Raw genomic sequence first — 57,078 nt, 5'->3', positions numbered from 1 at the left:
ACAGCCCTCCACGCATTTCTGGAACATGCGGACTTTGCCGCCCTTGCCGCCGCGAAACAGGCCGGAACGCTGGACGAGGCCATCTTGGCCGAACGGGATCGGCAGGTACACGCTCAGCTCACCGCGCCGGAGATCGCCGACAAGCTCGACGTGCGCCGCATCCGCCGCTTTGCCGAGAGCGACGCCTTTGCCCGCATCTGCGCGGCGGATGAGGTGCTGCGGGAGCTGGCCTTCATCACGGCCCTGCCCGCTTCGGCGGTGCTGGCCGCGCAGGGAAGCCCCGCGCCCGACCCGGAGACTGCCAAGGCCAGCGTGCTGGTGCAGGGCATCGCGGACATCGTGCTGGTCTTCCCCGACCACTTGGAACTGCTGGACTATAAGACCGACCGCCGCAAGACCGAAGCCGACTACCTCGCCGCTTACCGCGCCCAGCTCAACCTCTACGCCATCGCCATCGAGAAGCGCTTCGCCCCGAAAAAGGTGACGTATAAGGGGATCTATTCGCTGGATCTGGGGAAGTTGATCGAGGTGAAGTGATAGGTGCCCCGCTGCCGGGCTTGTCCTCGGCCCCATCGTAAGCGTCATCTAAACTGGGGCGGAGTCTCGCCGCCAGCGGGCTTGCCCTCTCAGGCGCTTCGCGCCAGCTCCCCCAAAGTGGGAGCCCTTGGCAAAGGCGTGAAGTCTGAGCGTAACGCCTGACGGCTCCCCTTGCGGCAGCAGGGCGTAAAGTATAAAATGGGAAACTTGGCGGACTGCCAAGGCCTCTCACTTTGGGAGAGGTGGCATCGCGTAAGCGATGACGGAGAGGGCAAGCCCGGCAGAGGCGGCGCAGAGCCTAGGTTTACATCGTGCTTGCGGTGGGGAGAGGGCGAGGTCGGCGGAGGGAACGATCCCGGTGGCTCGTAATATTTTTCTTCAAAACGGCATAAAAGTGCTTGACAGGCATTACGGGGTGTGGTAAACTGTCTGGGTAAAGAAAGCAGCTACGGCCTAGCCGCGCTCGCCTTGTGGGGTCAGAATCCTCCGGGCTATACTGCAAACCAATTTGTTTTTGAACAAATTGCGCTTTTGAGTGAATTCCGCGCGGCTGTCCTGAAAATGGGCGGCCGCGTTTTCTATGCCAAATATTGCAACACTATGGATTATTGTTTGGAGGTGCATTCATTATCGCTACCGCTGGAAAGTCGAAGGAACTGGAGATCAACGGTCAGATCCGTGATCGTGAAGTTCGCCTGATCGGAGCAGACGGCGAGCAGAAGGGCGTTGTTACCATTCAGGTGGCAATGCGTGCTGCTGAGGAGGTCGGCCTCGATCTGGTCAAGATCGCACCGCAGGCTGTTCCGCCTGTGTGCAAGGTGCTGGACTACGGCAAATACCGTTTTGAACAGCAGAAGAAGGAGAAGGAAGCCAAGAAGAATCAGAAAGTGGTCGAAGTCAAGGAGACCCGCCTTTCTCTCAACATTGACACCAACGACTTCAATACCAAAGTGAACCAGACCGCCAAGTTCTTGGCAGCCGGCCACAAGGTTAAGGCTTCGATCCGCTTCCGCGGCCGTGAGATGGCGCACAGCGCTCTGGGTGCTGACGTGCTGAAACGCTTCGCCGAGACTCTGCCTCAGGCAAGCATGGATAAGCCGCCGGTGCTTGAGGGCCGCACGATGTCCATTCTGCTGATCCCGAAACCCAATAAGGACTAATTTTAGGAGGAAACTAAAATGGCTAAGATGAAACTGAAGACGCACTCCGGCGCTAAGAAGCGCTTTAAGCTGACCAAGAACGGCAAGATCAAGCGCGGCCACGCATTCCGCAGCCACATCCTGACCAAGAAGACCACCAAGCTGACCCGTGGTTATCGTCAGCCCAGCTACGTTGATAAGACCAACGCAGCTACCATCAAGAGCATGCTGCCCTACGCCTAATGAAGCGAGCCGCACGCACAACCAAGATATTTACTGAACTAAAGGAGATATAAAAAATGGCACGTATTAAGGGCGCTACGATGACTCACAAACGTCGCAAGAAGATGCTGAAGCTGGCAAAGGGCTTCTATGGCTGCAAGAGCAAGCACTTCAAGATGGCCAAGCAGCAGGTCATGAAGAGCGGCAACTACGCTCTGGCTGGCCGCCGCATGAAGAAGCGTCAGTTCCGCAACCTGTGGATCACCCGCATCAACAATGCAGTTCGTCCTCTGGGCATGAACTACTCCTCCTTCATGGCTGGCCTGAAGAAGGCTGGCATCGAGCTGAACCGCAAGATGCTCAGCGAGATGGCCATCAACGATCCTCAGAGCTTCGCAGCTCTGGTCGAGACCGTCAAGAACGCCTAATAGAGCTTGACTAAGACGCCCGCGCGTAAAAATACGCGGGCGTCCTTTTTGTATGTATTGGGATGCCGGAGGAGCCAGCATGGACGAAAAAATCACCAGCCGCGAAAACGCAAAGATCAAATATGCCTGCCGCCTGTCCTCCAGTGCGGCGTTCCGCCGCAGCGAGGGCCGCTTTCTGGCCGAGGGGCGGAAGCTCTGCCCGGAGCTTTGCCGCGGGGCCGAGCTGGAAACGCTGTTTTATACGGCCTCTGCCGCCGAAAAGTGCCCGGAGATTCTGGAACTGCCCGGCGAGCATTTTCTGGTGGAAGATCACGTGGCGGATAAGCTCGCCGACGTGGGCACCCATCAGGGGGTGTTCGGCGTCTTCCGCACGCCTGTGCATACCTTGGAGGAAGTGCACACCGGCGGGCGGTATCTGGCACTGGAACGGGTGCAGGACCCCGGCAATGTGGGCACTCTGCTGCGCTCGGCGGCGGCTTTCGGTTTTGACGCCGTGATCCTCAGCGACGGGTGCGCCTCCCCCTTCGCCCCCAAGACCCTGCGGGCCTCCATGGGCGCGGCGGTGCGGGTGCCGGTCATTGAGGCCGGGGCCATGCCCGCCGCCATCGCATCGCTGCGGGAACAGGGCATCACCTGCCTTGCGGCGGCGCTCTACCGCTCCCAGCCGCTGAGCGCGGCGGCGTCCAGCTGCCCCGGCGGTATCTGTGTCGTCATCGGCAGCGAGGGGCAGGGCCTGACCGACGAGACCATTGCCGCGTGCAATGGCACCGTCCGCATCCCCATGACGGACCGGGTCGAGAGCCTGAATGCGGGCATCGCGGGCAGCATCCTGCTGTGGCATTTCCGGGAGGAGAGCCTGTGACCGGCCCGGACCCCGCGTGGGGCCAGACCAGCTTTTTCCCGCCGGAACCGGCCCCCGACCCGCTGCTGTGCTGGCTCTGGCTGGCGGGCACGCTGGGCGTGGGCAGCAGCCGGAACGGCAGTGTCCTCGACGCCTTTGGCGGCGCGCAGGAAGCGTGGGAACAGCGGGGGAGCGAAGCCTTCCGCCGCGCCGCAGGAGCACCGGCGGCTCTGCGGGCTGTCCAGCCCGACAACACGCCGGAGCATTACCGCGCCTTTGTGCGGCGGTGCGAAGCGCGGCGCATCCGCATCCTGACCTACGACGACCCGGATTACCCGCTGGCGCTGACCCGCATCCCGGATATGCCGCTGGTGCTCTACTGCACCGGGGACCCGGTCTGGCTGAACGAACCTGCCGCCGTGGGGATGGTGGGCAGCCGCAAGCCGACCGAATACGGTCTGCGGGCGGCAGAGGACATCGGCTGCGGCCTTGCGCGGGCCGGGGCCATCGTCGTCAGCGGCTTGGCGGACGGCCTTGACAGCGCCGGGCACCGCGCTGCCGTGCAGGAGCACTGCCCCACCATCGGGGTGCTGGGCGTGCCCATCGACAAGACCTACCCGGCAACGAACCGGGAACTGCGGCGGCAGATCGAGGCCAACGGCTGCGTCATCAGCGAGTACCCGCCCGAAAGCATGGCCATCGGCCGGGTGGGCTTTTTGCAGCGCAACCGGCTCATCGCGGCGCTCTCCATGGCGCTGGTGGTGGTGGAAGCGCAGGAAAAAAGCGGCACCATGTCCACCGTGGCCCATGCCGAGCGGTATGGCAAGCCCGTGTTCGCGGTGCCGGGGAGCATTTACTCCCCCAATTCTGCCGGGACGAACGGGCTGCTGCGGGGGGGCCGCGCCAAGGCGGTCTGCAAGGCGGAAGATCTGTTTTCCACCCTGCGGCTGGACGCTGCCCCCGCACAGGCCGGGGCGGCCCCCCGGCCCGCCCCGGCTGCGCTGAGCGACACCGAGCGGAGGGTGCTGGCGTGCATCGGGGCCAAGGCGAAAGGCGTGGAGGAGATCGGCCAGCAGAGCGGGCTGCCCACGGCTCTTTTGCTGGGCACCCTGATGAAGCTGGAGCTGACGGGCCGCGTGACCTGTCTGCCGGGCAAGAGGTATATTCTGCGCTGACCGCGCAAACACTGAACTTTGAGGGACAACCTCTTTATATAAAGGGAGAACTACTATGTCAAAACTCGTGATCGTGGAGTCGCCCGCAAAGGCGAAAACCATCGGCAAATATCTGGGCAAGGACTACGAGGTCACGGCCAGCATGGGCCACATCCGCGACCTGCCCGCCTCCCAGCTGGGCATTGATGTCGAACACGACTACACGCCCCAGTACATCAGCATCAAGGGCAAGGAAAAGCTCATCAAGGAGCTCAAGAGCAAGGCCAAGCACTCCGACGGCGTCCTTCTCGCCACCGACCCGGACCGCGAAGGCGAGGCGATCAGCTGGCATCTGGCCAACATTCTGGGGCTGGACCCCCACGAACCCAACCGCGTGACCTTTGACGAGATCACCAAAAAAGGCGTGCAGGAGGGCATGGCCCACCCCCGCGCCATCGACGAAGACCTGTTCAACGCCCAGCAGGCCCGCCGCGTGCTGGACCGTCTGGTGGGCTACAAGCTCAGCCCCTTCCTGTGGCGCAAAGTCCGCCGGGGCCTGTCGGCGGGCCGCGTGCAGAGCGTGGCCGTCCGCCTCATCGACGACCGCGAAAAGGAGATCGAGAGCTTCAAGCCCGAAGAATACTGGAATGTGGACGCCACCCTCGGCGTGGGGCACAAGAGCTTCACGGCCCGGCTGGCCTCCGACGACAAGGGCAAGAAGCTGCTGCCCCGCACCGAGGCCGAGGCCCGCGCCATCGAACAGGGGCTGGAAGGGGCTGAGTACACCGTCGGGGAGCTGAAAAAGGGCAAGCGCGCCAAGCAGCCCACCCCGGCCTTCATCACCAGTACCTTGCAGCAGGAAGCGTCCCGTCGGCTGGGCTTTACGGCCACCCGCACCATGCGGGCCGCCCAGACCCTGTACGAAGGCGTGGACATCGCGGGCCACGGCACCATGGGTCTGATCACCTACATGCGTACCGACAGCCTCCGCATCTCGGACGAAGCCGTGGCGGCGGCCAAGGAGTATATTGCCGGGGCCTACGGCGAACAGTATATCTGCCCCTACAAGCGGACGTGGAAGACCAAGAGCGCCACGGCTGCGCAGGACGCCCATGAGGCCATCCGCCCCTCGGTGCCCTCCCTGACGCCGGACGAGGTGGACAAGAGCATCAGCGGCGACACCGCCAAGCTCTACCGGATGATCTGGAGCCGCTTCATGGCCAGCCAGATGGCCGACTGCCAGCAGGATACCGTCTCCGTGACCGTTTACGCGGGCGGCTACCGCTTCAAGGCCAGCGGCTACACCGTGACCTTCGACGGCTTCACCGCCCTGTACGAGGAAGCCACCGACGAAAAGGAAAAGAAGGAGACCAGCCTGCCCCCGCTGGAGCAGGGGCAGGTGCTCAAGCTGCGGGAGCTGAAGAGCGAGCAGAAATTCACCCAGCCCCCCGCCCGCTACACCGAAGCCACCCTCATCAAGGCGCTGGAAGAGAACGGCATCGGCCGCCCCTCCACCTATGCGCCCATCATCACCACCATCATCGACCGCGGCTATGTGGAGCGGGATCAGAAAAAGCTCAAGCCCACCCTGCTGGGCCGGGCCGTGGACGGCCTGATGCTGGAGCAGTTCCCGCACATCGTGGATGTGGACTTCTCCGCCGAGATGGAAAAGAACCTCGATAAGGTCGAGAGCGGCAAGGCCGACTGGCACAAGACCGTGGACGACTTCTATCAGGGCTTCGCCGCCAGCTTGGAACAGGCCGAAAAGAACATGGAGGGCAAGAAGGTCAAGGTGCCGGACGAGCCGTCCAGCGAGGTCTGCGACCTGTGCGGCCGCCCCATGGTCATCAAGGTGGGTAAGTACGGCAAGTTCTTGGCGTGCAGCGGCTTCCCGGAGTGCCGGGGCACCAAGCGCCTCGTCAAGGACACCGGCGGCATCTGCCCCAAGTGCGGCAAGGGCCGTATGCTGGAGCGCAAGAGCGCCAAGGGCCGCATCTACTACGGCTGCGAGCGCTACCCCGACTGCGATTTCATGACGTGGGACACGCCCGTGCCGATCAAGTGCGAGAAGTGCGGCTCTACCCTGTTCCGCAAGGGCTCGAAGCTCTACTGCGCAAAAGAGGGCTGCGGGTTCGAAATGCCGGTACCGAAGAAGGATTAAGGAAAGGCGGCTTGCCCTCTCCGTCATCGCTCGCGCGATGCCACCTCTCCCAGAGGGAGAGGTCATGGCGGCTGACGGATAGCAGATGCTGACCGGGATGCTGCAGAAGCTCCCCCTTTGGGGGAGCTGGACGCGAAGCGGCCTGAGAGGGCGAGGATGCTAAAGGATAAAGATAGAAGCTATGCGTTATAAAGTAACTGTATTGGGTGCCGGCCTTGCGGGCTGCGAGGCGGCGCTGTGGCTGGCGGGCAAGGGCGTGGAGGTCACGCTCTACGAGCAGAAGCCCACCCATTTTTCCCCGGCCCATAAGAGCGAGGGCTTTGCGGAGCTGATCTGCTCCAACAGCCTGAAAGCCGAACGGCTGGATTCTGCGTCCGGTCTGCTCAAAGAGGAGATGCGCCGGATGGGCAGCCAGCTCCTGCCCGCCGCCGAGGAGGCCCGCGTGGCCGCCGGCGGTGCGCTGGCCGTGGACCGTGATGCCTTCAGCGCCGCCGTCACCCGCCGGGTGGAGCAGTGCCCGAACATCACCGTCAAGCGGGAGCGGGTGGAGCAGATCGACGAAAGCGCCCCCATCCTTGTGGCCACCGGCCCGCTGACCGACGGTGCGCTGGCCGACGAGATCGGCCGCCTGACCGGCGACGAGCGGCTGCATTTCTACGATGCCGTCGCCCCCATCGTCACCGCCGAAAGCCTCGACTACAACAAGGTGTTTGCCGCCTCCCGCTACGACCGGGGTGAAGCCGACTACCTGAACTGCCCCTTCAATAAGGCAGAGTACGAGGCCTTCCACGCCGCGCTGGCCGCTGCCGAGCGTGCCCCCCTCCACGAGTTCGACGCCGGGGCCGAGCAGGGAGCCCAGCCCGACCCGGACGCCCACGGCAAAAAAGCCGATACCGTCACCGTCTACGAGGGCTGTATGCCCATCGAGATCATGGCAGCCCGCGGAGCCGACACCATGCGCTTCGGCCCGCTGCGCCCGGTGGGGCTGGTGGACCCCAACACCGGCCACCGCCCGTGGGCAAACGTCCAGCTCCGCGCCGAGAACAAGGAGCGGACGCTCTACAACATCGTCGGCTTCCAGACGAACCTCAAGTGGGGCGAGCAGAAGCGGGTTTTCAGCATGATCCCCGGCCTTGAAAGCGCCGAGTTCGTGCGCTACGGCGTCATGCACCGCAACACCTTCTTGGATGCGCCCCGCGTGCTGAACGCCGGGCTTTTCCTGAACGAACACCCCAACGTCTTCTTTGCGGGCCAGATCACCGGCTTTGAGGGCTACATGGAGAGCGCCGCGTGCGGTCTGCTGGCCGCGCGGAGCATCTACGCCCGCCTGACCGGCAGGCAGCTGCCCCCGCCCCCGGTGGATACCATGTGCGGGGCGCTGATCCAGTATCTGACCACCGAGAACAAGCATTTTCAGCCCATGGGCGCGAATATGGGCATCCTGCCCCCGCTGCCGGTCGAGACCCGCCCGCGAGACAAGCGTCTGCGGTACATGGCCGTGGCCGAACGGGCCGTGGCCAGCTTCCAGCAGTGGCTGGACAGCACTTCCCTGTAAAAGGAAAACGGCCTTGCCCTCTCCGTCAGCGCATACGCGCTGCCACTGTTCCCAGAGTGGGAGATCAAAAAGCTCCCCCTTTGGGGGAGCTGGACGCGAAGCGGCCTGAGAGGGCGAGCCATCTGAAAGGAGAGACTCTGCTTATGAAGATCATCGTTGACATGATGGGCGGCGACAACGCCCCTCTGGCTGTGCTGGAAGGCGCAGCCGCAGCCGTGAAGGAGTACGGCGTTTCGCTCATCGGCGTGGGCAATGAGGAGTTGGTGCGCAAGACCGCCGCCGAGCACAACATCCCGCTGGAGGGCATCGAGCTGGTGAACTGCACCGAGACCATCGACATGTGCGACGAGCCCGCTAGGGCCATCCGCAGCAAGAAGGATTCCTCCATCGTCGTGGGTCTGAACATGCTGAAAGAGGGCAAGGGCGACGCTTTTGTTTCCGCCGGCAGCACCGGTGCCCTCCATGTGGGTGCCAGCCTCATCGTGCGCACCCTGCGGGGCGTCAAGCGCCCGGCGCTGGCCACCATGGTGCCCGCAAAGAAACAGGCCTATCTGCTGCTGGACTGCGGCGCCAACGTGGAGTGCCGCCCCGAAATGCTGGCGGCATTCGCCGTCATGGGAAGCTGCTATGTGAATAAGGTCGAGGGCCGCACTTCGCCCAGCGTCGCGCTGGCGAACAACGGCGCGGAGGAGTCGAAGGGCACCCCGGTGCTGAGGGAGGCCCACCAGCTGCTCAAGACCACCCCCGGCATCCGCTTTGTGGGCAACATTGAGCCTCGCGATGTGCCCAACGGCGAGGTGGATGTGGTGGTCTGCGACGGCTTCACGGGCAATGTGATCCTCAAGCTGACCGAGGGCGTGGCCAAGATGCTGCTGGGGATGCTGAAGGAGATGTTCCTCAAGAACCTCGGCGGCAAGGTGGCCTATCTGCTGCTCAAGAGCGGCGTGTCTGACCTCAAGCACCAGATGGACAGCGAGGAATACGGCGGCGCGCCCTTCCTCGGCGCAAAGCAGCCGGTCATCAAGGCCCACGGCTCGTCCAAGGCCAAGGGCATCAAGAACGCCATCCGGCAGGCAAAGATCTGTGTGGAGAACGACCTGTGCGGCACCATGCAGGCTGCATTGGACGAGCTGAACGCGCCGACAGAATAAGAACGGTTTTGAGTCCTGAAATTGCGATGCGCATTCCAACCAAAACACCGCATCAGAGCAATCACATAAGGGAGATAAAATATCTATGAGTCATCAACTCGAAACGATCATTGGCTATCAATTCAAGAACCCGAAGCTGCTGGAAACGGCCCTGACCCACACCAGCTACGCCAACGAGAGCCGCACCCCGGTGCAGCACAACGAGCGGCTGGAGTTTCTGGGCGACAGCGTGCTGCAGATCGTGTCGGCAGACTATCTGTTCCACGCCTACGCCGACCGGCCGGAGGGCGATCTGACCCGCATCCGGTCCAGCCTCGTCAGCGAGGGGGCGCTGTTCCAGTTCGCGCAGGAGATCAACCTCGGCGAGTACCTGCGCCTTGGCCGCGGCGAGGAGCGCTGCGGCGGCCGCACCCGCCCCAGCGTCGTTTCCGATGCCTTTGAGGCCGTTATCGCGGCGCTGTATCTGGACGGCGGCATGGAGATCGCAAAGAATTTCATCCTGCCCTTCATCACCGAGGGCAAGCACGCCGAGGCCGACTACAAGACCCGGCTGCAGGAGATCGTCCAGCAGAACCCGGAGGAAAAGCTCAGCTATGTGGTCGAGCAGGAGTCCGGCCCGGACCACGACAAGCATTTCGTGGTGGCCGTGCGGTTCAACTCGGACAAAGTCGCCCGCGGCGAGGGCCGCAGCAAAAAAATGGCGGAGCAGCACGCTGCCCGCGAGGCGCTCAAACTGCTGGGCGTTTTGAAGGAAAAGTAAGCGGATGGTATTCAAGGAACTGGAAATTCAGGGGTTCAAGAGCTTCCCGGACAAAGTCAAGATCACCTTTGACGAGGGCGTGACCGGCGTGGTCGGGCCCAACGGTTCCGGCAAGTCGAACCTGTCGGACGCGGTGCGGTGGGTGCTGGGCGAGACCAGCGCCCGCCAATTGCGTGCTGCCGGGAAGATGGAAGACGTCATCTTCGGCGGCACCCGCCGCCGGGGAGCCATGGGCTTTGCACAGGTGCGCCTGACGCTGGACAACAGCGCCCACACCCTTGATCTGGACGCCGACGAGGCCGTGATCGGCCGCAAATACTACCGCTCCGGCGAGAGCGAGTACAGCATCAACGGCCAAGTCTGCCGCCTGAAGGATGTTTATGAACTGCTGCTGGATACCGGCATCGGCCGCGACGGCTATTCCGTCATCGGGCAGGGCCGCATTGCGGAGATCGTGGCGGCCAAGAGCACCGAGCGCCGGGAGATTTTTGAGGAAGCCTGCGGCATCGCCAAGTACCGCTACCGCAAAAACGAGGCCGAACGGCGCTTGGCCGCTGCGGCGGAGAATCTGGAGCGGCTGCGGGACATCCTCGGCGAACTGGAAGCCCGCGTCGGCCCGCTGGAAAAAGAGAGCGCCAAGGCCCAGAAGTTCCTTGCTTTGCGGGACGAGCGCAAGACGCTGGAAGTTACCCTCTGGACCGACGGCGTTCACCGGGCCAAGGAAGCCGTCCGCCGTCAAGTGCGGGATTATGAGACGGCTGAGGCCGATTACGAGCGGTTCGACCGGGCCGCAAAAGCCGCCGAGAGGGAGGCTGAGGAGATCCGGATGCAGGCACAGCAGTTGACCATTGCGGTCGAACGCCTGAATGGGGATATCCGCAGCATCACCGAGCAGATCAGCGGCAGCGAGAGCCGGATCGCCGTGCTGGAAAACGACATTGCCCGCAACGAGGAAAGCGCCGCCGGCCTGCGGGCGGAGATCGCCGCCGGGCAGCAGGACAGCACCGAGGCCGAAGCAGCCTTGGAGCGCCACCGCGCCGTGGCTGCCTCCATGGAAGCAGCCGGGCAGAAGCTGGCCGAAGAGCTGGCGGCGCTGAACGCGGCGCTGGATCAATTGACCCACGACAGCGACCGCAGCGGGGCCCGGCGGGACAGGCTGCGCACCGAGGTCACGGCCCTGAGCGCCCGGCATACCGAGGCACAGGTGGCAAAAGCCGCTGCCGAAGCCGCCGCCGAGACGGCGAAGAGCCGCCTTCCCGCGCTGGAAGAAGCCGCCGAGGCGCTGGCTGTCCAGCGGGACGACGCCAAGCAGGACTTAGAGGACACCGTGAAATACCGCGGGATGCTGGCCGAGAACGAAAAGCAGCTGGCGAATATCCGGGCGGGGTTGGAGCTGAAGCAGAAGAACCGCCGCGCTGCGCTGGACGAGGCCGACGAAGCCGAGCAGAAGCTCGGCCGGGAGCTGGATGCGGCCCGGCAGCGGCTTTCCGTTCTGCGGGAGCTGGAAAAGAATATGGACGGCTACCAGAACTCCGTCAAGACCGTGATGCGGGCCGCTTCGGCCCGGCGGCTGCGGGGGATCATCGGGCCGGTGTCCTCCATTCTGGAAGTAGAGCCGGGCCGGGAAGTGGCCATCGAGACGGCGCTGGGCGGCGCTTTGCAGAACATCGTGGTCGAAAGCGAAGCCGCCGCCAAGGCGGGCATCGCTCTGCTCCGCAGTGAGAACGCGGGCCGGGCCACCTTCCTGCCGCTGGATACGGTCCAGCCCGGTGTGTTCCGGGGGCGGCTGACCGGTTCGGCAAAGCTGGCGTCCAGCCTTGTCAAGGCCGATGCCCGCTATGGGAACATCGTCTCGAACCTGCTGGGCCGGATCGTCGTGGTGGACAACATCAACGAGGCCTCCCGCGCGGCGCGGGACCTCGGCTACCACAACAAGGTCGTCACGCTGGATGGTCAGGTCATCAACGCGGGCGGCAGCTTCACGGGCGGCAGCGTCCAGCGCTCGGCGGGGCTGTTCACCCGCAAGCAGGAGCTGGAAGAGCTGCGGCGGAAGGCCGCGCGGCTCCAGAAGGACTGCCTTGCGGCGCAGGAAAAGACCGATCAGTGCAAGGCACAACTGGACGCCGTTTCCGCCGAGCTGACCGCCGCAAGCAGTGAGCAGATCACCGCAGCCAACGACCGCGTCCGCGCCGAAGCGGAGCAGAAGCGGCTGGAAGCGGCGGTGGAACAGGCCGAGACTGCCCTCACCGCGCGGGAAGCAGAGATCGAGACGCTGAACGCCCAGCTTGCCGACAGCCGCACCAAGGCGGCAGATGCCGCCGCACAGGAAGCAGAGCTGGAAGCGCAGATCGCCGCAAAGTCCGAGGAGCTGAACCGTCTGGCCGAGGGGGACGATGCCTTCCTCGCCCGCCAGCGGGAGCTATCGGATCAGTTGAGCGCCAAGCGGTTGGAGCAATTGACCCGCCAGAAGGACGCGGAGCTGGCCGAGGCACAGATCGCCGCGCTGGAACAGCGCACGAAAGATGCTGCCGCCCGCCGCGCTTCGCTGGAAGAGAGCCTTTCCGCCCTCGCCGCCCGCAGCGAAAGCTGCCGCGCCGAGATCGAGGCCATCCGCAAGGCGAAGTGCGAGAGCACCGGGAAGATCGCGGAGAAGGAAGCCGCTATCCGCAAGGCCACCGAGGAGCGGCTGCTCCACCAGAAAAACGAGACCGAGGCGCTGGCCAAGGCCCGCACGGCGGCGGATGACCGCGAGGAGATGGGCCGGGAGATGGCCCGCCTTGCCGAGCGGAAGGCCGCAGCCGAAAGCGAGTACGATGCCACCGCCGCAAAGCTCTGGGATGAATACCAGCTCACCGTTTCACAGGCGGAAGAAGTCTGTGTGGAGTTCGACAGCCTCCCTGCGCTGCGGGCGCAGGTGGCCGAGGTGCGGAACAAGATCCGCGCCCTCGGCAACGTGAACGTCAGCGCCATCGAGGAGTACGCCGAGGTCAAGGCCCGGTACGATGCGCTCCGGGTGCAGGTGGAAGACGTGGAGGGCAGCAAAAACGAGCTGGGCCGGATGATCGCGAACCTCTCCGCCCAGATGCGGGAGATCTTTACCGACAGCTTCCGCGCCATCAACGAGAACTTCGGCCGCATCTTCGCCGAGCTGTTCGGCGGCGGCGAGGCCAGCCTTGTGCTGGAGGACGAGACCGACGTGCTGGGCTGCGGCATCGGCATCCGGGTCGCGCCGCCGGGCAAGGTCATCAAGAATCTGGAAGCCCTTTCGGGCGGCGAACAGGCGCTGGTGGCCATCAGCATCTACTTCGCCATCCTCGCCGTCAACCCGGCGCCCTTCTGCATCCTCGACGAGATCGAAGCCGCGCTGGACGATGCCAATGTCAGCCGGTTCGCGCAGTATCTGCGCCGGGTGAGCGACAAGACCCAGTTCATCGTCATCACCCACCGCCGCGGCACCATGGAGGCCGCCAATGTCCTCTACGGCGTGACCATGCAGGAGGACGGCGTGTCGAAACTTTTGAAGCTCGACCTTGAACAGGTTGACGCGACGCTGGTTTCGTAGGTATAATGGAGAAAACCTCTCCGTCATCGCCGTAAGGCGTTGACTGAGAGGGCAAGGATGCGAACAAGTAAAAAGAAAGGCCACACACGACATGGGACTTTTTGGATTTGGTAAAAAAGAAAAAGACAAGATGAAGGACGGCCTCGAAAAGACCCGCACGGGCTTTTGGGGCAACATCCTCAATACGCTGACCGGCAGCAAGATCGACGACGACCTCTACGATGAACTGGAAGAGCAGCTCATTCTGGCGGACGTGGGCGGCGAAGTGGCCGTCAAACTGGTGGACAAGCTGCGGGACCGCGTGAAGGAGAAGGGCCTGAAGACCGGCGAAGAAGCGGCCGACCAGCTGCGGGAGCTGATCGCCGATGAGATGCGCCCCGAAGCCGAGATGGAGCTGGACGGCCACCCCGCCGTCATCCTCGTCATCGGCGTCAACGGCGTGGGCAAGACCACCAGCATCGCGAAGCTGGCCGATCACTACACCCGGCAGGGCCGCCGCGTCATGCTGGCAGCGGGCGATACCTTCCGCGCCGCCGCCAGCGAGCAGCTGGAGATCTGGGCCGACCGGGCAGGTGTGCCGCTGGTCAAGGCCGGAGAGGGCGCAGACCCTGCCGCTGTCATCTTCGACACGGTCAAGTCTGCCACGGCTCGCGGCTACGATATGGTCATCGCCGACACGGCGGGCCGCCTCCACAACAAGGCGAACCTGATGGGCGAGCTGGCCAAGATCAGCCGCAGCGTCAAAAAGGCGTCCCCGGAGGCGAGTTTGGAGACGCTGCTGGTGCTGGACGCCATCACGGGCCAGAACGCCATCAGTCAGGCCAAGGAGTTCTGCAAGGCCGCCAATGCCACCGGCATCATCCTGACCAAGCTCGACGGCACCGCCAAGGGCGGCTGCGTCGTGGCGGTCAAGCAGCGGCTGGGGCTGCCGGTGCGGTTCATCGGCGTGGGTGAGGGCATCGACGACCTGATCCCCTTTACCCCGGAGGGCTTTGTGGAAGAGCTGATCCCCCGCACGGGATGGAAGCACTAAGGAGAACATTATGAAAATCTGCGCAGCCACCGGCAACGCCGGAAAGCTCCGCGAGCTGCGGCGCATCCTTGAGGCACAGGGCCACGAGGTCGTCAGCCAGAAGGAGCTTGGCATCACCATCGAGCCGGACGAGACCGGCACCACCTTTGAAGAAAATGCCCTCATCAAGGCCGAGACCATCTGCAAGGCCAGCGGGCTGCCCACCATCGCCGACGATTCCGGCCTGTGCGTGGACGCGCTGGACGGTGCCCCCGGCGTCTACAGTGCCCGCTACTGCGGCCACCACGGCGACGACGAGGCCAACAACGACAAACTCTTGGAGAAGATGAAGGACGTCCCGGCGGGGCAGCGCGGCGCGAAGTTCGTGGCGGCGGTCTGCTTCATCCTGCCGGAAGGCCGGCATCTGACCTGTGTGGGCGAGTGCCCCGGTCGCGTCGCCTTTGAGCGGCTGGCGGGAGACTACGGCTTTGGCTACGACCCGCTGTTCATCCCCGACGAATGCGGCGTGGGCAAGACGGGCAAGCGCCCCAACACCGAGGGCCGCAGCTACGCCCAACTGACTCCCGACGAAAAGGATGCCATCAGCCACCGCGGGAACGCGCTGGCCGAGATGGAGAAGAAGTTACCGGATTTTTTGAAATAAAAGGAGAAACAACAATGCTGACGAGCAAACAGCGCGCGATCCTGCGCGGCAAGGCAAACACCATGGACCCCGTTTTTCAGGTGGGCAAGGGGGAGATCGACGAGACCATGATCCAAGGCGTGAAGGACTGCCTCGACGCCCGCGAACTCATCAAGGTCAAGGTGCTGGACAACAGCATGTACAACGCCCGCGAGGCCTCGGTGCTGCTGGCAGAGGCCACCGGTGCCGACTGCGTGCAGGTCATCGGCTCCAAGTTCGTGCTCTACCTCCAGAAGAAAAAGGACAGCGCCTACGCTGACCTGCTAAAGTGAGGATCCTTCTGTACGGCGGCAGCTTCGACCCGCCCCACAACGGCCACATGAACAATCTGCGGGCTGCTGCGGCGCGGGTGAAGCCGGACAAAGTCGTGGTCATGCCCGCCGGGGTCTCGCCCTTCAAGCGGGGCACCTGCGCTTCCGGTGCGCTCCGCATCGAGATGTGCCGCTGCTTTTCCGCGCTGGCGGAAGAACAGGCCGTCCCGGCGCTGGAAGTCAGCGGCTGGGAGGTGGAACAGGCCGAACGCGGCCAGCGGAACTACACCGTTCTCACGCTGGAAATGCTGGCGGCGGAGTATCCGGGCGCGGCGCTGTATCTGGCCATCGGCAGCGATATGCTGCTGACCTTTGACGGCTGGCACCGCTGGCAGGATATTTTGAAGCTGGCTCATCTGGTCGTCACGAGCCGGAACATCGGGGACGACCCGGTGCTGCACGAAAAGGCAAAGCGGCTGGACGCCGCCGGGGCGCGCATCCTGTTCGCGCCTGTGGAAGCGCTGCCCATGGCCAGCAGCGACCTTCGCGCCCGCCTTGCCGCCGGGGACCGATGCGAAAACGAACTCCCGCCCCTTGTCCGCCGTGTCATCCAGCGCGAGGGGCTGTACCGGGAAAACAAAGGAGACAACAACCATGAACCAGAAACAGGCAAAGGAGCTTGTGCGCAGCCGCTTGAGTGACAAGCGCTACGAGCACACCCTGAACGTGAGAAAAATGGCCGTCAAGCTGGCCAAGCGCCACGGCGCCGACGAGGACAGGGCCGCGCTGGCTGCCCTGCTGCACGACGCTGCAAAAGAGATCTCCAAGGACGAGATGCGGGCCATCATGAAGGCTCACCCGGAGTACGCCGAGGGCGGGGAAGAGCGCCCCACCCCGGTGTGGCACGGCATCTGCGCCGCCATCCTCGCCCGCACCGAGTGGGGGGTGGAGGATGAAGCCGTCCTCTCCGCCATCGCGTGCCACACGGCGGGCAAGCCGGGCATGAGCAAGCTGGACAAGATCCTCTATCTGGCCGATATGTCCAGCGCCGAGCGGGACTGGCCGGGCGTGAACAAGCTGCGCAAGCTGGAGCGGAAGGACCTCGACGCTGCCATGCTGATGGCCCTGAAGCAGACGAACGATTTCGTCCTCTCGCAGGACAAGCCGCTGGACCCCATGTCGAAGGCGGCCTACGACGACATTCAGGCGCAGGTGGAGGCCCGCGCCGCAAAGCCTTAAAATTCGTCCTGCCCGCCGGAAATGAAAACCGATTGCAGATTGTGGGGAAGGATGCTATACTAAAGGGTATCATGGATGTAAACCGACCCCGAATGAAAAAGCTGGAGGAAATCTAGGAATGAGTCAAGCTCCGCGCCGCATCAACACCCAACGCTCCCTGAACCGGCCTACCGAACAGCGGCCGACCGAGGCCCCGCTGAAGGGGCAGCCGGATTTCTTCCAAGAAGAACCGTCTGTGCCTCATGTGGAGCAGCGCACCCGCCCGGCGGCTCCGGCCGGCCACGGCGGGAACGGCGGCAATGGAACCCCGCCCCGCGGCGGTGCCCACGCGGCCCCCAGTGAGCCGCCCCGCCGCCGCAGCAAGGCCAAAAAGAAAAAGAAGACCCCCATGTGGCTCCCGCTGGCCGTGACACTGGCGGTGGTGGCCGTGATCTCAGGCGTGGTGATCTACGCGGCCAGCATGGTGAACAAGGTGGAGGAGAACATCAAACCGGAGGAAAATGCTGCCTCGCTGGTGGAAGAGATCCAGACCCTTGAGGAATACAAGGGCGATGTGGTGAACATCCTCGTCTGCGGCATCGACTACGAAGAGGGCCGCGCCTACTCCTCGGACGGCACCAACGATGGCATGACAGATATGATCCTCTACTGCCAGTTCGACATCAAGGGCGGCGCACTGCGGATGCTGCAGATCCCCCGAAACAGCCTTGTGGCCACCAAGGGCCGGAAGGTGAATCTCTCCAACGGCAAGACCTACGCGGTCTCGAACTACCAGATCAACTCGGTGGCCCTGTCCAACGGCGGCAACATCGCCGCACTGGCAGAGGTCATCTACGACCAGTACAAGCTGCCCATCGACTACTATGTGACCATCGACATGCAGGCGCTGGTGGAAATGGTGGATAACTTCGGCGGCATCGAGGTCTATATCCCCCACGACATGTCCTTTGCGGGCAGCGCGCTGAAGCAGGGCTACCGCAACTTGAACGGCTCTGCGGCGGAGTTCTTCGTCCGCTGCCGCCACGGCGAGGGCTATTCCAACTCCGACATCGACCGCCTGAACATGCAGCGCTACTTCTACGCGGGCCTGTTCAAGCGGGTGCGCAGCATGGGCATTACCGATGTGCTGAGCCAGTTGGATCTGGTCTTCAGCAACTATATCCACACCGACATGGACCTGACCACCATCGCCAAGATGCTGGTCTCCTTCACCCGCATCGACAGCGCCAACATCATGCTGGCGCAGACGCCGGTGTTCATGGGCGTGCCCAATGTCGGCAAGACCGACAGCTTTGACGGCTACTCCTGCGTGGTGCCGGACGCCGGTTCCATCGCAGAGCTGCTCAACACGTATTTCCGCAATTATACCGGCCCCGTCAGCGCCGAGGAACTGAACCTTGTGACGAACGATTGGCCCCACGGCACGGCATCCACCAGCGCCAACGTCCAGTTCGTCGGCCAGCTCGATAAGGAGTCGGACGACGCCATCCTCAGCGGCGACACCGACGTTGCAGGGGCCACCACCACCGACGGACAGGCCGCCGGCCAGTAACCCAACAAAGATAGGAGAATTTCAGATGGAGAACAACATCGACAGCAAGGCCCTTGCCATTGAGATCGCGAAGATCCTTGATAAGAAAAAAGCACAGGACGTCCGGGTGCTCAAGGTCGAGAGCCTGACCGTCCTGACCGATTACTTCGTCATCGCGTCCGGCACCTCCACCACGCAGGTGGGTTCGCTGGCCGACGAGGTGGAGTTCGAGCTTTCCCAGAAGGGCATCGAGCCTTTGAGCACCGAGGGCTTCGACTCGAAGAACTGGGTCCTGCTGGACTACTCGAACGTCATCGTGCATGTGTTCGTGCCCAACACCCGCACCTACTACGATCTGGAGCACCTGTGGGCCGACGGCGAGCCCATCGACATCTCGGAGTATCTGACGCCGGATAATAGTCTGTAAGGTTAGAGGTGCTGTGCGTCCGCCCTTGCGGGGGCGGCGCGCGGCGTTTGACATAAGAAAAGTCTGGAGCTGAAAACAATGAAGTATGATTACAAGGCCGTTGAGGCCAAGTGGCAGAAGGTGTGGGAGGACGAGAAAACCTTCCATGCCGAGATCGACCACAAAAAGCCCAAGTTCTATGCCCTCGTGGAGTTCCCGTATCCTTCGGGCGCGGGTCTGCACGTGGGCCACCCCCGCAGCTATACCGCGCTGGACGTGGTGAGCCGCAAGCGCCGTCAGAACGGCTACAACGTGCTCTACCCGATGGGCTGGGATGCCTTCGGCCTGCCCACCGAGAACTTCGCCATGAAGAACCACATCCACCCGGCCATCGTCACCAAGAAGAACGTGGATCACTTCCGCGAGCAGCTCAAGGCTCTGGGCTTCTCCTTCGACTGGGACCGCGAGATCAACACCACCGACCCCGAATACTACAAGTGGACCCAGTGGATCTTCCTGCAGCTGTACAAGCACGGTCTGGCCTACAAGAAGGAAATGAACGTCAACTGGTGCACCGGCTGCAAGTGCGTGCTGGCCAACGAGGAAGTCGTCAACGGCGTGTGCGAGCGCTGCGGCAGCGAGGTCGTCCACCGCGTGAAGAGCCAGTGGATGCTGAAGATCACCGCCTACGCTGACAAGCTCATCGACGGCTTGGACGGTCTGGATTACATCGAGCGCGTCGCCACCCAGCAGAAGAACTGGATCGGCCGCAGCCACGGTGCGGAAGTCAACTTCGGCACCACCGCCGGTGACACCCTGACTGTGTACACCACCCGCTGCGATACCCTGTTCGGCGCTACCTACATGGTCGTCTCCCCGGAGCACGCCATGGTCAAGGAGTGGCTGGAAAAGGGCATCATCAAGAATGCGGATGCCGTTAAGGCCTATCAGGCTGAGGCTGCCCGCAAGAGCGACTTCGAGCGCAGCGAGCTGAACAAGGAAAAGACCGGCGTCAAGCTGGAAGGCGTCATGGGCATCAACCCGGTCAACGACAAGGAGATCCCCATCTTCATCTCCGACTACGTTCTGGCGACCTACGGCACCGGCGCCATCATGGCCGTGCCCGCCCACGACACCCGCGACTGGGAGTTCGCCAAGAAGTTTGATCTGCCCATTATCGAGGTCGTCAAGGGCACTACGCCTTCGAACCTCGACGAGGCTGCCTTCACCGACGTTGTCACCGGCACGCTGGTCAACTCCGGCTTCCTCAACGGCCTGTCCGTCACCGACGCCAAGAAAAAGATGATCGAGTGGCTGGAAGGCAACGGCAAGGGCAAGGATAAGGTCAACTACAAGCTGCGCGACTGGGTGTTCAGCCGCCAGCGCTACTGGGGCGAGCCCATCCCCATGGTCAAGTGCGAGAAGTGCGGCTGGCAGCCCCTGCCGGAGAGCAGTCTGCCCCTGACCCTGCCCGACATCACCGACTTTGAGCCGGGCCCCGACGGCGAGTCTCCGCTGGCCCGCCACAAGGACTGGGTCAAGACCACCTGCCCCTGCTGCGGCGGCCCCGCTACCCGCGAGACCGACACCATGCCCCAGTGGGCCGGTTCCTCTTGGTACTTCCTGCGCTATATGGACCCCCACTGCAAGGACGCCATCGCTTCCAAGGAGGCGCTGGAATACTGGTCTCCGGTGGATTGGTACAACGGCGGCATGGAGCACACCACTCTGCACCTGCTGTACAGCCGGTTCTGGCACAAGTTCCTGTACGACATCGGCGTGGTCCCTTCTCCGGAACCCTACCAGAAGCGCACTGCCCATGGCATGATCCTCGGCCTGAACCCCCACAGCTTCGTCAACCTGCCCGCAGAGGAGCAGGACAAGCTGCTGAAGGAGTACGGCAGCCAGAAGGCCGCCGAAAAGGCTCTGGAAGAAAAGTACGGTGAGATGGCCCGCCACCCCATCGTCAAGATGTCCAAGTCTCTGGGCAATGTCATCAACCCGGACGAGGTGGTGGACCAGTACGGTGCCGACACCATGCGTCTGTACGAGATGTTCATGGGCGACTTTGAACAGGCCGCTCCGTGGCAGACTTCCGCCATTGCGGGCTGCAACCGCTTCCTTGACCGTGTGTGGACCCTGAGCGACAAGCTGGTGGACGGCGAAGGCTACCGCCCGCAGGTGGAGACGCTGATGCACCAGACCATCAAGAAGGTCGGCGCAGACATCGAGGGTCTGAAGATGAACACTGCCATCGCGCAGCTGATGACGCTGGTCAACACCCTGTACGACAACGGCGGCGCTACGAAGGCCGAGTACGAGACCGTCATCCAGCTGCTGAACCCGTTTGCTCCCCACATGACCGAGGAGCTGTGGGAGAAGCTGGGCCACAGCCACGACGAGCAGCTGGCCTATTATCCTTGGCCCCAGTACGAGGAAGCCAAGTGCGTCGAGGCCACCGTCGAGATCGCAGTGCAGGTCAACGGCAAGGTGAAGGCACGCCTGAAGGTCGCTGCCGACATCACCAGCGAGGATGCCATTGCCGCCGCCAAGGCTGAGCCCGCTGTGGCCGAAGTGCTGGCCGGCAAGACCATCGTGAAAGAGATCTACGTCAAGGGCCGTCTGGTAAACCTCGCGGCCAAGGGTTAATTACTTTTTCCATCAAATCCCCCACCGGGGGATTTGATGGATGGAATCGATCCGTAACAAAGAGCGAGAGAATTCTTTCGAAAAAACTTTCAAAAAAAGGTTGACGAACGCATGAAAATGCGCTATACTGTCTACTGTTAGTTACCATGTAACAACGAAATTCCTGCCTCACGGTCCAAGGGAGGGAATAAGATGTCGGAAATTCGTGTTAAAGAGGGCGAGTCGCTGGAAAGCGCACTGCGTCGCTTCAAGCGGAGCACTGCTCGCAGCGGTGTGCTCGCAGAGGTCCGTAAGCGCGAGGCTTACGAGAAGCCGTCTGTTAAGCGCAAGAAGAAGTCCGAAGCAGCCCGCAAGCGTAAGTTCAAGTAATTAACTGCTTGAAATCGCTGGTTGTTTAGATTTCAAACGTGTTGCTAACGCTGATGTAGGAGAGCCTGAGAGTTTCAGGCTCTCCTATTTTCATTTTGAGATTTCCTTCGTACAACCTCTCCGTCAATGCTTCGCATTGCCACCTCCCCTAGTAGGGGAGGCCTTGGCAGTCCTCGCAAAGTTTCCGGTTTCGCCAGAGGCTCCCCTACTAGGGGAGCTGTCGAGCCGTAGGCGAGACTGAGAGGTTGTATGAAGGAGCCGTTCATCTGGAAACGAGGAAACATCTATGCTGATTACCCCTGAATACGTCTTCCAAGACGTCACCCACATCACGCCGGAGTGGCTGGCGGCAAAGGGCATCCGGGCGCTGGTGCTGGACATCGACAACACTCTGACGGCAGACCGCAGTCAGGAGCTGCCGGAGGAGGTGGCACAGTGGCTGGCTGAGATGCGAAACGCGGGCATCGGGCTGACCATCGTTTCCAACGGTGCCGAGAAGCGGGTGCGCCCCTTCGCCGAAAAGCTGGGGCTGGCGTACCTCTACCGCTCGGCGAAGCCGCTGCCCTTTGCGCTGATGGTGGCCCGCCGCCGGATGGGAGTCCGCCGCCGGGAGATGGCCATGGTGGGCGACCAGCTCTACGCCGACCGGATGGCCGCGGCGCTCTACGGCATCCCCGGCCTGATGGTCATCCCGCGGGGGCCGGATCTCGGCGCACAGGTCATCCTGAAGCGCAAGTGGGAAAAGCGCCACTGGCAGGAATATTACGACCGGGGAGGAAAGACCCTGTGAGTGAGTGGAAGATCCGATTCGGCACGGCGGGCACCAGCGACAGTTTCGCTGCGCAGGGCGGCAAAACCAGCCTTGACATCCCGGAGTACACGGCCAAGATGGGGCTGAACGCCTTCGAGTACCAGTGCGGCCACGGCGTCCGGCTGGGGCTGGACAAGGCGGCCAAGATGGCGGCACTGGCCGCCCCGAAGGACATCTTGTTCAGCGTCCATGCCCCCTATTATATTTCCATGTCCAGCCTCGAAGAGGACAAGCGGCTGAACAGTGTGAATTACCTGCTGCAAAGCGCTGCCGTCTGCCGGGCGCTGGGCGGGCAGCGGGTGATCTTCCACTCCGGGAGCTGCGGCAAGCAGAGCCGAGAAGCCGCCCTCGAAAAGGCACTGGATACCCTCCGCCGGGCCCAGACCGCGCTGGACGAGGCGGGCTTTTCGGACATCACCCTCTGCCCTGAGACCATGGGCAAGATCGGCCAATTGGGCACGCTGGACGAGGTGCTGGAGCTCTGCAAGGTGGATGAACGCATCACGCCCTGCATCGATTTCGGCCACCTGAACGCCCGCACGCTGGGCGGCATCGCATCCAAGGCCGACTATGCCGCCATCCTTCACAAGGTCGAAGCTGCCCTCGGCGGTGCACGGGCCAAGCGGTTCCACGTCCACTTTTCCCGCATCGAGTATTCGGCGGGCGGCGAAAAACGCCATTGGACCTTCGCCGAGACCCAGTTCGGCCCGGAACCCCAGCCCCTGATGGAGCTGCTGGCCGAACGGGACTTGGAGCCTGTCATCATCTGCGAGAGCGCCGGGACACAGGCGGAGGATGCCTGTACGATGCAACGGCTCTATGGGGAGGCGGCATCGCGCAAGCGATGACGGAGAGGTTTTTTCGTCTTTATAAACTTTTTTTACTCAAACCCCTTGCCAAATCATGTGGGATTGAGTAAAATAAATAGAGATATGCGTTAAGCATCAATGAGATTTTACTAATGGAGGAATTCCTATGATTTCTGCAGGCGAGTTTCGCAACGGCGTGACCTTTGAGCAGGACGGCCAAGTTCTTCAGGTCGTTGAGTTCCAGCACGTCAAGCCCGGCAAGGGCGCTGCCTTTGTCCGTACCAAGACCAAGAACGTCATCACCGGCTCTGTGGTTGAGACCAGCTACAACCCGACCGCAAAGTTCCCTCAGGCTTTCATCGAGCGTAAGGACGTCACCTACAGCTACGAGGATGGCGATCTGTATCACTTCATGGACAACGAGACCTACGATGATATCCCGGTCAACGCTTCCGATGTCCCCGATAACTTCAAGTTCTGCAAGGAGAACGAGCCGTGCAAGCTGCTGAGCTACAAGGGCAAGGTCTTCAGCGTTGAGATCCCCAACTTCATCGAGCTGGAAGTCACCCAGACCGAGCCGGGCGTCAAGGGCAACACTGCTACCAACACCCTGAAGCCTGCTACCGTCGAGACCGGTGCTGAGATCCGCGTCCCCCTGTTCATCAACGAGGGCGACCACATCCGCATCGATACCCGCACCGGCGAGTATATGGAGCGCGTCTAATTTTACCGACAAAACCGGGCAGCGGGCAACCGTGTGCCCGGTTTTTTGCTAACGGAAAACGGCGCAAGCCGTGGACCGGAGGAGTAATTGAAGGAGGTCATTCTTATGAGAGAAAAGGCTGCATACCTGAAGGGCTTGGTGGAGGGCCTCGGCATTGACGAGACCACCAAGGAAGGCAAAGTCATCAAGGCCATGAGCGAGCTGCTGTGCGAAATGGCACAGGCCATCGACGGCATTGACGAGGACGTGACCCAAGCTTACGACCAGATCAACGACCTGAGCGAGGAGCTGGAAGACCTCGAGGCCGATCTCTACGAGGACGACGAAGAGGCTGACGAAGACGAGGCCGATGACGCAGAGGAAGAAGAGGACGAGGACGACAACGCCGATGTTGCCAGCGAGCCTTACTATGAGGTCGCCTGCCCGGCCTGCGGCGAGACCGTCTACGTCAGCGAGGACGATCTGGATGCGGGGGAGGCCATCTGCCCCAGCTGCAAGGTCGCATTTGAAGTGGCGCTGGCCGACGATGAGGAAGCCGAAGATGAGGAAGCCGAAGAGGACGACGGCCCCGTGCAGTACGAGGTGACCTGCCCCGCCTGTGGCGCAACGGCCGTGTTCGAGGAAGGCGACCTGCTGGACGGTGAGCCCACCTGCCCCAACTGCGGCAAACCCCTCGATTTTGAAGTGACCGAGGAGTAATCGCGCATACAAAAAGACCCTGTCTCCCGTGGGAGGCAGGGCCTTTTTTCGTCACCGCGTAAGATCAGCGGTTCTCGTTTGCTTTCTGGAGCCAGATGCTGCCGATATCCAGTGCGTTGTACAGGCCGTTCTTGGTGGTCTGGCGGAACACGCGGGCTTCGGGGGCAAGGCTGTCGTTGGTGGAGAACACCTGCAGGTGGACCTTATCGGCCACCTCGACCCCGCCTACGGACTTGGTGCTCAGAATCTGCATACGCAGCACATAAGGGTCGGTCATACGGCCGTAATACAGCTCGTTGTCCTTGCGGACGAGGGGCTTGCCTTTATAAGTCAGTTTGGGTGTAAATGGCATCGTGAAAGCCTCCCTATCGTTTAGATTCACTTTAGTATATCACACATCCGGGGGTGGTGCAAGCCAAAGGGGGCGCTTTCGAGTGGACTTTTTTGGCGCGGGAGATTTTTCCTTGACAAACGGTGTTGGGTTGTGTTATCATTCGCTCATAAGAGGTTTTTGCCGCTGACGGAACGTTGTGGAGCACCACAGTGCGGCAAAAAGCTGGTTTTGTCAATGCCGACCGTCTGGGCAGCCTTGCGCAACTGCTGCGCAAAGCTGCCTTTTTTGTTTGAAGGAGGTTGTTTCCCATGAAGTCTGATATCGAGATCGCACAGGAAGCGAAAATGAAGCCCATTGCCGAGATCGCCGCATCCCTCGGCATTGCCGACGAGGACGTGATCCCCTATGGCCGCTACAAGGCCAAGATCAACCACCGCCTGATCCACAAGGCGTCCAAGCAGGGCAAGATGATCCTTGTGACGGCTATCAGCCCCACCCCGGCGGGCGAGGGCAAGACCACCACCAGCGTGGGTCTGGCCGACGCCATGAATGCTCTGGGCAAAAAGACCATGCTCTGCCTCCGCGAACCCTCCCTCGGCCCCGTATTCGGCGTCAAGGGCGGCGCAGCCGGCGGCGGCTACGCGCAGGTGGTGCCCATGGAAGACATCAACCTCCACTTCACCGGCGACCTCCACGCCATCGGCGCGGCCAACAACCTGCTGGCAGCTATGATCGACAACAGCATCCAGCAGGGCAACCCCCTGAATATCGACCCCCGCCGCATCACGTGGAAGCGCTGCATGGACATGAACGACCGCCAGCTCCGCTTCATCGTGGACGGCCTCGGCGGCAAGGTCAACGGCACCCCCCGCGAGGACGGCTTTGACATCACCGTTGCCAGCGAGGTCATGGCCATCTTCTGCCTCGCCACCAGCATCTCCGATTTGAAAGAGCGGCTGGCGAAGATCGTCTGTGCCTACACCTACGACGGCAAGCCCGTCACGGCGGGCGAGATCGGTGCCGCCGGTGCGATGACCGCCCTGCTGAAGGACGCCCTCGACCCGAACCTTGTACAGACGCTGGAGAACAACCCCGCCATCATCCACGGCGGCCCCTTCGCCAACATCGCCCACGGCTGCAACAGCGTCATGGCCACCAAGCTCAGCCTCTCGCTGGCCGATTACGTCATCACCGAGGCGGGCTTCGGTGCCGACCTCGGCGCGGAAAAATTCCTCGACATCAAGTGCCGCTATGCGGGCATCGCGCCCAGCGCCTGTGTGCTGGTTGCCACCGTCCGCGCCCTCAAGAGCCACGGCGGCGTGGCCAAGGCCGACCTGAACCAGCCCAACCTCGAAGCCGTCAAGGCCGGTGCGGCCAACCTCGTCCGCCACATCGACAACCTGAAAAACGGCTTTGGTCTGCCGGTGGTGGTGGCCATCAACGCCTTCCCCACCGACACCCCCGAAGAACAGGCCTACGTCGAGCAGGTCTGCGCCGAGCAGGGTGTGCCCTGCGTGCTGAGCGAAGTCTTCGCCAAGGGCGGCGAGGGCGGCAAGGCACTGGCTGAAAAGGTGCTGGAGATCATGGAAGACCGCCCCATCCAGTACACTTACCCGCTGGACATGCCCCTGAAGGACAAGGTCAAGGCCATTGCCAAGAAGATCTACCGCGCCGACGATGTGAACTTCAGCGCCGCCGCCAGCAAGACGCTGGCCGAGCTGACCGAGCTGGGCTATGGCGACCTGCCCGTCTGCATCGCCAAGACCCAGTACAGCTTCAGCGATAATGCAAAGCTGCTGGCCGCGCCCACCGGCTTCACCATGGAGGTGCGCGAGGTCCGCCTCGCCGCCGGTGCCGGTTTCATCGTGGTCATCTGCGGCAATATCATGACCATGCCCGGTCTGCCCAAAAAGCCCGCCGCCGTCAACATCGACGTCGATGCCGATGGCAAGATCACCGGCCTGTTCTGAGCGTTTCCGGTAACAAAAAATCCTCCCGATCAGACGACCGGGAGGATTTTTTTGCTGTAAGTTTACGCCGCCGCGGCGGTGGTCGTGGTGACGGTATGGGTGCGGAGGTAATCGACCCAGACGGTGTAGCCTTCGGGCTTGACGTGGTAGCCGTCCTTCTGGGCGTACTCGGCTTTCAGGTCGCCGTTTTCGTCGGCGAGGACTTCCCACAGATTGAGGAAGGCGCAGTTCTTTTCCAGCGCGATGGCGGCCAGCTCGTTGTTGATCTCGCACAGCCGCTCCTTGTACAGGCCGGGGTGGGTGGCGCGGACGTCGGGCCGGACGGGCGTGATGGACTGAACGTAGATCTGGGTGTTGGGCAGCGTCTGGGTGACCATATCCAGCATGAGGCGGTAATAGGTGAGGAAGTTGGAATAATCGTCGTCCCGGTTGAGGACGTTGGTACCCAGCAGGATGTAGAGCACCTTCGGCTGCTGGGCGGCCAGCGCCTCCATGGGCACCTCCTTGGTGCCGTCCCGGCGGGTGCAGGTGGTGCTGTTGACCACGGCGCTGGGGCCGATGCCCTTATAGGCGCAGTAGGAGGCCTCCGGCAGGCCGGTGCTGTACATCTCCATGCCCTGCGTCAGGCTGTCGCCAAGGAAACAGGCTTGGGAAAAATAGCTGCGGTCCACGGCGGGGCTCTCGTCCAGCGCGGCGAGGCGGAAATCCATGGCGGTCGTGCCGTTTTCTGTGGTCTGGACGCTCAGCCGCCGGGCGGGCGTGTAGCTGATGGTGTTCCACTCGCTGCCCTGCAATTCCTGCTGGAAGATGGTCGGCCCCTGCACCACGGCGGGGGACTGCTCCCGGTGGAGCCGCTTCCACAGCACCCCCACGGCGCTGAGCAGCACCAGCAGGAACAACAGCCCTGCCACGGCAAACATCCTGCGCCAACGCTTGCGGAGAATGCGGCGGCGGTATTCCTGATAATCGGCCATAAGACACCCTGCTTTCTGGAACGTTTTTCTTCATTATACAGCAGGACACGCCCCGGTGCAAGCGGCGGCGCAAACACTTTGCGTTATGGGGCTGTTTGTGCTATACTTATTCTGGTTTACTATGAAAAAACGTCGGATGCGGGTAAAAAGCCGCCTTCGGCTGGAACGGAAAAAGGCAGGAATCAAATTTTATGCTGCAAAATTCGGAATTGCATTATCTGGACAACGCCGCCACCACCATGGTGGCCCCGGAGGTGGCGGATGCCATCTACAAGGCCATGCAGGAACACTGGGCGAACCCGTCCTCCCTCTACGCCCCCGGTGCCCGCAGCGAAGAGGCGCTGAACGCGGCCCGCGCCGTGGTGGCCCGGAGCCTCGGCTGCAAGTCGCGGGAACTGTACTTCACCTCCTGCGGCAGCGAGGGCAACAACATGGCCCTGCTGGGCGCGGCCCTGACCCGGAAGTTCGGCAGGGGCATCGTGGTGTCCGGTTTCGAACACCCCAGCGTCCAGAAGCCGCTGGAGCGGTTGGCGGCCATGGGATATGACGTCACGGTGGTGGCCCCGAACCCGGACGGCACGCTGGACATCAACAAAATGCTGGATGCCGTGGACAAGAACACCATCCTCGTGGCGTGCATGATGGTCAACAACGAGATCGGCACCCGGAACGACGTGGAGCGGCTGGCCGCCGAGGTGAAACGCAAAAACAACCGCACCATCGTCCATGTGGACGCGGTACAGGCGTGGATGCGGGTGCCCATCAAGTTGGCGAACATCGACACGCTGGCGGTCAGCGGCCACAAGATCCATGCGCCCAAGGGTGTGGGCGCTCTCTATCTGAGCGACAGTCTGGCACAGGCGTTCCAGCCGCCCTACCTCGGCGGCGAACAGGAGCGCGAGAAGCGCCCCGGCACCGAGAATCTGCCCTATGCGGTGGGTCTGGCAGCGGCGGTGAGCCGCCTTTCCAAGAACATGAAGAGCCGGGATGCCGCCGTCCGCGCCCTGAACGCCCGGCTGCGGGAGGGGCTGAACGCTTTCCCCGATGTGGTCATCAACAGCCCGGACAGCGCGGTGCCGGAGGTGCTGAACTTCAGCGAAAACTGCATCAAGAGCGAAACGATGCTGGCCTATCTGGCCGAGCAGCAGATCTATGTTTCCTCGGCCAGCGCCTGTGGGCGGGGCCAGCCCAGCCACACCCTTGCGGCCATGGGCCGGGACCCGCTGGCCATTGACACGGCCATCCGGGTGTCGTTCTGCGCCGACAACACCCCCGAAGACGTGGATGCGTTCCTCAACCGCTTTGAGGACGGCATGAAGAATTTACAGAAGATCAGGAGATAACTATGCGTGAAATTATTATGGGCTATCAGGGCGAGATGTCGCTCAAGGGCCTCAACCGCAACCAGTTCGAGTCGGCGATGATGAAGATCCTGCGCTACCGGCTCAAGACCGTGGGCAAGTTCAAGGTCTACTGCACCCAGTCCACCTTTTACATGGAGCCGGAGGAAGAGGACATCGACATGGACCTTGCCTTTGACCGGGTGCGCACCGTCTTTGGTCTGGCTGCGCTGAGCCGTGCCGTGGTCTGCGAAAAGGACTTCGACACCATCTGCCAGACGGCGGAAGATTACCTCGGCGACAGCCTCCACGGCATCAAGACCTTCAAGGTGGAGGCCCGCCGCTCCGACAAGACCTACCCCATGACCAGCCCCGAACTGATGCGGGAGCTGGGTGCCTACCTGCTGGGCAAGCACAACTACCTGAAAGTCGATGTGCGCAACCCCCAGTTCAAGGTCATCGTGGAGATCCGCGATTACGGCGCGTATATTCACGGCCCGAAAATACCCGGCGAGGGCGGTCTGCCGGTAGGCACCTCCGGCCGTGCGCTGAACATGCTCTCCGGCGGCATCGACAGCCCGGTGGCCGCCTACCGGATGGCCAAGCGCGGTCTGGCGCTGGATCACATCCATTTTGCCTCCCCTCCGTATACTTCGGAACGCGCAAAACTGAAAGTTAAGGCTTTGGCCCAGAAGATCACCCCCTACACCGGCAGCACGAACCTCTTTGTGGTGCCCTACACCAAGCCGCAGGAGTACATCCGGGACAACGCCCCCGATGTGCTGTTCACGGTGCTGATGCGCCGCAGCATGATGCGCATTGCCAACCTCATCGCCCAAAAGCAGGGCAGCGAGGCCCTCATCACCGGCGAGAGTCTGGCACAGGTGGCCAGCCAGACCGTGAAGGCCATCCAGTGCACCGATGCGGCGCAGGATCTGCCCATCCTCCGCCCGCTCATCGGCATGGACAAGACCGAGATCATCGAGACGTCCCGCCACATCGGCACCTTTGAGACGAGCATCCTGCCCTACGAGGACTGCTGCACCATCTTCACCCCGCCGCACCCGAAGATCCGCCCGGAGCTGGACGAGATCCTCGAAGCCGAGGCGGCCATGCCCGGTCTGACCGAGCTGGAAGCCAAGGCCGCCGAGGAGACCGAGCGCATCCGCATCCGGATCACCGACGAGATCGAGTTTGAGGGGTGAAGAACATGACGGCGGAGATCATCAGTGTGGGCACCGAGCTGCTGCTCGGCAACATCCTGAACACCAACGCCCAGTACCTGAGCCGGGAGCTGGCGGCGCTGGGCATCACGGTCCAGCGGGAGAGCACCATCGGCGACAACCACGGCCGCTTGGCGGAGTTCGTCAACGAGGCGAAGGCGCGGTGTGACCTGCTGGTGTTTACCGGCGGCTTGGGCCCCACGGCGGACGACCTGACCAAAGAGACGGTGGCCGCATGCTTCGGCGATACGCTGGAGCTGGACGAAGCCGAGTGGGCGGGCATTCAGGAATACTTTGCCCGCTCCGGCCGGGAGACTACCCCCAACAACCGCAAACAGGCCATGGTGCCGGTGCACGGGAAAAAGATCGTCAACCACCACGGCACCGCCCCCGGCGCGTGGTTCGAGCAGGATGGCCGCTGCGCCGTCCTGATGCCGGGCGTCCCCTCCGAGATGAAGGCCATGTGGACCGAGAGCATCCGGCCCATGCTGCTGGAACGCCAGAACTGCACCCTGCACTCCATCACCCTGCGGGTGCTGGGGGGCGAAAGCAACTTGGAATACAAGGTGCGGGATCTTTTGGAGAATGCGAACCCTACCGCCGCCATCTACTGCAAGACCGGCGAGTGCGAGATCCGCATCACGGCCCGTGCCGCCACCGACGAGGACGGCGAAAAAATGTGCCGCGCATATGCCAAAAAGTTCTACGATCTGCTGGGCGATGCGGTGTATGATGAGGATGTAGCCGGGCTGGAAGAAACGCTGGTGCGCACCCTGAAGGAAAAGGGTCTCACCATCGCCACGGCGGAGAGCTGCACCGGCGGCCTGATCGCAGAGCGCATCACGTCGGTGTCCGGCTCCAGCGAGGTGTTCGGCTATGGCTTTGTGACCTATTGGGAACAGGCGAAGGCGAAGCTGGTGGGCGTGGAGCCGGAGGTCATCGCGCGGTACAACGTGGTGTCGGCCCCGGTGGCGGCGCAGATGGCGCTGGGGGCCGCAGAGGCCGCCGGAGCGGATATCGCCGTCAGCGTGACCGGCTTGGCCGGGCCTACCGGCGGCGACGAGCTCCGCCCGGTGGGCACCGTCTACGTCGGTGCTGCGCGGGGCGGGACGGCCTACGTCAAAAAGCTGTTCGTCTCCCGCCCGGACCGTGCGTGGGTCCGCGGACGCGCCGCACAGACCGCACTGGAACTGGCGCTGCGTCTGGCGCAGGGAAAGCTCCCTGACGGCACAAAGCCCCTTGCCGCTGCCCGGCAGCACGACGCGGCCGCGCTGGATGCGCTGGACAAGGCATTTTTGAACAAATAAAACGCAGGGGTGAACGAAATTGAACGAAGCAAAGGCCGGATGTGTGCTGCGGCTGTTCGGTGCGCCGGACGCCGCCGTGGGGGCTGCCGTGGGGCAGTTCCCGCCCCAGTGGAATGCTGCCGCCCAGTGGAAGAGCCGGGGGGCCGAAACGCTGGTGGCCCTCTCGGCGCAGAGCGCGGCGGGGCTGAAAAAAGCCGTGGGCGCACTGCGGGAAACCTTCTCCGCCGACCTGTACGGGGCGGGGGAGACCACGCTGGCCGAAGCCGTCGTCGCGGCGCTGGAAGGCCACGACCGGCTGCTCATCTGCTCGGATGCGGCGGCGGGGACGCTGCTGGAAGCCCGGCTGGAAACGGTCCCCGGTGCGGAAAAGGTCTTTGACTTCGGGGCGCTGAGCTACGCCCACCCCAAGGCCGGGGCCCAGATCGAAAAGCGGGCCCGTGCCCGCCTTCCGAAAGGCACCACGGACCCCGTCCGCCTTGCGCTGATGCGGGCACAGGCAGCCCGGCGGGTAGTGGGGGCCGACCTTGCGGCGGGCTGTGCCGAGCGGGAGCAGGACTGCGTGCTCATCCTCAGCAGCAAAAAAGGCTGCTGGCTGCGGACGGTGCAGCGGACGGACAAGCCCGCCCTCTGGCTGCTGGATATGATCCGCCGCGCCGCGTGCGGGCTGCCCCAAGCGGAGGGCACGGGCTTTCTGCCCGCCCGGAAAGCCGAAAAAACGGCCCAGCCCGAAGCTGCCCCTGCCCCAAAAAAGCCCCGCCGCGCCCGGCGGGTGCTGGTTGTTTTGCTGGTGCTGGCCGCTCTGGCGGCGCTGGCAGCAGCCGGGGCGTGGGTGTACACAGGCGGCAATTTCTACGCCCTGCCCCAGCGGCTGCATTCGCTCTGGGCGGACGGCGTGCCGCACGCGGGCGCGAGTTTCTTGTAACGGAAAGGCACCTTTGCTGCGGCAAAGGTGCCTTTTGTACAGGATTTTACAGAAAGTTCATCGGAAAACAGCGTAAAATCTGCCCAACGGGTTTGACGGGTTTTGTGCTTTGGTGTATCATATAACTGTATGATTACTCTATCGGGCGGGATGCCGCCCAGATTTCCAAATAGATGAGGTGTAAGAATGTCCTTTGCTGAAAAAATCTTCGGCACCTTTTCGGACCGCGAGCTGAAAAAGATCAACCCGCTCACCAAAAAGGTGCTGGCACTGGAACCCCAATATCAGGCAATGTCCGACGCCGACTTACAGGCCCAGACTCCGGCGCTGAAAGAGCGGCTGGCCAAGGGTGAGACGCTGGACGATATCCTGCCCGATGCGTTCGCCGTCTGCCGTGAGGCCGCTTGGCGTGTGCTGGGCATGAAGCACTTCCCGGTGCAGATCACCGGCGGCATCGCGCTGCACCGCGGCGACATCGCCGAGATGCAGACCGGTGAAGGCAAAACGCTGGTGGCGACCCTGCCCGCCTACCTGAACGCCCTGACCGGCGAAGGCGTCCACATCGTCACCGTCAACGATTATCTGGCCAAGCGCGACAGCGAGTGGATGGGCAAACTCTACCGCTGGCTGGGCCTGAGTGTCGGCCTGATCGTGCAGGGCATCGACGGCGACAGCCGCCGCCGCGCCTACAACGCCGACATCACCTACGGCACCAACAACGAGTTCGGCTTCGACTACCTGCGCGACAACATGGTGACCTACAAGGACAACATGGTGCAGCGCGGCCATGTCTACGCCATCGTCGATGAGGTGGACTCCATCCTGATCGATGAGGCCCGCACCCCGCTGATCATCTCCGGCCGCGGCGAGGATTCCTCCAGCCTGTACACGCAGGTGGACCGCTTCGTCCGCACCCTGCGCAAGAGCGTGGTGGTGGAGCTGGAAGACAAGGTGGAGACCGACGAGCAGACCGACGGCGATTACGTCGTGGACGAAAAGCACAAGAGCTGCACCCTGACGGCGAAGGGCATCAAGAAGGCGGAGGAATATTTCAAGATCGAGAACCTTGCCGCCGCCGAGAATATGACGCTGGCCCACCACATCGATCAGGCCATCAAGGCTTATGGCGTCATGAAGAAGGACATCGACTATGTGGTGAAGAACGGCGAAGTCATCATCGTGGATGAGTTTACGGGCCGTCTGATGATCGGCCGCCGCTACAACGAGGGTCTGCATCAGGCCATCGAGGCGAAGGAAGGCGTGAAGATCGCTGCCGAGAGCAAGACGCTGGCCACCATCACCTTCCAGAACTACTTCCGCATGTACAAGAAGCTGGCCGGTATGACCGGTACGGCCAAGACCGAGGCCACCGAGTTCACCGAAATTTACGGCCTGAACATCGTCACCGTGCCCACCAACCGCCCGAACATCCGCAAGGATTACCCGGATGCTGTCTACAAGACCGTGAACGGCAAGTACAAAGCCGTCATCGAGCAGGTGATGGAGTGCCACAAGAACGGCCAGCCGGTGCTGGTGGGTACCGTCAGCGTCGAAAAGAGCGAGACGCTGGCCAAGATGCTCCAGCGCTACACCCGCGACTTCAACGTGCTGAACGCGAAGAACCACGAGCGCGAGGCCGAGATCGTGGCACAGGCCGGCAAGAAGGGCGCCATCACCATCGCCACCAACATGGCGGGCCGTGGTACCGATATCATGCTGGGCGGCAACGCCGAGTTCATGGCCAAGGCCCAGATGCGGAAAGAGCACTTCTGCGAGAACCTGCTGGACCCCGAAAAGCCCGAAGACGCCGACCCGAATGCGGTGGAACTGCTGCTGACCGAGGCCAACGGCCACGGCGACACCACGGACGAGAACATCCTTGCGGCCCGCAAGCGGTTCGATGAGCTGTACGCCCAGTACAAGCCCGCCATCGAGGCCGAGGCCGACGAGGTGCGCAAGGCGGGCGGCCTGTTCATCATCGGCACCGAGCGGCACGAGAGCCGCCGCATCGACAACCAGCTGCGCGGCCGTGCGGGCCGTCAGGGCGACCCCGGTGCCTCCCGCTTCTACCTGAGCCTCGAAGACGACCTGATGCGCCTGTTCGGCGGCGACCGCGTTTCCAGCCTGATGGACACCCTCAAGCTGGACGAGGACACCCCCATCGAGAACCGGATGATCACCAGCACCCTTGAAAGCGCCCAGAAGAAGCTGGAAGGCCGCAACTTCGAGATCCGCAAGAACGTGCTGAAGTACGACGATGTTATGAACCAGCAGCGCGAGATCATCTACGGCCAGCGCCGCAAGGTGCTGGACGGCGAGGACATCAGCAACGAGATGCACAACATGCTGCGGGAGAACATCGACTCCAGCTGCAAGCAGTTCCTCGCGGGCGATGTCAAGGACGAGTGGGACTTCGGTGCCCTCCGCCGCCATTATCAGGGCTGGCTGACCACCGAGGAGGACTTCCGCTATACCGTCGCCGATTACGACAGCATCTCGGTGCAGAGCATCGCCGACCTGCTGTATGACCGCGGCATGGACATCCTGAACGACAAGGAGCAGCGCTACGGTGCCCCGCTCATGCGTGAGCTGGAGCGCATCTGTCTGCTCAAGTGCGTGGACCGGCAGTGGATGGACCACATCGACAACATGGACCAGCTGCGGCAGGGCATCGCGCTGCGGGGCTACGGCCAGAAGGACCCCGTTGTGGAGTACCGCATCGAGGGCTTCGACATGTTCGACCAGATGGTCGATTCCATCCGGGAATCCAGCATCAAGATGCTGCTGACCATCGAGGTGCGCGGCGCGGGCGCTGCCCCCAAGCGGGAGCAGGTGGCCAAACCCACCGGCGAGGGCTTTGTGCCCGGCAATGGTGCGCCCGGCGCCAAGGGTGCCCCCAAGGGCCAGCCCGTCCGCGTCATCAAGATCGGCCGCAACGACCCCTGCCCCTGCGGCAGCGGCCTCAAATGGAAAAAGTGCACCTGCGCCCAGTACCACCCCGATGGGGCCAACGGCGGGGAGCAGTAAACGCTTGAACAGAAAAGATTGCAACTAATTTTAGTTGCAATCTTTTCCAATCGTGGTATACTATGGTTAGGAGGAACCGATGGGGCAGAAGGAAAAGCTGATCGAGCGTCTGCGGGCGAAGCCAAAGACCTTTACGTTTGACGACGCAGAAAGCCTTTTGCGGTATTTCGAATATGAACGCTCCAACAAAGGCCGCACCAGCGGCTCGCGCATCATGTTCGTATCAGAAAAGCACCCGCCGATCATGATGCACAAGCCTCACCCCAGAAAAGAGCTGCTGGAATATCAGGTGAAGCAGCTGATCCAAATTTTGGAGCAGGAGGGACTTCTATGAATAACACGATGGAATACAAAGGCTATGTGGGCAGCGTAGAGTTCTCGGAAGAAGACGGCTTGTTTTACGGCAAGGTGATGGGAATCCGGGCGCTGATCTCCTACGAGGGCGCGACGGCGGCAGAGCTGGTCAGCGATTTCCACGGGGCGGTAGAGGATTACTTGGCTCTGTGCGCAGAAACGCATCAGGAACCGGAGCGGGCTTACAAGGGCAGCTTCAATGTCCGCATTTCGCCAGAACTGCATAAGCAGGCAGTCGTTTTTGCGGCGGCACACAATATGAGCTTGAACAGCTTTGTGGAGCGGTCCATTCAACAGGCTGTTCATGCCAGATAAAGAAAAAAGGGAGCTGATTTGGAATGATGACCTCGAAGGATTGGATGGCAGAGGCAAAGGTGCTGGAGCCTCAGCTGCAGCAGTGGCGGCGGACGCTGCACCGGCACCCGGAGGTGGGCTTCGACCTGCCCAAGACCCGCGCGCTGGTGAAACAGGCGCTGACCGAGATGGGCTATACTCCGCAGGACTGCGGCAAGGCCGGTATCATCGCGCTGGCGGGCGGCAAGCGCCCCGGCAAGACCATCCTGCTGCGGGGCGATATGGACGCCCTGCCCATTCAGGAGGAGTCCGGTGTGGACTTCGCTTCCGAGGTGCCCGGCAAGATGCACGGCTGCGGCCACGATATGCACACGGCCATGATGCTGGGCGCGGCCAAGCTCCTCAAGGAGCATGAGGACGAGCTGGAAGGCACCGTCAAGCTGGAATTCCAGCCCGCGGAGGAGATCTTCCAAGGCTCGCCGGATATGCTGGCCAACGGCCTGTTGAAAAACCCGAAGGTCGATGCGGCGGTCATGTTCCATGTGATCGCGGGGATGCCCCTGCCCTCCGGCATGGTGCTGGTGCCCCACGGCGGCATCACCATGGCCAGCTGCGAGCAGTATCACATCGTTGTCCACGGCAAGGGCGGCCACGGCTCTATGCCGGAAGCGTGCATCGACCCCATCACGGCGGCGGCACACATCCACATCGCTCTGCAGGAGATCAACAGCCGCGAGATGGACCCCCACAGCTTCGGAGTCTTTACCACCGGGCGGTTTCAGGCCGGTGCGGCGTCCAACGTCATCCCCGATACGGCGGAGATGTGGGGCACCATCCGCACCATCGACCCTGAAAACAAGGTGGGTGAGCTGATCCACAAGCGGATGGCCGAGATCGCGCAGGGCGTGGCGGCAGCCTACCGCTGCACCGCCGAGGTCAGCTTCAGCGACTTCTGCCCCTGCATGGTGGTGGACGACGCCCTCGCCGAGAACGCCATGACCTATATGACCGAGTTGATGGGCCAAGGTGTGCTGGACATGAGCAAGCTCACCGGCGGCAAACCCGGCGGCGGCAGCGAGGACTTCGCCTTCGTCAGCCACGAGGTGCCTACCGTCAGCATGTTTATTGCGGCGGGCAACGCCAAGGAGGGTTACACCTACGGCCAGCACCACCCCAAGGTCAAGTTTGACGACAGCATCCTCTTCGCGGGCAGCGCGGCGTACAGCTATTTTGCCCTGCGGTGGCTGGAAGAGCACAAGTAACCGATAAAACAAAAGAAGCTCTGACCGATCCGGATGGGACTGGTCAGAGCTTTTTGCTGTCTTTGGGAAAAGGCCGAGCAACAACAGAGGCCTTTGAACAATACATTGCGGGGCGGCTGCTCGATCAGGCGCTCCGGTGAAACCTAGAGTGGATCAGGCAGCCACAAAGACTTTGCGCAGGGAGGCGTTGGACTCGATGATCTTGACCAGCAGCACACCCAGAACCGTGCAGCTGATGAGCTCGCCGATGCCGACGGAGATGCCGTTGGTGATGCAGGCCAGCCACAGCGGCGCGGAGGAAGACGGATCGGGGAAGAGGACGGCGATCTCAATGCCGATGATGACGGCGTTGAAGAGGACCGGCGGCAGGGAAGCGGCCAGTGCCAGCCCCTTGAAGCGGACATTCCGCAGCTTGTAGGTGACCACACAGGCCAGCAGGGTGGCCAGCGTGCCGAAGATGACATCCACGATGGTGGAACCCAAGAGGTTGGCAAGGAAGCAGCCCAGCACGACGCCGGCGATGTACTCCGGGCCGAAGATGGGCAGCAAGCAGAGCGCCTCGGCTACGCGCACCTGAACGGCACCGTAGGAGAAGGGCTGCAGCGCCATGCACAGCACCACATAGATGGCTGCGACGACTGCGCAGCGGGCCAGTTTGCGGACGGAAAGGTTCTGATTCATGATAATACTCCAGCGGTTTGATTTTGACCGCACAGGAACCGCCAGCTCCTGTGGGTTTAGCCCGGCGCGGTTTCGAGTCCGCACGGGGGAGCCTAAAATCCTAAGTTGCTCTTTAGGGTCGCTGCGCCGTTGCACAGCAAAAGGGAGTATAGCATAAATTTGGACGGATTGCAACGGAAAATGCAAAAATGCCCGCTGTGACCGGGAAGATCGCAGCGGGCATTCCAAAACGCTTAATCGCGGCTGTGGCCGACGTAGACCATGGCGACGGTGTCGGGGCCGGTGTTGGCGGAAACGACGCCGCCCAGTTCAAAGGTGATGAGCGGCGGCTTGCCGAAGGCTTTGCGGCAAGCCTTTTCGAGGTCGGCGGCCTGCGGGATGTTGGTGTGGCCGATCATATAGTCGAAATCCTCCACGCCTTCGCTCCGCTTCTTGGCCAGCTCCACCATGGCGGGCACGACCTTGTCATCGCCGCGGACCTTGGCTTCCACCTTGGTCTTGCCGTCGATCAGGGTGATGATGGGGCGGATGCCCATCAGCTCGCCCATGACGGCAGCGGCGGCGGAGATGCGGCCGCTCTTCTTCATCTGCCTGAGGCTGTAAGGTCCGAGGACGATCTCCATCTTGTTCATCTGGCTCTCAAACTCGTGGATGACGTGGCTGATCTCCGCGCCGTTCTGCAGCTTACGGGCCATCTCGCACAGATACCAGCCGAAGGGCATAGAATAGGTGTGGGAGTCGATCAGGTGGATCTTCAGGTGGTGCTCCGGGCGCTCCTCCCGCAGCATCCCCTGCGCCATGACGGCGTTGTTGTAGGTGGAGGAGCCGGAACGGTTGATGGGCACATGGATGACGTCCGTGTAGCCCTCGTCAACGTATTGGCAGTATTTTTCGCAGAACTGGATGGGCGTGATGGCGGCGGTGGAGGGGACGCCCTTGGCCGCGCGCATCTTGGCGTAAAACTCTTCGTTGGAGCAGCTCTCCCGCTCCACATAGTCCACATCGTCCAGCAGGATGTGGAAGCTCATAATGTCGATGTTGTATTTCTCGGCCATCTCCTGCGGGATGTCGCAGGAGGAATCGGTCAGGATGGCGATCTTGCTCATAATGTCCCTCATTTCCATTCATAATCTCGTAAGTGGCCGTGGTCCAGCAGCTCCGGGAAATCCCACTGGCGCAGGACCTCGTACACGCCCACGGCGACGCTGTTGGACAGGTTCAGGCTGCGGCAGGTGTCCCGCATGGGCATCCGGATGCAGTGATCCTGATGGGCGGCCAGCAGCGCTTCCGGCAGCCCGGCGTCCTCCCGCCCGAAGACGAGGTAGGCCCCGTCCGGGTAAGCGACGTCGGTGTAGCGCCGGGGCGCTTTGGTGGTGAAGTAATAGAACGGGCCTTCGTTCTTGGCGAAGAAATCCTCCAGCCCGTCGTAATAGCTGATGTCAAGGTAGTGCCAGTAATCCAGCCCGGCGTGCTTGAGCTTTTTGTCGTCGATGGCAAAGCCCATGGGGCCCACCAGATGCAGCCGACAGGCCGTGCACGCGCAGGTGCGGGCCACGTTGCCGGTGTTCTGAGGGATGCGGGGTTCCACAAGGACGATGTTCAGGGTCGGTTTCTCACTCATGCGGCACCCTCCCTCAGAACTCGCGCTGCGGACACAGGCGGGGCAGCAGCGGCTCGAACCAGACGCCGAAGCGGGTGTCCTGCCCGGCGGGGGTCTTCTGGATGGCCAGCGAGACGAACTCCGCCGCGTTGTCGGCCGCCGCGCTCAGGGCGTTGCCCTGAATCAGCGAGCCGAGGAGCACGGCGCCGTACAGATCGCCTGTGCCGGGGAAACTGCGGTCGATGTGCAGCTTTTTGATCACGAAGCGGTCCTTGCCGGAACCGGCGCAGCCGATGTACTTGCCCATGGGAAGTCCGGTGACCACGGCGCTGGGGGCTAGGGTGACCAGCGCGTCGGCCAGCGCCTGTGCGGCGGCTTCGTCCAGCTCGGCGGGAGCAGGGTCTTTCTGGAGCAGCAGGGCGGCCTCGGTGGCATTGGGCAGGATGAGGTCGGCCTGTGCGGTCAGCTTCCGCATCCGGTCGATGAAAGCCGGGGTCACGGTGGAGTAGGCCTTGCCGTTATCGCCCATGACGGGATCCACCACCTTGCGGGCATTGGGCCAGAGCGCAAAGGCTTTTTCCGCCAGCGCGACCTGTTCCTCGCCGCCGAGGTAGCCGGTGTAGATGCACTCAAATTCCAGCCCCAGCGCGTGATAGTGCTCCAGCGCGGAGGCACCGTAGGCGCCGCCGTCCATCCGGGCCGGGGTGCCAAAGCCGCCTGTGTGGGTGGACAGCACCACTGTGGGCAGCGCCACGGGCTGAATGCCCATGACCGACAGCACCGGCAGGATCACTGCAAGGCTGCACCGCCCCACACCGGACAGGTCGTGGATACAAAGAACTTTTTTTGGTTCAGTCGGTTTCAACAAGAAAGTGGCCTCCTTCGCGCCATCGAACGGGCCTACTTCAAGCCCAATTTATCAGCATACTGTACAGTATACCACATTTTGCGGGACAAAAAAAGCGTATAGTGGATTCATTTGGCGGAAATAATACCCTCAGCGGCCAAAAATGCAGGGAACGAAAGGAGAAATTTTTATGAGAAATGAACACAGACAGTCTTCGGGCAGTGGTTTGCTTCTGGGCATGGCGGCGGGCGCAGTGCTGGGTGCTGCCGGGATGATGGCCATGAACCAGAATCCACGGCAGGTCAAGCGCACGGCCCGCAAGCTGGCCAAGGGCGCGGAACACGCCGTGACCCAGCTGGATGACATGGTCAGCGACTTCGTGGAACGGAAGATGGACCTGTAACCCCGAAATGAAAAACCTCCCTGTCCGCGCATTGTGCGGGCGGGGAGGTTTTTGGATGCGGAGTCTTACTTTTTGTTCCAGATGCACATCCGGGCGGTGGTGTTCAGCTCGCCGAGGAGGGACATATCCATCTGGATGTTGCAGGTGACGGTGATGGATCTGTTCACGTCACTGCCGGTGAGGACCGAGGCGGGCAGGTTCTTGATGGTGAGCACGGCGGTGCCCTTTTCAAAATCGCCGGTCAGGGTGCCGTCGTAGGTCACATCGCCGATGGTCAGGCCGGACAGCGAGCCGGTGACGCCCATCTTGGACACCTGCTTCACCGGCAGGGTCAGGGTATAGGTGCCGTTGGCTTGGTGGGTGAGGGTGGCGGTGCGGTCGGAGTCCACGCCGGTGTTGGCCATGGACTCCTTATCGGATCTTTCCTTCCAGAATTTGACGCCGACGGTCTGGCTGGCCGCTGCACCGGCCCCGATGGCCAGCACGCACAGCAGCACCAGCGAGAGCAGCGCCGCGCCGGAACGTTTCAGGAATTTCGTCATAAAAGATCAGCCTTTCTATGCCGCAAAGAGCGGCAATTTCGCCGGGGCAGCAGGGCGGCACCCGGTTTGCCACCGCTAAGATAACATAAGCAGCGGGAAATGTCAACGGAAAGAGAAAGAAGCCGCGTGCCCGACTCCCTCAGTCACGGCTCCGCCGTGCCAGCTCCCTCTCAGAGGGAGCCTTAGCGCAACGGCAAGCGGTGACGAAAGGAGTGAAGCAGCGGCTTCTCTTACTGATAGAGGCTCTTACAGTTCAAAATTGGGGTCGTCCTTCAGGACGTGGATCTCGCTCATATAGGGGCTCTTTTCGGGGTCGGCGAAGGGAGCGTCCTTGACGTACTTATTGAGCTGGATGGCGGTACGGGCCGGGTCGGCGATGGTGCCGGCGCCGCCGATGCAGCCGCCGGGGCAGCCCATGCCCTCCAGCAGGTAGCCGTTGTACTTGCCGGCCTTGGCCATCAGCAGCAGCTTCTTGCACTCGGCCAGACCCTGTGCGGACGCGATCTTGACGTCCATATCGGGGTGCCACTCCTTGATCTTGTCGGCAACGGCCTTGGCAACGCCACCGGACTGGGCAAAGCCGCGGCCCGCTGCGGAAGCGGAGCAGAGAGCGGCTTCGTTCTCATCGACCTCCAGAGCGTCGATGTCGAGATCCTTGCCCTCCATGATGCCGGCCAGCTCCTCAAAGGTCAGGACGAAATCGACGTCGCTGCGGACGGTGCGGCGGGAAGCTTCCAGCTTCTTGGCGGCGCAGGGTCCGATGAAGCACATGCGGGCGGTGGGGTCCTTCTGCTTCATCATGCGGGCGGTGAAGACCATGGGGGTCATGGTCATGGAGATGTTCTTGGCCAGAGCGGGGAAGGCCGTCTTTGCCATCATGCTCCATGCCGGGCAGCAGGACGTTGCCATGAAGTCCAGCTTCTCCGGGACCTCTTCAAGGAAGTCGTGGGCCTCGTCCACGGTGCACAGGTCGGCACCGATGGCGACCTCCACCACATCGTAGAAGCCGATGGCCTTCAGGGCAGCCTTGAGCTTGCCGGTGGAAGCCAGACCGGGGAACTGGTTGATGAAGGCGGGGGCCACCAGCGCATAGATGCGGTCGCCGCGGTTGAAGCCTTGGATCAGCTGATAGATCTGGCCCTTGTCGGCGATGGCACCGAAGGGGCAGTTGACGAGGCACTGGCCGCAGGAAACGCACTTGCTGTAATCGATCTCGGCACGGCCCAGCTCATCGGAGTGGATGGCGTTCATGCCGCAGGCCGCAGCGCAGGGGCGCTCGGTCTTGACGATGGCATTGTAGGGGCAGACATCGACGCAGCGGCCGCACTTGATGCACTTTTCCTGATCGATGATGGAACGGCCGCTCTCCCAAGTGATCGCCTTCTTGGGGCAGACCTCCATGCAGGGGTGAGCGAGGCAGCCTTGGCACAGGTCGGAGACCTTGACCAGCTTTTCGGGGCAGCGGTTGCAGGCGAACTTGATCACGTTGACCAGCGGGGGATCGTAATACTTATCGGCGATGGAAGCGTCCTCCAGACCGGAGACGACGCTGTTGTGCTCGTCCATGCGGCGGGTGGGCAGACCCATGGCCAGACGGACGCGCTCCTCGACGATGGCGCGCTCCAAGAAGATGTCCTTGCGGAGCTTACCCTCTTCACCGGGGATGATGGTGTAAGGGATCTTGCGCATCAGGTGGTTGGCGGCCTCGCCCTTCACGTTGGCATAGGCCATCCGCGCCACCTCGGTGAACACTTGGCGGCGGATCTGGATGACCGTCGTATTGATTCCTCTAAAACTCATTCCAATCTCTCCTTGTATAGAAACCACAAAACATCCCGCCGCACCGCAGCTTTCTCATGGGCGCGGCAGCGTATCTTCTACGGGCATTGTTGGTACCGCACCGCTGCAATCAGTGCGCTGGCCCGAAGATTCCATGTTCATTTTAACACAAAGACGCTCCCATGAAAAGAGCAAACGCTAAAATTTGTTAAACAATTCTCAAATGGTGAGTGTGAACAAAATTCACAGTGAAAATTCAGCAAAGTGCCGCACGGACCCGCTCGCCGTCGTACTTGCCGAGGCGGACGCGGATGATCTCGCCGCTCTTATGGCCGGGGGCGGAAACGACCACCGGCACATACAGCCGGGTGTAGCCGGTGAAGAGGGTCTCGCTGAGGGGCGTTTCCAGCAGCACTTCGTCCTCCATGCCCTCGTATCCCTTGAGCACATCCCTGCGGATGTCCTCCGCGAGGGCGTTCATCTTCCGGCTGCGGTCCTGCTTTTCCCGCTCGTGGACCTGATCGGGGAAGTCGTAGGCGGGGGTGCCGCTGCGGCGGGAGTAGGGGAAGACGTGGACCTTGAGGAAGCCGATCTCCTTCAGGAAAGCGCAGCTCTCCTCGAAGTCGGCCGCTGTCTCGCCGGGGAAGCCGCAGATGCAGTCGGTGGTGAAGCTGACGGGCCGCTCGCCGTAGGCGGCGCGGAGGTCGGCCACGACCTTGGCGTACTGTTCCGCCGTGTAGACCCGGCGCATCCGGCGCAGGGTGGCGGAGCAGCCGCTCTGCAGACTCAGGTGGAACTGGGGGCAGAGCTTGTCCACCGCCGCCAAGCGGGTGATGAACTCCGGCGTCAGCATGTCGGGGTCGAGGCTGCCGAGGCGGATGCGCTCGATGCCCTCCACCTGCGCGCACTTTTCTACCAATTCCACAAGGTTGGTGCCGGTGTCGAGGCCGTAGCTGGGCAGGGAGATGGCGCTGAGCACGACTTCCCGGTAGCCGGCGGCGGCAAGCTGGTGCAGCTCGTTGAGGATGCTGGCCTCGGCGCGGCTGCGCACCGGGCCGCGGGCGCGGGGGATGACGCAGTAGGCGCACTGGCGGTTGCAGCCGTCCTCTACTTTAATGAACGCGCGCGTGTGAGTCTCGAACCGCTCCACGGGCAGCTCCTCGAACAGCTCGCCCCGCTTGTGGGGCGTGACGGCCACGATCCGCTGGTGGCCATCCAGCAGCTTGAGCACATTGTCGAGGATGGCTTTACGGTCGCCGTTGCCGCAGACGAGGTCGGCTTCCATGAAGTTGGCCGCCTCTTCGGGGAAGGCCTGCGGGTAGCAGCCGGTCAGCACCGTGACGGCACCGGGGTTCTCACGTTTTGCGCGGCGGAGCCATTTGCGGCTCTTCTGGTCGCCGAAGTTGGTGACGGTGCAGCTGTTGACCACAAAGACATCGGCCTCCTCGCCCTCCGGGACGATGGTGAAGCCCGCGCCCCGGAACATCTGCTCCAGCGCCCCGGTCTCGTTCAGGTTGACCTTGCAGCCAAGGGTATAAAAACAAACTCGCATGAGAGTATCCTTTCGATGAACGGCCTCGCCCTCTCAGTCTCGCTTCGCTCGCCAGCTCCCCAAAGGGGGGGCGGAGAGGGGCAAGCCCGTTTATAAATAACAGAAACCATCTAATTATAGCAGATTTTTTCCTGCGAGAAAAGAGCATTCCACCTTAAAATTTTGCATAGAATGCAACCAGAGACTTTACGCGGGGAGGTACGAGGAATGGAACGGAGAAATTTGGCCCTGCTCTGTGCGGGGGTGCTCTGCTTCTGGCTGTTTGCGCTGGCCTTCGGGTCGGCGCAGGGCGCGGGGCTGCGGGTGCAGGTAGCAGCGGGGAAAGCCGACGAAGCGGCCCTCGTCAGCGCTCCGGCGGCGCAGGAGACGGCAGCGGCTGTGGAAGGCCTTTCCCTGACCTGCCGGGCGGCGGTGCTGGTGGAGCCGGAGAGCGGGCGGGTGCTCTACGAAAAGAACCCCGACGAGCGGGTGCCCATCGCGTCCATCACCAAGCTGATGACTCTGCTTCTCACCTTTGAGGCCATCCATGGTGGAAAACTCACCCTCGACACCCTTGTGCCGGTCAGCGAACATGCGTACCACATGGGCGGCAGCCAGATCTGGCTGGAACCGGGGGAGCAGTTCACGCTGGACGAGATGCTGCGGGCCATCTGCGTTTCGTCGGCGAACGACGCGGCGGTGGCCGTGGCCGAACTGGTGGGCGGCAGCGAACCGGTTTTCGTGGAGCAGATGAACGCCCGCGCCGCGGAGCTGGGGATGACGAACACCAGCTTCCGCAATGCGTGCGGGCTGGACACGGAGGAACATCTTTCCACGGCGCGGGACGTGGCCACCCTGAGCTGCTACATCCTGAACACCTGCCCGGAGCTTTTACATTATACGGGGATCTGGACGGACAGCCTCCGGAACGGCCAGACCCAGTTGGTGAACACGAACAAGCTGCTCAAGCGGTACAGCGGCATCACCGGCCTCAAGACCGGCACCACCAGCGGCGCGGGGGTCTGCATCTCGGCCAGCGCCACACGGGACGGGCTGACCCTCATCGCGGTGATCTTGGGGTCACCCTCCAGCGCCGACCGGTTCAACGCTGCAACGACCCTGCTGGACTACGGCTTTGCCCATTATGCGGCGGTGCCGGTGCCCCAGCTGCCCGACCGCCCGCTGGAGCTGGCTGTCAAGGGGAGCACGGAACAGACCGTGCCGCTGGATTACAGCGCCCTGCCCAGCTCCGTGCTGCTGGAAAAAGGCGCGGGGGCCGGTCTGCGGGCGGAGCTGACCCTGCCCGAAGCGTTGGAAGCGCCCATACAGCGGGGGCAGAGCGTGGGAAAAGTGGAAATTTATGCGGGAGACACCCTGCTTTCCGAAGCGGAAGTGACGGCGGCGGCAGATGCGCCGGTGCTGACCTTCGGGGATGCGCTGGAGCTGCTGTGGCAGAGCCTTTTGGGCGCGTGAGAACCAAAAGAAACACAATACCGCCCAAAAGCGGTTCGCGGATGCAGATCGGCTTTGGCGGGGCTGAACAAAAGATAGCGGGACGGCCAAAAGAACACTATTAAAATTGTATGAAATCCAAGGATTTTGGCCTTGACTTTGCGGTGACAGAACGGTACACTTATACCAAGAAATATCCTCGAAGGGCAAAGTGCCCGCAAAAACGTTTGGAGGTTCTGATAGAATGAGCGTCGTTCTGAATACAAAGCACCTCTCCGGCTTTATCAACGAAGAGGAATACAAGGCCATCTACCCGCAGGTGGAAGCCGCCCACAAGCAGCTGGAAGCCAAGAATGGCCCCGGCAATGACTTCTTGGGCTGGATGTATCTGCCCCGCGATTACGACAAGGAAGAGTTCGCCCGCATCAAAGAGGCCGCCAAGAAGATCCGTGAGGACTCCGAGGTTCTGGTCGTCGCCGGTATCGGCGGCAGCTATCTGGGTGCCCGCGCCGTCATCGAGGCTGTGAAGGGCCTGTACCACAACGAGATCGAGAACGGCCTGAAGATCTACTTCTGCGGCAACAGCATCAGCCCCACCTACCTGAACGATATCATCGCTCTGTGCAAGGGCAAGAAGTTCTCCATCAACGTCATCTCCAAGTCCGGCACCACCACCGAGACCTCGCTGGCTTTCCGCGTGCTGCGCAAGCTGCTGGAAGATGAGGTGGGCGTGGAAGAAGCCAACCAGCGCATCTACGCCACCACCGACCGTGCCAAGGGCACTCTGAAGCAGCTGGCGGACGCGCAGGGCTGGCCCACTTTCGTGGTTCCCGATGACGTCGGCGGCCGCTACTCCGTGCTCTCCGCCGTGGGTCTGCTGCCCATCGCCGCTGCCGGCATCGACATCGACGAGCTGATGAAGGGCGCAGCCGACGCCATGGAGCGCTTCTCCGTCCTGAGCGAGGACAACGACGCTTACAAGTACGCCGCCATCCGCAACATCCTGTACCGCAAGGGCAAGGCGGTGGAGATCCTCGAATGCTACGAGCCCAACTTCACCCTGATGAACGAGTGGTATAAGCAGTTGTTCGGCGAGAGCGAGGGCAAGGACAACAAGGGCCTGTTCCCCGCAAGCTGCATCTTCTCCACCGACCTGCACTCCATGGGCCAGTTCATTCAGGAGGGTTCCCGCCTGATGTTCGAGACCATCGTGGATGTCAAGAAGCCCGCAGAGGATCTCTTCATTGAAAAGCTCGAAGGCAACTTCGACGGCCTGAACTTCCTCGCTGACCAGAACATGAGCGTGGTCAACCGCAAGGCCATGGAGGGCACCATCCTCGCCCACACCGACGGCGGCGTGCCCGAAGTGGTGATCGAGGTCGATGACCTGACCGCTTACAACGTCGGCTACCTGATCTACTTCTTCTGGCGTGCCTGTGCATGCAGCGGCTATCTGCTGAGCGTGAACCCCTTCAACCAGCCGGGCGTCGAGAGCTACAAGAAGAACATGTTCGCGCTGCTGGGCAAGCCGGGTTACGAGAACCTGACCGCCGAGCTGGAAGCAAAGCTGAAATAAGCTGAAAAACAAATGATCCCCCGCCGGAAGGCGTGGAAAATACAGGAGGACAGAACTATGATTAAACTGATTGTTGGCGCAAAGGGCTCCGGTAAGACCAAGGCGATGATCGACATGATCAATGATTCGGTCAAGACCTCCAAGGGCAACGTCGTCGTCGTCGAGAAGGGCATGAAGCTGACTTACGACATCGCTCCTGCTGCTCGCCTGATCGATCTGGATGAGTACAAGGTCGCTGGCGGCGAGATGCTGTACGGCTTTGTTGCGGGCTTGATGGCAAGCAACTACGATATCACCGACCTGTACATCGACGGCATCCTGAAGGTGCTGAACCACGACATCAACCGTCTGGGCGTTGTGCTGGATGAGATGGCTGCCATTGCGGGCGACTCCGTCAAGGTCACCGTCACCGTCAGCGCAGATGAGGCTGAGCTGCCCCACGACGTGAAGAAGTACCTGTGATTTTTTGAACTGAGACCATCCAAGCGGGCAGGAAACCGGAGAATTTGAAATTTTTTCGGTTTTCTGCCTGTTTTGGTGTTGACAAAGGAAAGCTTTGGCGCTATACTAACAAAGCAGCCTTTTATGAGGTGTACTATGCAATTTGACCTGAGAAAGTTTATCGCGGCCGGCACGAAGCCTTACCACGCAGAGTTTCCCTGTGATTTGTCTGCCAAGGATTTCGCCGGCGCAAGGATCCCACAGCCCGTCACTGCTGTTTTTGACGCAGAGACGGACGGTGAAGAGGTCCGGATGACACTGCGGGCAAAAGCATTGGTGCACGGAGAGTGCGCCCGCTGTCTGGACCCGGTGGAACGGGAAGAGACGGTCGAAGCGGAGTGGACAGCAAAGGAGCGAGATCTGGATGACCCGGATTTCGATCTTCCACTGGACGAAAAAGGCCATCTGGACGTAGACGAATGGCTGAGCCAAGAGTTTTTGTTCCAGATCCCCACGGTGCTGCTGTGCAGCCCGGACTGCGCAGGGTTATGCCCTCGCTGCGGCAAGAAGAAGGCAGAGTGTGTCTGCCCGCCAGAGGAAGAGGAGACTGCTCCCGCTGACGCAAGGCTCGCGATCCTCAAATCACTGCTGAACTGAGAAACCCATCAAGGAGGTGCAAAAATATGGCAGTACCTAAGAGACATCTTTCCAAGGCCCGCCGCGACAAGCGTCGCAGCAATGTTTGGAAGCTGGAGGCCCCTGCGCTGGTCAAGTGCAGCAACTGTGGCTCTCTGAAGCTCCCCCACCAGGCATGTGGCAACTGCGGTTACTACAAGGGCGAGGAAGTCATCAAGAAGGCCTAATTTGCGCAAAATTGGTGGCACATTGGTGTTATGTTGAGAAGGGGATGGCGCAATGCCTTCCCCTTCTTCTTTTGTACAAAACCTCTCAAGCGAGCTTACGGCTCGCCTGAGCTGACTGTAAACGTGTGTTCTGACGAGAAAATTGCGGTTCGCTTACGGAACCGGAGGCTGGAAAGGCGGGTGGGAGCATGGCGATCAAGATCGAGCGGATCGAAGAGGGCAGCGAAGCGCAGTCCCTCGGTCTGCAGCCCGGCGACGAGCTGCTGAGCGTGGACGAGAACGAGCTGAACGATACGCTGGACTATGATTTCTACACGGACAGCAAGAGCTTTCACCTGAAAGCGAAGGTGGCGGACGGCATCCGCGAGTGGGACGTGCAGCGCGAAGCGCGCGGCCCCTTCGGCTGCGATTTCCACACCTATCTGGGCGACGAGAAGCACTCCTGCTCGAACCACTGCATGTTCTGCTTCATCGACCAGCTGCCCCCCGGTATGCGGGAGAGCCTGTATTTCAAGGATGACGATGAGCGGCTGTCCTTCTTGTTCGGCAACTACATCACCATGACGAACATGCAGGACCATGAGATCGACCGCATCATCAAAATGCACATTTCACCGATCAATATTTCGGTCCACACCACGAACCCCCAGCTCCGGGTGCGGATGCTGGCCAACAAGCGCGCGGGCGAGGTGCTCAAGTACCTGCCCCGCCTTGTGGAGGGCGGCATCGCGGTGAACTGCCAACTGGTGCTCTGCCGGGGCATCAACGACGGCGACGAGCTGCGCCGCACCCTGAGCGACCTGCTGGAGCTGACGCCGATGGTGCAGAGCATCGCGGCAGTGCCCTGCGGTGTGACCGATTACCGCAAGAACCTGTTCAAACAGACGCCCTACGACGCCGAGACCAGCGCTGCCGTCATCGACATCATGGAGGAGTTCGGCGACGAATGCCTCCGTCGCCACGGCAAGCGGATCATCTACCCCAGCGACGAGTGGTACCTGAAGGCCGGGCGTCCCATCCCGGACGGCTCCTTCTACGGCGACTACGACCAGTTGGAGAACGGCGTCGGCATGATGCGGCTGTTCGAGGAGGAGTTCCTCGCGGAGCTGGCAAAGCCCCACCGCCTTTTCGGCTCCAAGCAGATGGATGTGGTGACGGGGACCATGGCCTCCCCCCTCATCACCCGGATGATGGACGAGCTGCACCGCCAGTACCCCATGATCGAGGTCAACGTCCATACCATCCAGAACAAGTTCTTCGGCGGCAATGTGGGCGTGGCGGGCCTCGTCACAGCCACGGACATCATCGCCCAGTGCGAGGGCAAGCTGAAGAGCGGGACCCTCGGCGTGCCCGCCGTGATGCTGCGGGAAGAGAAAGATACCTTCCTTGACGATATGACCATTGCCCAATTGGGCGAGCGGCTGGGCGTCAAGGTGGAGGTCCTGCCCGTGAGCGGCGGCGACGAGGCCCGTGCGCTGCTCCGCACCGGCCTTCATATTTCGAGAAGAAGACATTGAGAGTGAGAAAACTCTGAAAGGAGGAACCCCCATGAGCAAACCGATCGTAGCAGTGGTGGGCCGCCCCAACGTGGGCAAATCCACCCTGTTCAATAAACTCTGCGGTCAGCGTCTGGCCATCGTCGAGGACACCCCCGGCATCACCCGCGACCGCATCTTTGCCAACTGCGAGTGGAGCGGCCACGAGTTCCTGCTGGTGGACACCGGCGGCATCGAGCCGAAGGCCACCGAGGGCATTCTGGCCCACATGCGGGAACAGGCGCAGATCGCCATCGACACCGCCGACTGCATCATCATGGTGACGGATGTCCGCAACGGCCTGACCGCTGCCGACGAGGACGTTGCCCACATGCTCCGCCGCAGCCACAAGCCGGTCATTCTGGCCGTCAACAAGTGCGACAATGTCGGCGACACCCCCATGGAGCTGTACGAGTTCTACAACCTCGGTTTTGACGAGGTCATGCCCATTTCGTCCGTCCACGGCCACGGCACCGGCGACCTGCTGGACGCCGTCTGCGCCCACCTCGATTTCAGCGAGACTGTCGTGGAGGAGGACCGCATCCCGGTGGCCATCATCGGCCGCCCCAATGTGGGCAAGTCCAGCCTGACCAACCGCATTCTGGGCGAGAACCGGATGATCGTGGCCAATGAGGCGGGCACCACCCGTGATGCCATCGACACCCCCGTGGACAACGCCTACGGCAAGTTCATCTTCACCGACACCGCCGGTCTGCGCAAGCGCAGCAATATCACCGACGGCCTCGAACGCTATATGGTCGTCCGCGCGCTGGCCGCTGTTGAGCGCAGCCGCGTGGCCCTGATCCTCGTGGACGCAACGGTCGGCTTCACCGAGCAGGACAGCAAGGTGGCCGGCTACGCCCACGATCAGGGCAAGGCCTGCATCATCGTCGTCAACAAGTGGGACGCCGTGGAGGGCAAGGAGACCAACACCATGGAGCTCCAGCGCCGCGGCTACGCCGAGTGCTTCAGCTTCATGGGCTATGCTCCCATCATCTTCATCTCCGCGCAGACAGGCTATAACGTCAACAAGCTGATGCAGCTCATCCGGGATGTGGACGCCCAAAACGGTGCCCGCGTGCCCACCGGCGTGCTGAACGAGATGCTGGCCCGCGCCACGGCTCGGATGCAGCCGCCCAGCGACAAGGGCCGCCGCCTGAAGATCTTCTACCTGACGCAGGCCTCCACCCGCCCGCCGACGTTCGTGGCCTTCGTCAACTCCAAGCAGCTGTTCCATTTCAGCTATCAGCGCTATCTCATCAACCAGATCCGCGAGAACTTCGGTCTGGAGCACACGCCGATCCGGCTGGTGATCCGCGAGCGCGGCAACGGCTCGGTGGGCGCAAAAGACGTGTAAGGGGGCGACTGATGATGACGATCCTCATCGTCCTCGCCGCCGCCGCACAGGCCTATCTGCTGGGCAGTATCGACACCGGCATTCTGGTCAGCAAGTGCCTCTACCACGACGATGTCCGCAACCACGGCAGCGGCGCAGCGGGCATGACCAACATGCTGCGCACCTTTGGCAAAAAGGCCGCTGCCCTCACGGCGGCGGGCGATGTGCTCAAAGGCGTGGCGGCGGTCTGCATCGGGCGGTGGCTGTTCGGCTTCCTGCCTGCGGATGCGGCGGTCTCGCCTTACCTCGGCGTCTATATGACGGCGATCCTTGCAGTCATCGGCCACTCAAAGCCCATCTATTTCGGCTTCAAGGGCGGCAAGGGCGTTTTGGTGGCGGGCGGTGCCATTCTGGCCATCCAGCCCATCCTGCTGCCCTTTCTGACGGCAGTCTTCCTGCTCTGCCTCATCCCCACCGGCATGGTCTCGCTGGGCAGCATCACGATGGCAGCCGCCTATCCGGTGCTGACCCTTATTTACGGCTTGCTCAAGGGCTTTGCCGCAGGGGACCTTGCGGTTTGCGTGGTGGGTGCGCTCATCATGGGCGGCATGGTCATCTACATGCACCGCGCCAACATCCAGCGCATCCGCGCGGGCAAGGAGTACCGCTTCGGCCAGAAACATAAAAAGAATTAAAAAATAGTTGACAAATCCCCTAGATGCTGGTATAATAACTCCTGTCGTCAGACAGAAATAAAACATGTGGGGGATTAGCTCAGCTGGGAGCCCGGTTGGTATCAAAACACACCCCCAGTCAGATAGTCCTGCGACAATCAAATTCCCAACAAAAAACTCCATCCAAGAGGTTCGCTTCTTGGATTTTATGGGGGATTAGCTCAGCTGGGAGAGCGCTTGCATGGCATGCAAGAGGTCAGCGGTTCGATCCCGCTATTCTCCACCAAAAAAGCACTGTACTTCGTAGGAAGTATGGTGCTTTTCTTTTTGCTTTCTTGGAGGTCACACTGAAAATCAGCCAAATGCCTGATTTTGCAGGCGTATGGACGGCAACCCCCAATTCTTGCTGTTTCGTTGTTTTTGAAAATGCTTGTTCGATGCCCGACTGTTTTGCAGGCGGACGTATCACTCCCCCTCAATGTAAGGAGTGAGATCGAAGTTGAACGAGATGTTGATCTGGTATCCGCGATATACGTCTACCCTGCGGATGAGCTGGTTGACGATCATCTTCTTCGCTTCAAAATTTGCACTGTCGTACAGGTCAGCATAAGAAATCAGTTCATCATACAGCCGCGACACTTTATCCATCAGCTCAGCCGTTTTCTCCAGTTCTTCACTGGCCGCTTCGCAAAGGTTTTCCAGCTCCGTGAGTTTCTCTTCCTGCGCTGTAATCATTTCGGCAAGGGTTTCTCTCGGTAACACGCTTTCACCTTTGATGCAAGCTAAAACCTCGGTTTTCAGTGCGAACAGGTCTTTTTCTGCCTTGTTCCGCTGTGTCTGAAGGTCTTGCAGATGATTCTTGCGTTCCGCATTCTCTTTTTCATAGCGTTTTGTAACGATCTGCTCTTTGGGGATACCCCTCATCTTGGAGAAAATCTGGCGGACAGCTTTATCAATGATCTCATCCAGAATGTGGACGGTATATCCCGTCTGCCCGGTGCAGTTGGTCTGCTTGCGGAGCTTTCCGTAACAGGTATAGCGAATACGCAGCGTATCGTCTAACGATCCATCTGCCATTTTTCGCCATTTACGGCTGCTGGTCAGTTCCAGCTTTGCACCGCAGTGTCCGCAGTAAGCGTTGCCGGCAAGCAGCGACTTCCCATGGATGTTCAAAGGAAGACGATTTTCGGCTTCCGCAGTTGAGCGCACAGAGCGTTCATTCCGAATGCGCTGTGCGTTTTCAAACTGTTCCTGCGGGACAATCTGCAAATCCGGCATCAATTCTGACCGTGCATCCCCACAGCGGAGAACGCCGGTGTAGGTCAGGTTTTGTACCATCCCCCGAATACTGGATGGGTGCCAGCACTTTCCAGACCTTGCGCGATAGCCAGAATTGTTCAGATAGGTAGCAATGTGCTGCGGGCCGTAGCCCTCATACACATATTTGTCAAAGACAATCCGCACTACGGCAGCTTCCTGCTCGTTGATGTGCAGTTCGTACAGTTCATGCTTGCGCTTGTTGATACGCCCACTCCGTACAAGGTCATAGCCATAAGGCGCATTTCCGCCCTTGAAGTGACCTTCTTCTACAAGCTGGCGCAGACTGGTGCGGGTACGGACGGAAGTCTTTTCGCTTTCTCCGTCCGCCTGCCAGAATCGGATGTAGTTCAGCAGTTTGTCAGTGTGGTTGTCGAAACGCTGCTCACCCTCTTGGGTACTCCATACCCGGATGCCGTTCCGTACAAACCATTCCACAACAAAGGGCGTTTCATCTGCGATACGACCGATACGGTCGAACATGAATACCAGCAGGATATCGAACTTGCCCTTTCGGGCATAGTCCTTGATGATCTGGAGCTTGTCGCGGGCGGCGGCCCGGACTTTGTGGCCGGACACGCCTTCTTCCTGTTCTTCATGGACGATGACCCAGCCCTTCGATTCAGCGAATTTATGGCAAGCCTTTCGCTGCATGGGCAGGTCTGCTTCATGGTTGGAGTTGAAATCCACCTGCTTATCGGTGGAAACGCGGTACAAGCAGCACACGCGATTGTTATTTCTTGTCATTGTAAATTCCTCACTTTCATCATAAAAGTGGGGATAGGCTTTATTTCGTTGTCAAAGAACGTCCGGCAATGGCTCGGTTTGTAATATCGCCCGTTACCGCACTCAGTATAGCGTTTGATTCTGCATTCGTCCATGATGTCAACCTACCTTCTTCGTATAGCTGGTGGCAAGCAGGATGTTCCGAATGCGCTCAAACGCTTCCGGGTTGGGTTCCTTGGAAAAGCTAAAAACGACAGGATAACCGTTGATTACATGATATTGCCGGTCGGCATCACGGTCAGCCGCAGGAAGGTTCTCTGCGACCTGTGAAAATTTATCGATCATAAGATTGTAACTCCTATTATGAATAAATGCTGTTGTCTTAATATGTAACAATGGGCATCTGCGTTGTGCGGATGCCCATTGTCTTTAAGGAGAGATTCCTGTAAATGTCAGAACTTCATCGGCAGGGCATCCTTACGGGATTTGCCGTTGTACGCCGCATAGATGGGGAAAACGTATTTCTTCCATCCGGGCAGCTTTGCCGGGTTGTCCATCCCGGTGCGGTAGATTTCCATGGGATGGACGCTGCGCAGGGCACGGATCAGCCGTTCCTCGTTGAACTCACCGTGATACACTTCCACGAAGTACATCACACCCTTCAGGACTGCGGCACGGAAGGAATCGGGTTTGCCCTCCCATGCGTCCACAATCAGCCGCAGAGCCTCGCAGTAGATTTTCTCGCCCATCTGGTTGTACAGCTTGAGTGCAGTGCCTACGCAGCTGATGCGGTAGTCGCTCAACTGCAAGCTGTCATAGTTGAAGTCCAGACCCACCCGGTTGGTGGCTGCGAGGAATGCCATGGAAAGAGCATCCTCGCCCACGACCTTGGCACGGAGCTTGATGCCCGCCGTCAGCGGTGCAGCGTGACCGTTTTGCTCTGCGAAGAACAGGGCTTCCTGCTGCATCGTCAGACCCGTATACACCTTGCAGAGAATCGGGAGGTCTTTGCCACCGTTGCGCAGGATACGCGCTTCAATGGTGTGCTGACCGTCCGTTACATAATACCGGCCATTGCGAAAGCTGACCTTCGGCTCATTCGCCGTATATTCATTGAAGTCTCTTGCAATCAGCTCAACGCGCTTACGCTGGATGCCCCGCTGATAAAGCTCGCGCGGGTAGATTAGCTTGCTGCTGTGAATGACCACCATCTGATAAGGAGTGGCCACATTGAAAGATGCGGAAAAGTTGTTGGTGTTGCTCAGTCGCATTGCATTTCCTCCCGGATTCTCCAGATGTATTTTTCGGCTTCTGCTAAAATCTCACTGACCTGCTGCTTACGCTTCGGGATGGTGAGCAGGCTGGGATTAAAGGTAAAGCTGTATTCGAGCCGCTGTATCATGGCATGAACAGCGGATTGCAGCTCGGTGTACAGCATCATTTCCTCCACGCTCCCTGCGTCCTCAAAGGACGATTTGATGGGTGTGTAGGGATAGATGGGTGGCTTTCCATCCACTACTTCCGGCGGCGCATACGCTGCCGTGGAGCGGATGATGGGTTTCAGCTTTTGGATACTCCCCATCGGGTTCAGGGCAAGGCTGATCTTCACGGCATCATCGACCCGGCTCATTTCTTCCGGGGTGAGGTGTCCTGCAAAATTTTGGATACGGCTCTTGTCGATGGTGAAGATCTGTTCAGCTTGAACGATGGAAGGCTCCAGCTTTTCCGGTTCCACCAGACAATGGGTCGGCTGCGCAGCTTTCTTTTCTGTCTTACTTGTCAAAGTCGCAACGATCAAAGTCGGTGAATAGGCATTGCCCACATCGTTTTGCAGGATGACTGCAGGGCGGGTTCCGCTTTGTTCGGAACCGGTGCCGCTGCCCAGTCGAATAAAGTAGATGTCTCCGCGTTGGAATTTCAAAGTGGATTCCAATTGCGAACCTCCGTTTGGATATGTAAGAAGCCCGCTGTACCTCCTTGAACTGCACCCTATTTGTTAGACAGTATGGTATACTGTTTAGGAAATGGGGTGTTTTTGTATGCCAAAGGGACAAC

General features: G+C 61.3%; 55 protein-coding genes, 1 tRNA gene and 2 riboswitches (1 of these 58 only partly in view). Of the genes, 43 read left to right on the top strand and 13 right to left on the bottom strand.

Going from position 1 to position 57,078, the window contains the following annotated elements; all coding sequences use genetic code 11:
- The 24 genes from C4N23_RS07520 to C4N23_RS07405 form a co-directional block, all read left to right on the top strand.
- Positions 1-537: the 3' portion of a UvrD-helicase domain-containing protein gene (locus C4N23_RS07520; protein WP_112145181.1), read on the top strand. The gene continues 3,126 nt to the left of window position 1, outside the view; 537 of the gene's 3,663 nt are visible here — the last part of the coding sequence; its start codon lies off the left edge, out of view; it ends in the stop codon at positions 535-537.
- 608 nt (positions 538-1,145) lie between these two features.
- Complete coding sequence (infC, locus tag C4N23_RS07515) at positions 1,146-1,697, top strand: translation initiation factor IF-3 (protein ID WP_112145179.1); 552 nt, start codon at positions 1,146-1,148, stop codon at positions 1,695-1,697.
- Between the two features lie 18 nt (positions 1,698-1,715).
- Positions 1,716-1,919: a 50S ribosomal protein L35 gene (rpmI, locus tag C4N23_RS07510; protein ID WP_005928215.1), complete on the top strand. Its 204-nt coding sequence runs from the start codon at positions 1,716-1,718 to the stop codon at positions 1,917-1,919.
- Between the two features lie 56 nt (positions 1,920-1,975).
- Complete coding sequence (gene rplT / locus C4N23_RS07505) at positions 1,976-2,326, top strand: 50S ribosomal protein L20 (protein ID WP_055190596.1); 351 nt, start codon at positions 1,976-1,978, stop codon at positions 2,324-2,326.
- Between the two features lie 79 nt (positions 2,327-2,405).
- Complete coding sequence (locus C4N23_RS07500) at positions 2,406-3,188, top strand: TrmH family RNA methyltransferase (protein WP_055190594.1); 783 nt, start codon at positions 2,406-2,408, stop codon at positions 3,186-3,188.
- Entirely contained in the window at positions 3,185-4,342 is a 1,158-nt protein-coding gene (gene dprA / locus C4N23_RS07495; protein ID WP_112145177.1) for a DNA-processing protein DprA, read from the top strand. The genes C4N23_RS07500 and dprA overlap by 4 nt, the downstream gene beginning before the upstream one ends.
- 55 nt (positions 4,343-4,397) lie before the next feature.
- Positions 4,398-6,482: a type I DNA topoisomerase gene (gene topA / locus C4N23_RS07490; protein WP_055190590.1), complete on the top strand. Its 2,085-nt coding sequence runs from the start codon at positions 4,398-4,400 to the stop codon at positions 6,480-6,482.
- Positions 6,483-6,663: 181 nt separating this feature from the next.
- Complete coding sequence (gene trmFO / locus C4N23_RS07485) at positions 6,664-8,037, top strand: methylenetetrahydrofolate--tRNA-(uracil(54)-C(5))-methyltransferase (FADH(2)-oxidizing) TrmFO (RefSeq protein WP_112145175.1); 1,374 nt, start codon at positions 6,664-6,666, stop codon at positions 8,035-8,037.
- Between the two features lie 143 nt (positions 8,038-8,180).
- A complete protein-coding gene (gene plsX, locus C4N23_RS07480; protein WP_112145173.1) occupies positions 8,181-9,188 on the top strand; it encodes a phosphate acyltransferase PlsX in 1,008 nt (335 codons plus the stop codon).
- Between the two features lie 85 nt (positions 9,189-9,273).
- Positions 9,274-9,948 carry a ribonuclease III gene (gene rnc / locus C4N23_RS07475; RefSeq protein WP_055190584.1) on the top strand — a complete coding sequence of 225 codons (675 nt, stop codon included), beginning with the start codon at positions 9,274-9,276 and terminating at the stop codon, positions 9,946-9,948.
- A gap of 4 nt (positions 9,949-9,952) precedes the next feature.
- Positions 9,953-13,510 carry a chromosome segregation protein SMC gene (gene smc / locus C4N23_RS07470; protein WP_112145171.1) on the top strand — a complete coding sequence of 1,186 codons (3,558 nt, stop codon included), beginning with the start codon at positions 9,953-9,955 and terminating at the stop codon, positions 13,508-13,510.
- A gap of 91 nt (positions 13,511-13,601) precedes the next feature.
- Entirely contained in the window at positions 13,602-14,543 is a 942-nt protein-coding gene (gene ftsY, locus C4N23_RS07465; protein ID WP_112145169.1) for a signal recognition particle-docking protein FtsY, read from the top strand.
- Between the two features lie 10 nt (positions 14,544-14,553).
- Entirely contained in the window at positions 14,554-15,186 is a 633-nt protein-coding gene (gene rdgB / locus C4N23_RS07460; protein WP_055190578.1) for an RdgB/HAM1 family non-canonical purine NTP pyrophosphatase, read from the top strand.
- 14 nt (positions 15,187-15,200) lie between these two features.
- Positions 15,201-15,497 carry a YhbY family RNA-binding protein gene (locus tag C4N23_RS07455; protein WP_055190576.1) on the top strand — a complete coding sequence of 99 codons (297 nt, stop codon included), beginning with the start codon at positions 15,201-15,203 and terminating at the stop codon, positions 15,495-15,497.
- Positions 15,494-16,177 (top strand): nicotinate (nicotinamide) nucleotide adenylyltransferase, encoded by a 684-nt coding sequence (gene nadD, locus C4N23_RS07450; protein ID WP_055190574.1) that lies wholly within the window; start codon positions 15,494-15,496, stop codon positions 16,175-16,177. The genes C4N23_RS07455 and nadD overlap by 4 nt, the downstream gene beginning before the upstream one ends.
- Positions 16,131-16,715 carry a bis(5'-nucleosyl)-tetraphosphatase (symmetrical) YqeK gene (gene yqeK / locus C4N23_RS07445; RefSeq protein WP_112145167.1) on the top strand — a complete coding sequence of 195 codons (585 nt, stop codon included), beginning with the start codon at positions 16,131-16,133 and terminating at the stop codon, positions 16,713-16,715. The genes nadD and yqeK overlap by 47 nt, the downstream gene beginning before the upstream one ends.
- A gap of 118 nt (positions 16,716-16,833) precedes the next feature.
- Complete coding sequence (locus tag C4N23_RS07440; RefSeq protein WP_112145165.1) at positions 16,834-18,267, top strand: LCP family protein; 1,434 nt, start codon at positions 16,834-16,836, stop codon at positions 18,265-18,267.
- A gap of 25 nt (positions 18,268-18,292) precedes the next feature.
- Positions 18,293-18,673, top strand: a complete 381-nt coding sequence (rsfS, locus tag C4N23_RS07435; RefSeq protein ID WP_055190568.1) for a ribosome silencing factor — start codon at positions 18,293-18,295, stop codon at positions 18,671-18,673.
- A gap of 78 nt (positions 18,674-18,751) precedes the next feature.
- Positions 18,752-21,301, top strand: a complete 2,550-nt coding sequence (leuS, locus tag C4N23_RS07430) for a leucine--tRNA ligase (RefSeq protein ID WP_112145163.1) — start codon at positions 18,752-18,754, stop codon at positions 21,299-21,301.
- 192 nt (positions 21,302-21,493) lie between these two features.
- Positions 21,494-21,670 carry a 30S ribosomal protein S21 gene (gene rpsU, locus C4N23_RS07425; RefSeq protein WP_005928271.1) on the top strand — a complete coding sequence of 59 codons (177 nt, stop codon included), beginning with the start codon at positions 21,494-21,496 and terminating at the stop codon, positions 21,668-21,670.
- A 286-nt stretch (positions 21,671-21,956) separates the two neighbouring features.
- Complete coding sequence (locus C4N23_RS07420; RefSeq protein WP_055190557.1) at positions 21,957-22,460, top strand: YqeG family HAD IIIA-type phosphatase; 504 nt, start codon at positions 21,957-21,959, stop codon at positions 22,458-22,460.
- Complete coding sequence (locus C4N23_RS07415) at positions 22,457-23,329, top strand: TIM barrel protein (protein WP_112145161.1); 873 nt, start codon at positions 22,457-22,459, stop codon at positions 23,327-23,329. The genes C4N23_RS07420 and C4N23_RS07415 overlap by 4 nt, the downstream gene beginning before the upstream one ends.
- Positions 23,330-23,456: 127 nt before the next feature.
- Complete coding sequence (efp, locus tag C4N23_RS07410) at positions 23,457-24,014, top strand: elongation factor P (RefSeq protein WP_005932902.1); 558 nt, start codon at positions 23,457-23,459, stop codon at positions 24,012-24,014.
- A 105-nt stretch (positions 24,015-24,119) separates the two neighbouring features.
- On the top strand, positions 24,120-24,713 hold the full coding sequence (locus C4N23_RS07405) for a CD1247 N-terminal domain-containing protein (RefSeq protein ID WP_179858893.1): 594 nt from the start codon (positions 24,120-24,122) through the stop codon (positions 24,711-24,713).
- Between the two features lie 64 nt (positions 24,714-24,777).
- Here C4N23_RS07405 and C4N23_RS07400 read toward each other — a convergent pair whose 3' ends face one another.
- Positions 24,778-25,065: a hypothetical protein gene (locus tag C4N23_RS07400; protein ID WP_055190553.1), complete on the bottom strand. Its 288-nt coding sequence runs from the start codon at positions 25,063-25,065 to the stop codon at positions 24,778-24,780.
- Positions 25,066-25,216: 151 nt separating this feature from the next.
- Positions 25,217-25,305: riboswitch (ZMP/ZTP riboswitch) on the top strand.
- Positions 25,306-25,355: 50 nt separating this feature from the next.
- Here C4N23_RS07400 and C4N23_RS07395 point away from each other — a divergent pair.
- On the top strand, positions 25,356-27,017 hold the full coding sequence (locus C4N23_RS07395) for a formate--tetrahydrofolate ligase (RefSeq protein WP_055190551.1): 1,662 nt from the start codon (positions 25,356-25,358) through the stop codon (positions 27,015-27,017).
- A gap of 62 nt (positions 27,018-27,079) precedes the next feature.
- On the opposite strand, the gene C4N23_RS07390 is transcribed toward C4N23_RS07395, so the two are convergent.
- Complete coding sequence (locus tag C4N23_RS07390) at positions 27,080-27,991, bottom strand: GDSL-type esterase/lipase family protein (RefSeq protein ID WP_097838538.1); 912 nt, start codon at positions 27,989-27,991, stop codon at positions 27,080-27,082.
- Between the two features lie 191 nt (positions 27,992-28,182).
- On the opposite strand from C4N23_RS07390, the gene C4N23_RS07385 reads away from it, so the two are divergent.
- The 8 genes from C4N23_RS07385 to C4N23_RS07350 all read left to right on the top strand — a co-directional run bounded on the left by C4N23_RS07385 (position 28,183) and on the right by C4N23_RS07350 (position 37,720).
- The gene (locus tag C4N23_RS07385) at positions 28,183-29,334 is read left to right on the top strand and encodes a cysteine desulfurase family protein (protein ID WP_112145159.1); all 1,152 of its coding nucleotides are present in this window, start codon (positions 28,183-28,185) and stop codon (positions 29,332-29,334) included.
- Between the two features lie 2 nt (positions 29,335-29,336).
- Positions 29,337-30,536: a tRNA uracil 4-sulfurtransferase ThiI gene (gene thiI / locus C4N23_RS07380; protein WP_112145157.1), complete on the top strand. Its 1,200-nt coding sequence runs from the start codon at positions 29,337-29,339 to the stop codon at positions 30,534-30,536.
- 5 nt (positions 30,537-30,541) lie between these two features.
- The gene (locus C4N23_RS07375) at positions 30,542-31,861 is read left to right on the top strand and encodes a competence/damage-inducible protein A (protein WP_112145155.1); all 1,320 of its coding nucleotides are present in this window, start codon (positions 30,542-30,544) and stop codon (positions 31,859-31,861) included.
- Between the two features lie 19 nt (positions 31,862-31,880).
- Positions 31,881-32,783, top strand: a complete 903-nt coding sequence (locus C4N23_RS07370) for a competence/damage-inducible protein A (protein WP_112145153.1) — start codon at positions 31,881-31,883, stop codon at positions 32,781-32,783.
- Between the two features lie 186 nt (positions 32,784-32,969).
- The gene (gene secA, locus C4N23_RS07365; protein WP_112145151.1) at positions 32,970-35,810 is read left to right on the top strand and encodes a preprotein translocase subunit SecA; all 2,841 of its coding nucleotides are present in this window, start codon (positions 32,970-32,972) and stop codon (positions 35,808-35,810) included.
- Positions 35,811-35,889: 79 nt separating this feature from the next.
- Positions 35,890-36,144, top strand: coding sequence for a type II toxin-antitoxin system HicA family toxin (locus C4N23_RS07360; protein ID WP_055190530.1), 255 nt, complete (start codon positions 35,890-35,892; stop codon positions 36,142-36,144).
- Positions 36,141-36,479 (top strand): type II toxin-antitoxin system HicB family antitoxin, encoded by a 339-nt coding sequence (locus C4N23_RS07355; RefSeq protein ID WP_055190528.1) that lies wholly within the window; start codon positions 36,141-36,143, stop codon positions 36,477-36,479. Before C4N23_RS07360 ends, C4N23_RS07355 begins: the two co-directional genes overlap by 4 nt.
- Before the next feature lie 26 nt (positions 36,480-36,505).
- Positions 36,506-37,720, top strand: a complete 1,215-nt coding sequence (locus C4N23_RS07350) for a M20 metallopeptidase family protein (protein WP_112145262.1) — start codon at positions 36,506-36,508, stop codon at positions 37,718-37,720.
- A 153-nt stretch (positions 37,721-37,873) separates the two neighbouring features.
- Here the strand turns inward: C4N23_RS07350 and C4N23_RS07345 are convergent, their stop codons facing one another.
- The 4 genes from C4N23_RS07345 to C4N23_RS07330 form a co-directional block, all read right to left on the bottom strand.
- Positions 37,874-38,401: a QueT transporter family protein gene (locus tag C4N23_RS07345; RefSeq protein ID WP_055190526.1), complete on the bottom strand. Its 528-nt coding sequence runs from the start codon at positions 38,399-38,401 to the stop codon at positions 37,874-37,876.
- Positions 38,402-38,408: 7 nt separating this feature from the next.
- Positions 38,409-38,512: riboswitch (PreQ1-III riboswitch) on the bottom strand.
- A 122-nt stretch (positions 38,513-38,634) separates the two neighbouring features.
- Positions 38,635-39,525, bottom strand: a complete 891-nt coding sequence (locus tag C4N23_RS07340) for a DegV family protein (RefSeq protein ID WP_112145149.1) — start codon at positions 39,523-39,525, stop codon at positions 38,635-38,637.
- Positions 39,516-40,022, bottom strand: coding sequence for a tRNA (cytidine(34)-2'-O)-methyltransferase (locus tag C4N23_RS07335; protein WP_055190522.1), 507 nt, complete (start codon positions 40,020-40,022; stop codon positions 39,516-39,518). Before C4N23_RS07335 ends, C4N23_RS07340 begins: the two co-directional genes overlap by 10 nt.
- A 13-nt stretch (positions 40,023-40,035) precedes the next feature.
- A complete protein-coding gene (locus tag C4N23_RS07330; RefSeq protein ID WP_112145147.1) occupies positions 40,036-40,869 on the bottom strand; it encodes a pyridoxamine kinase in 834 nt (277 codons plus the stop codon).
- Between the two features lie 169 nt (positions 40,870-41,038).
- On the opposite strand from C4N23_RS07330, the gene C4N23_RS07325 reads away from it, so the two are divergent.
- Positions 41,039-41,251 (top strand): hypothetical protein, encoded by a 213-nt coding sequence (locus C4N23_RS07325; RefSeq protein ID WP_112145144.1) that lies wholly within the window; start codon positions 41,039-41,041, stop codon positions 41,249-41,251.
- Between the two features lie 65 nt (positions 41,252-41,316).
- Here C4N23_RS07325 and C4N23_RS07320 read toward each other — a convergent pair whose 3' ends face one another.
- From C4N23_RS07320 to mtaB, 3 genes are all read right to left on the bottom strand, one after another.
- On the bottom strand, positions 41,317-41,793 hold the full coding sequence (locus C4N23_RS07320) for a pilin (RefSeq protein ID WP_112145142.1): 477 nt from the start codon (positions 41,791-41,793) through the stop codon (positions 41,317-41,319).
- Positions 41,794-42,039: 246 nt separating this feature from the next.
- Positions 42,040-43,593 carry a 4Fe-4S dicluster domain-containing protein gene (locus C4N23_RS07315; protein WP_097838546.1) on the bottom strand — a complete coding sequence of 518 codons (1,554 nt, stop codon included), beginning with the start codon at positions 43,591-43,593 and terminating at the stop codon, positions 42,040-42,042.
- A gap of 235 nt (positions 43,594-43,828) precedes the next feature.
- Complete coding sequence (mtaB, locus tag C4N23_RS07310) at positions 43,829-45,124, bottom strand: tRNA (N(6)-L-threonylcarbamoyladenosine(37)-C(2))-methylthiotransferase MtaB (protein WP_112145140.1); 1,296 nt, start codon at positions 45,122-45,124, stop codon at positions 43,829-43,831.
- A gap of 207 nt (positions 45,125-45,331) precedes the next feature.
- Between mtaB and C4N23_RS07305 the strand changes: the two genes are divergently transcribed.
- The 9 genes from C4N23_RS07305 (at position 45,332) to C4N23_RS07265 (ending at position 53,266) form a co-directional block, all read left to right on the top strand.
- A complete protein-coding gene (locus C4N23_RS07305; RefSeq protein ID WP_112145138.1) occupies positions 45,332-46,576 on the top strand; it encodes a D-alanyl-D-alanine carboxypeptidase family protein in 1,245 nt (414 codons plus the stop codon).
- Positions 46,577-46,799: 223 nt separating this feature from the next.
- A complete protein-coding gene (locus C4N23_RS07300) occupies positions 46,800-48,131 on the top strand; it encodes a glucose-6-phosphate isomerase (protein ID WP_097838549.1) in 1,332 nt (443 codons plus the stop codon).
- 57 nt (positions 48,132-48,188) lie between these two features.
- Entirely contained in the window at positions 48,189-48,593 is a 405-nt protein-coding gene (locus C4N23_RS07295) for a hypothetical protein (protein ID WP_055190509.1), read from the top strand.
- A 135-nt stretch (positions 48,594-48,728) separates the two neighbouring features.
- Positions 48,729-49,229, top strand: a complete 501-nt coding sequence (locus tag C4N23_RS07290) for a YceD family protein (protein WP_112145136.1) — start codon at positions 48,729-48,731, stop codon at positions 49,227-49,229.
- Between the two features lie 26 nt (positions 49,230-49,255).
- Positions 49,256-49,435, top strand: coding sequence for a 50S ribosomal protein L32 (gene rpmF / locus C4N23_RS07285; RefSeq protein ID WP_005920250.1), 180 nt, complete (start codon positions 49,256-49,258; stop codon positions 49,433-49,435).
- Between the two features lie 188 nt (positions 49,436-49,623).
- A complete protein-coding gene (locus C4N23_RS07280) occupies positions 49,624-50,952 on the top strand; it encodes a DUF512 domain-containing protein (RefSeq protein ID WP_097838551.1) in 1,329 nt (442 codons plus the stop codon).
- A 31-nt stretch (positions 50,953-50,983) separates the two neighbouring features.
- Positions 50,984-52,327 (top strand): ribosome biogenesis GTPase Der, encoded by a 1,344-nt coding sequence (gene der / locus C4N23_RS07275; protein WP_097838552.1) that lies wholly within the window; start codon positions 50,984-50,986, stop codon positions 52,325-52,327.
- Positions 52,328-52,338: 11 nt separating this feature from the next.
- The gene (plsY, locus tag C4N23_RS07270) at positions 52,339-53,001 is read left to right on the top strand and encodes a glycerol-3-phosphate 1-O-acyltransferase PlsY (RefSeq protein ID WP_112145134.1); all 663 of its coding nucleotides are present in this window, start codon (positions 52,339-52,341) and stop codon (positions 52,999-53,001) included.
- 189 nt (positions 53,002-53,190) lie between these two features.
- Positions 53,191-53,266 (top strand) — tRNA-Ala (locus C4N23_RS07265).
- Positions 53,267-53,445: 179 nt separating this feature from the next.
- Here C4N23_RS07265 and C4N23_RS07260 read toward each other — a convergent pair.
- From C4N23_RS07260 to C4N23_RS07245, 4 genes are all read right to left on the bottom strand, one after another.
- Positions 53,446-55,044 carry a recombinase family protein gene (locus C4N23_RS07260; RefSeq protein WP_112145132.1) on the bottom strand — a complete coding sequence of 533 codons (1,599 nt, stop codon included), beginning with the start codon at positions 55,042-55,044 and terminating at the stop codon, positions 53,446-53,448.
- A 138-nt stretch (positions 55,045-55,182) separates the two neighbouring features.
- Positions 55,183-55,368, bottom strand: a complete 186-nt coding sequence (locus C4N23_RS07255) for a hypothetical protein (RefSeq protein ID WP_015565653.1) — start codon at positions 55,366-55,368, stop codon at positions 55,183-55,185.
- A gap of 107 nt (positions 55,369-55,475) precedes the next feature.
- Positions 55,476-56,294 carry a DUF6551 family protein gene (locus C4N23_RS07250; protein ID WP_112145130.1) on the bottom strand — a complete coding sequence of 273 codons (819 nt, stop codon included), beginning with the start codon at positions 56,292-56,294 and terminating at the stop codon, positions 55,476-55,478.
- A complete protein-coding gene (locus tag C4N23_RS07245; RefSeq protein ID WP_242983748.1) occupies positions 56,285-56,944 on the bottom strand; it encodes a type II toxin-antitoxin system PemK/MazF family toxin in 660 nt (219 codons plus the stop codon). The genes C4N23_RS07250 and C4N23_RS07245 overlap by 10 nt, the downstream gene beginning before the upstream one ends.
- Positions 56,945-57,078 lie beyond the last annotated feature (134 nt).

It is taken from the genome of Faecalibacterium hattorii (assembly GCF_003287455.1).
Lineage (GTDB): Bacteria > Bacillota > Clostridia > Oscillospirales > Ruminococcaceae > Faecalibacterium > Faecalibacterium hattorii.
The sequence above is the reverse complement of the archived record's forward strand: the minus strand, read 5'-3'. Positions and strand labels throughout refer to the sequence as shown.

Bases quoted from the DNA above. Each gene is read 5' to 3' on its own strand.
- C4N23_RS07315 (WP_097838546.1), bottom strand. From the start codon at position 43,593: ATGAGTTTTAGAGGAATCAATACGACGGTCATCCAGATCCGCCGCCAA.
- rnc (WP_055190584.1), top strand. From the start codon at position 9,274: ATGAGTCATCAACTCGAAACGATCATTGGCTATCAATTCAAGAACCCG.
- der (WP_097838552.1), top strand. From the start codon at position 50,984: ATGAGCAAACCGATCGTAGCAGTGGTGGGCCGCCCCAACGTGGGCAAA.
- mtaB (WP_112145140.1), bottom strand. From the start codon at position 45,124: ATGCGAGTTTGTTTTTATACCCTTGGCTGCAAGGTCAACCTGAACGAG.
- C4N23_RS07295 (WP_055190509.1), top strand. From the start codon at position 48,189: ATGATTAAACTGATTGTTGGCGCAAAGGGCTCCGGTAAGACCAAGGCG.
- C4N23_RS07325 (WP_112145144.1), top strand. From the start codon at position 41,039: ATGAGAAATGAACACAGACAGTCTTCGGGCAGTGGTTTGCTTCTGGGC.
- C4N23_RS07420 (WP_055190557.1), top strand. From the start codon at position 21,957: ATGCTGATTACCCCTGAATACGTCTTCCAAGACGTCACCCACATCACG.
- leuS (WP_112145163.1), top strand. From the start codon at position 18,752: ATGAAGTATGATTACAAGGCCGTTGAGGCCAAGTGGCAGAAGGTGTGG.
- C4N23_RS07350 (WP_112145262.1), top strand. From the start codon at position 36,506: ATGACCTCGAAGGATTGGATGGCAGAGGCAAAGGTGCTGGAGCCTCAG.
- C4N23_RS07400 (WP_055190553.1), bottom strand. From the start codon at position 25,065: ATGCCATTTACACCCAAACTGACTTATAAAGGCAAGCCCCTCGTCCGC.
- C4N23_RS07290 (WP_112145136.1), top strand. From the start codon at position 48,729: ATGCAATTTGACCTGAGAAAGTTTATCGCGGCCGGCACGAAGCCTTAC.
- C4N23_RS07305 (WP_112145138.1), top strand. From the start codon at position 45,332: ATGGAACGGAGAAATTTGGCCCTGCTCTGTGCGGGGGTGCTCTGCTTC.
- C4N23_RS07250 (WP_112145130.1), bottom strand. From the start codon at position 56,294: ATGCGACTGAGCAACACCAACAACTTTTCCGCATCTTTCAATGTGGCC.
- C4N23_RS07455 (WP_055190576.1), top strand. From the start codon at position 15,201: ATGCTGACGAGCAAACAGCGCGCGATCCTGCGCGGCAAGGCAAACACC.
- ftsY (WP_112145169.1), top strand. From the start codon at position 13,602: ATGGGACTTTTTGGATTTGGTAAAAAAGAAAAAGACAAGATGAAGGAC.
- rpmF (WP_005920250.1), top strand. From the start codon at position 49,256: ATGGCAGTACCTAAGAGACATCTTTCCAAGGCCCGCCGCGACAAGCGT.
- C4N23_RS07360 (WP_055190530.1), top strand. From the start codon at position 35,890: ATGGGGCAGAAGGAAAAGCTGATCGAGCGTCTGCGGGCGAAGCCAAAG.
- rdgB (WP_055190578.1), top strand. From the start codon at position 14,554: ATGAAAATCTGCGCAGCCACCGGCAACGCCGGAAAGCTCCGCGAGCTG.
- yqeK (WP_112145167.1), top strand. From the start codon at position 16,131: ATGAACCAGAAACAGGCAAAGGAGCTTGTGCGCAGCCGCTTGAGTGAC.
- C4N23_RS07395 (WP_055190551.1), top strand. From the start codon at position 25,356: ATGAAGTCTGATATCGAGATCGCACAGGAAGCGAAAATGAAGCCCATT.
- secA (WP_112145151.1), top strand. From the start codon at position 32,970: ATGTCCTTTGCTGAAAAAATCTTCGGCACCTTTTCGGACCGCGAGCTG.
- rpmI (WP_005928215.1), top strand. From the start codon at position 1,716: ATGGCTAAGATGAAACTGAAGACGCACTCCGGCGCTAAGAAGCGCTTT.
- C4N23_RS07300 (WP_097838549.1), top strand. From the start codon at position 46,800: ATGAGCGTCGTTCTGAATACAAAGCACCTCTCCGGCTTTATCAACGAA.
- plsY (WP_112145134.1), top strand. From the start codon at position 52,339: ATGATGACGATCCTCATCGTCCTCGCCGCCGCCGCACAGGCCTATCTG.
- topA (WP_055190590.1), top strand. From the start codon at position 4,398: ATGTCAAAACTCGTGATCGTGGAGTCGCCCGCAAAGGCGAAAACCATC.
- C4N23_RS07320 (WP_112145142.1), bottom strand. From the start codon at position 41,793: ATGACGAAATTCCTGAAACGTTCCGGCGCGGCGCTGCTCTCGCTGGTG.
- trmFO (WP_112145175.1), top strand. From the start codon at position 6,664: ATGCGTTATAAAGTAACTGTATTGGGTGCCGGCCTTGCGGGCTGCGAG.
- C4N23_RS07355 (WP_055190528.1), top strand. From the start codon at position 36,141: ATGAATAACACGATGGAATACAAAGGCTATGTGGGCAGCGTAGAGTTC.
- efp (WP_005932902.1), top strand. From the start codon at position 23,457: ATGATTTCTGCAGGCGAGTTTCGCAACGGCGTGACCTTTGAGCAGGAC.
- smc (WP_112145171.1), top strand. From the start codon at position 9,953: ATGGTATTCAAGGAACTGGAAATTCAGGGGTTCAAGAGCTTCCCGGAC.
- thiI (WP_112145157.1), top strand. From the start codon at position 29,337: ATGCGTGAAATTATTATGGGCTATCAGGGCGAGATGTCGCTCAAGGGC.
- plsX (WP_112145173.1), top strand. From the start codon at position 8,181: ATGAAGATCATCGTTGACATGATGGGCGGCGACAACGCCCCTCTGGCT.
- rplT (WP_055190596.1), top strand. From the start codon at position 1,976: ATGGCACGTATTAAGGGCGCTACGATGACTCACAAACGTCGCAAGAAG.
- C4N23_RS07340 (WP_112145149.1), bottom strand. From the start codon at position 39,525: ATGGAAATGAGGGACATTATGAGCAAGATCGCCATCCTGACCGATTCC.
- rsfS (WP_055190568.1), top strand. From the start codon at position 18,293: ATGGAGAACAACATCGACAGCAAGGCCCTTGCCATTGAGATCGCGAAG.
- C4N23_RS07335 (WP_055190522.1), bottom strand. From the start codon at position 40,022: ATGAGTGAGAAACCGACCCTGAACATCGTCCTTGTGGAACCCCGCATC.
- C4N23_RS07375 (WP_112145155.1), top strand. From the start codon at position 30,542: ATGACGGCGGAGATCATCAGTGTGGGCACCGAGCTGCTGCTCGGCAAC.
- C4N23_RS07260 (WP_112145132.1), bottom strand. From the start codon at position 55,044: ATGACAAGAAATAACAATCGCGTGTGCTGCTTGTACCGCGTTTCCACC.
- rpsU (WP_005928271.1), top strand. From the start codon at position 21,494: ATGTCGGAAATTCGTGTTAAAGAGGGCGAGTCGCTGGAAAGCGCACTG.
- C4N23_RS07280 (WP_097838551.1), top strand. From the start codon at position 49,624: ATGGCGATCAAGATCGAGCGGATCGAAGAGGGCAGCGAAGCGCAGTCC.
- C4N23_RS07405 (WP_179858893.1), top strand. From the start codon at position 24,120: ATGAGAGAAAAGGCTGCATACCTGAAGGGCTTGGTGGAGGGCCTCGGC.
- C4N23_RS07390 (WP_097838538.1), bottom strand. From the start codon at position 27,991: ATGGCCGATTATCAGGAATACCGCCGCCGCATTCTCCGCAAGCGTTGG.
- C4N23_RS07385 (WP_112145159.1), top strand. From the start codon at position 28,183: ATGCTGCAAAATTCGGAATTGCATTATCTGGACAACGCCGCCACCACC.
- C4N23_RS07440 (WP_112145165.1), top strand. From the start codon at position 16,834: ATGAGTCAAGCTCCGCGCCGCATCAACACCCAACGCTCCCTGAACCGG.
- C4N23_RS07255 (WP_015565653.1), bottom strand. From the start codon at position 55,368: ATGATCGATAAATTTTCACAGGTCGCAGAGAACCTTCCTGCGGCTGAC.
- C4N23_RS07500 (WP_055190594.1), top strand. From the start codon at position 2,406: ATGGACGAAAAAATCACCAGCCGCGAAAACGCAAAGATCAAATATGCC.
- C4N23_RS07345 (WP_055190526.1), bottom strand. From the start codon at position 38,401: ATGAATCAGAACCTTTCCGTCCGCAAACTGGCCCGCTGCGCAGTCGTC.